The organism is Luteimonas sp. Soil_N_1, assembly GCF_057656255.1.
On the sequence record NZ_JBDGKS010000001.1, the window covers coordinates 393,796 to 450,968 of the forward strand.

Annotated in this window: 49 protein-coding genes and 1 pseudogene (1 of these 50 running past the window's edge); 28 read left to right on the plus strand and 22 right to left on the minus strand. The window is 69.4% G+C overall.

Translation table 11 applies throughout. The annotated features are described in order from the left end of the window. Together AC3A4E_RS01895 and AC3A4E_RS01900 are read right to left on the minus strand one after the other, a co-directional pair. Positions 1-524: the 5' portion of a pseudouridine synthase gene (locus AC3A4E_RS01895; RefSeq protein WP_487629883.1), read on the minus strand. The gene continues 46 nt to the left of window position 1, outside the view; only the first 524 of its 570 coding nucleotides appear in the window; it begins with the start codon at positions 522-524; its stop codon lies beyond the left edge, outside the window. Between the two features lie 75 nt (positions 525-599). Continuing rightward, positions 600-1,442 (minus strand): class I SAM-dependent methyltransferase, encoded by an 843-nt coding sequence (locus AC3A4E_RS01900; RefSeq protein WP_487631993.1) that lies wholly within the window; start codon positions 1,440-1,442, stop codon positions 600-602. Positions 1,443-1,635: 193 nt separating this feature from the next. Between AC3A4E_RS01900 and AC3A4E_RS01905 the strand changes: the two genes are divergently transcribed. Continuing rightward, positions 1,636-2,595 carry an aldo/keto reductase gene (locus AC3A4E_RS01905; RefSeq protein ID WP_487629884.1) on the plus strand — a complete coding sequence of 320 codons (960 nt, stop codon included), beginning with the start codon at positions 1,636-1,638 and terminating at the stop codon, positions 2,593-2,595. Positions 2,596-2,623: 28 nt separating this feature from the next. Here AC3A4E_RS01905 and AC3A4E_RS01910 read toward each other — a convergent pair whose 3' ends face one another. The 4 genes from AC3A4E_RS01910 to AC3A4E_RS01925 are packed head-to-tail and all read right to left on the minus strand — an operon-like array spanning position 2,624 to position 4,927. After that, complete coding sequence (locus tag AC3A4E_RS01910; RefSeq protein WP_487629885.1) at positions 2,624-2,983, minus strand: hypothetical protein; 360 nt, start codon at positions 2,981-2,983, stop codon at positions 2,624-2,626. 42 nt (positions 2,984-3,025) lie between these two features. Then, complete coding sequence (locus AC3A4E_RS01915) at positions 3,026-3,445, minus strand: roadblock/LC7 domain-containing protein (RefSeq protein ID WP_487629886.1); 420 nt, start codon at positions 3,443-3,445, stop codon at positions 3,026-3,028. Beyond that, complete coding sequence (locus tag AC3A4E_RS01920) at positions 3,438-4,001, minus strand: GTP-binding protein (protein WP_487629887.1); 564 nt, start codon at positions 3,999-4,001, stop codon at positions 3,438-3,440. The genes AC3A4E_RS01915 and AC3A4E_RS01920 overlap by 8 nt, the downstream gene beginning before the upstream one ends. Continuing rightward, a complete protein-coding gene (locus AC3A4E_RS01925; protein ID WP_487629888.1) occupies positions 3,998-4,927 on the minus strand; it encodes a hypothetical protein in 930 nt (309 codons plus the stop codon). Before AC3A4E_RS01925 ends, AC3A4E_RS01920 begins: the two co-directional genes overlap by 4 nt. 297 nt (positions 4,928-5,224) lie before the next feature. Between AC3A4E_RS01925 and AC3A4E_RS01930 the strand changes: the two genes are divergently transcribed. Both AC3A4E_RS01930 and AC3A4E_RS01935 read left to right on the plus strand, forming a co-directional pair. Then, entirely contained in the window at positions 5,225-6,244 is a 1,020-nt protein-coding gene (locus tag AC3A4E_RS01930) for an NADP-dependent oxidoreductase (protein WP_487629889.1), read from the plus strand. Positions 6,245-6,390: 146 nt separating this feature from the next. Continuing rightward, positions 6,391-9,267 (plus strand): TonB-dependent receptor plug domain-containing protein, encoded by a 2,877-nt coding sequence (locus tag AC3A4E_RS01935; RefSeq protein ID WP_487629890.1) that lies wholly within the window; start codon positions 6,391-6,393, stop codon positions 9,265-9,267. Positions 9,268-9,322: 55 nt separating this feature from the next. Here AC3A4E_RS01935 and AC3A4E_RS01940 read toward each other — a convergent pair whose 3' ends face one another. From AC3A4E_RS01940 to AC3A4E_RS01955, 4 genes are all read right to left on the minus strand, one after another. Next, a complete protein-coding gene (locus tag AC3A4E_RS01940; RefSeq protein WP_487629891.1) occupies positions 9,323-10,105 on the minus strand; it encodes an endonuclease/exonuclease/phosphatase family protein in 783 nt (260 codons plus the stop codon). Between the two features lie 12 nt (positions 10,106-10,117). Beyond that, positions 10,118-10,915 carry a thiol:disulfide interchange protein DsbA/DsbL gene (locus AC3A4E_RS01945; protein ID WP_487629892.1) on the minus strand — a complete coding sequence of 266 codons (798 nt, stop codon included), beginning with the start codon at positions 10,913-10,915 and terminating at the stop codon, positions 10,118-10,120. A 43-nt stretch (positions 10,916-10,958) separates the two neighbouring features. Beyond that, positions 10,959-11,612 carry a thiol:disulfide interchange protein DsbA/DsbL gene (locus AC3A4E_RS01950; protein ID WP_487629893.1) on the minus strand — a complete coding sequence of 218 codons (654 nt, stop codon included), beginning with the start codon at positions 11,610-11,612 and terminating at the stop codon, positions 10,959-10,961. A gap of 143 nt (positions 11,613-11,755) precedes the next feature. Further along, positions 11,756-12,688, minus strand: coding sequence for a c-type cytochrome (locus AC3A4E_RS01955; RefSeq protein WP_487629894.1), 933 nt, complete (start codon positions 12,686-12,688; stop codon positions 11,756-11,758). A 128-nt stretch (positions 12,689-12,816) separates the two neighbouring features. Here AC3A4E_RS01955 and yihA point away from each other — a divergent pair, with 128 nt between their 5' ends. The 6 genes from yihA (at position 12,817) to AC3A4E_RS01985 (ending at position 23,472) form a co-directional block, all read left to right on the plus strand. Continuing rightward, a complete protein-coding gene (gene yihA / locus AC3A4E_RS01960; RefSeq protein ID WP_487629895.1) occupies positions 12,817-13,500 on the plus strand; it encodes a ribosome biogenesis GTP-binding protein YihA/YsxC in 684 nt (227 codons plus the stop codon). Between the two features lie 178 nt (positions 13,501-13,678). Next, complete coding sequence (locus AC3A4E_RS01965; RefSeq protein WP_487629896.1) at positions 13,679-15,043, plus strand: glutamate--cysteine ligase; 1,365 nt, start codon at positions 13,679-13,681, stop codon at positions 15,041-15,043. 47 nt (positions 15,044-15,090) lie between these two features. Next, positions 15,091-17,814: a phosphoenolpyruvate carboxylase gene (gene ppc / locus AC3A4E_RS01970; protein WP_487629897.1), complete on the plus strand. Its 2,724-nt coding sequence runs from the start codon at positions 15,091-15,093 to the stop codon at positions 17,812-17,814. 129 nt (positions 17,815-17,943) lie between these two features. Then, positions 17,944-18,408 carry an L-alanine exporter AlaE gene (gene alaE, locus AC3A4E_RS01975; protein WP_487629898.1) on the plus strand — a complete coding sequence of 155 codons (465 nt, stop codon included), beginning with the start codon at positions 17,944-17,946 and terminating at the stop codon, positions 18,406-18,408. Between the two features lie 82 nt (positions 18,409-18,490). Next, a complete protein-coding gene (locus AC3A4E_RS01980; RefSeq protein ID WP_487629899.1) occupies positions 18,491-19,120 on the plus strand; it encodes a glutathione S-transferase family protein in 630 nt (209 codons plus the stop codon). A gap of 248 nt (positions 19,121-19,368) precedes the next feature. Next, positions 19,369-23,472 (plus strand): hypothetical protein, encoded by a 4,104-nt coding sequence (locus AC3A4E_RS01985; RefSeq protein ID WP_487629900.1) that lies wholly within the window; start codon positions 19,369-19,371, stop codon positions 23,470-23,472. 54 nt (positions 23,473-23,526) lie between these two features. Here AC3A4E_RS01985 and AC3A4E_RS01990 read toward each other — a convergent pair whose 3' ends face one another. Beyond that, positions 23,527-24,090 carry a hypothetical protein gene (locus AC3A4E_RS01990; RefSeq protein WP_487629901.1) on the minus strand — a complete coding sequence of 188 codons (564 nt, stop codon included), beginning with the start codon at positions 24,088-24,090 and terminating at the stop codon, positions 23,527-23,529. 104 nt (positions 24,091-24,194) lie between these two features. On the opposite strand from AC3A4E_RS01990, the gene AC3A4E_RS01995 reads away from it, so the two are divergent. Together AC3A4E_RS01995 and AC3A4E_RS02000 are read left to right on the plus strand one after the other, a co-directional pair. Beyond that, complete coding sequence (locus AC3A4E_RS01995; RefSeq protein WP_487629902.1) at positions 24,195-24,842, plus strand: hypothetical protein; 648 nt, start codon at positions 24,195-24,197, stop codon at positions 24,840-24,842. Next, positions 24,839-25,315, plus strand: coding sequence for a hypothetical protein (locus AC3A4E_RS02000; RefSeq protein ID WP_487629903.1), 477 nt, complete (start codon positions 24,839-24,841; stop codon positions 25,313-25,315). The genes AC3A4E_RS01995 and AC3A4E_RS02000 overlap by 4 nt, the downstream gene beginning before the upstream one ends. Here AC3A4E_RS02000 and AC3A4E_RS02005 read toward each other — a convergent pair. After that, entirely contained in the window at positions 25,312-26,046 is a 735-nt protein-coding gene (locus AC3A4E_RS02005) for a pteridine reductase (RefSeq protein WP_487629904.1), read from the minus strand. The two genes, AC3A4E_RS02000 and AC3A4E_RS02005, sit on opposite strands and share 4 nt — an antisense overlap. A 196-nt stretch (positions 26,047-26,242) precedes the next feature. Here AC3A4E_RS02005 and AC3A4E_RS02010 point away from each other — a divergent pair, with 196 nt between their 5' ends. From AC3A4E_RS02010 to AC3A4E_RS02040, 7 genes are all read left to right on the plus strand, one after another. Next, positions 26,243-26,494 (plus strand): hypothetical protein, encoded by a 252-nt coding sequence (locus AC3A4E_RS02010; protein ID WP_487629905.1) that lies wholly within the window; start codon positions 26,243-26,245, stop codon positions 26,492-26,494. Between the two features lie 78 nt (positions 26,495-26,572). Further along, positions 26,573-27,757 carry a class I SAM-dependent methyltransferase gene (locus tag AC3A4E_RS02015; RefSeq protein WP_487629906.1) on the plus strand — a complete coding sequence of 395 codons (1,185 nt, stop codon included), beginning with the start codon at positions 26,573-26,575 and terminating at the stop codon, positions 27,755-27,757. 10 nt (positions 27,758-27,767) lie between these two features. Continuing rightward, positions 27,768-28,193, plus strand: coding sequence for a VanZ family protein (locus tag AC3A4E_RS02020; protein WP_487629907.1), 426 nt, complete (start codon positions 27,768-27,770; stop codon positions 28,191-28,193). An 80-nt stretch (positions 28,194-28,273) separates the two neighbouring features. After that, entirely contained in the window at positions 28,274-29,272 is a 999-nt protein-coding gene (locus tag AC3A4E_RS02025) for an aminoglycoside phosphotransferase family protein (protein WP_487629908.1), read from the plus strand. Between the two features lie 18 nt (positions 29,273-29,290). Next, positions 29,291-29,644, plus strand: coding sequence for a bleomycin resistance protein (locus tag AC3A4E_RS02030; protein ID WP_487629909.1), 354 nt, complete (start codon positions 29,291-29,293; stop codon positions 29,642-29,644). Positions 29,645-29,672: 28 nt separating this feature from the next. After that, the gene (locus AC3A4E_RS02035) at positions 29,673-30,509 is read left to right on the plus strand and encodes a DUF72 domain-containing protein (protein ID WP_487629910.1); all 837 of its coding nucleotides are present in this window, start codon (positions 29,673-29,675) and stop codon (positions 30,507-30,509) included. Continuing rightward, positions 30,506-31,063: a hypothetical protein gene (locus AC3A4E_RS02040; protein ID WP_487629911.1), complete on the plus strand. Its 558-nt coding sequence runs from the start codon at positions 30,506-30,508 to the stop codon at positions 31,061-31,063. The genes AC3A4E_RS02035 and AC3A4E_RS02040 overlap by 4 nt, the downstream gene beginning before the upstream one ends. Positions 31,064-31,069: 6 nt before the next feature. Here AC3A4E_RS02040 and AC3A4E_RS02045 read toward each other — a convergent pair whose 3' ends face one another. The 3 genes from AC3A4E_RS02045 to AC3A4E_RS02055 all read right to left on the minus strand — a co-directional run bounded on the left by AC3A4E_RS02045 (position 31,070) and on the right by AC3A4E_RS02055 (position 36,171). Further along, entirely contained in the window at positions 31,070-32,296 is a 1,227-nt protein-coding gene (locus tag AC3A4E_RS02045; RefSeq protein ID WP_487629912.1) for a multifunctional CCA addition/repair protein, read from the minus strand. 67 nt (positions 32,297-32,363) lie between these two features. Next, the gene (locus tag AC3A4E_RS02050; protein ID WP_487629913.1) at positions 32,364-34,061 is read right to left on the minus strand and encodes a hypothetical protein; all 1,698 of its coding nucleotides are present in this window, start codon (positions 34,059-34,061) and stop codon (positions 32,364-32,366) included. A 136-nt stretch (positions 34,062-34,197) separates the two neighbouring features. Beyond that, positions 34,198-36,171 carry a lytic transglycosylase domain-containing protein gene (locus tag AC3A4E_RS02055; RefSeq protein WP_487629914.1) on the minus strand — a complete coding sequence of 658 codons (1,974 nt, stop codon included), beginning with the start codon at positions 36,169-36,171 and terminating at the stop codon, positions 34,198-34,200. Between the two features lie 126 nt (positions 36,172-36,297). On the opposite strand from AC3A4E_RS02055, the gene purT reads away from it, so the two are divergent. The 4 genes from purT (at position 36,298) to AC3A4E_RS02075 (ending at position 40,735) form a co-directional block, all read left to right on the plus strand. Beyond that, entirely contained in the window at positions 36,298-37,491 is a 1,194-nt protein-coding gene (gene purT, locus AC3A4E_RS02060) for a formate-dependent phosphoribosylglycinamide formyltransferase (RefSeq protein WP_487629915.1), read from the plus strand. Between the two features lie 34 nt (positions 37,492-37,525). Beyond that, entirely contained in the window at positions 37,526-38,323 is a 798-nt protein-coding gene (locus AC3A4E_RS02065) for a sulfite exporter TauE/SafE family protein (RefSeq protein WP_487629916.1), read from the plus strand. Between the two features lie 28 nt (positions 38,324-38,351). Next, positions 38,352-39,530 carry an amidohydrolase gene (locus AC3A4E_RS02070; RefSeq protein ID WP_487629917.1) on the plus strand — a complete coding sequence of 393 codons (1,179 nt, stop codon included), beginning with the start codon at positions 38,352-38,354 and terminating at the stop codon, positions 39,528-39,530. A 98-nt stretch (positions 39,531-39,628) separates the two neighbouring features. After that, complete coding sequence (locus tag AC3A4E_RS02075) at positions 39,629-40,735, plus strand: PLP-dependent cysteine synthase family protein (protein ID WP_487629918.1); 1,107 nt, start codon at positions 39,629-39,631, stop codon at positions 40,733-40,735. A 14-nt stretch (positions 40,736-40,749) separates the two neighbouring features. On the opposite strand, the gene AC3A4E_RS02080 is transcribed toward AC3A4E_RS02075, so the two are convergent. Next, complete coding sequence (locus AC3A4E_RS02080; protein WP_487629919.1) at positions 40,750-41,091, minus strand: winged helix-turn-helix domain-containing protein; 342 nt, start codon at positions 41,089-41,091, stop codon at positions 40,750-40,752. Positions 41,092-41,194: 103 nt separating this feature from the next. Between AC3A4E_RS02080 and AC3A4E_RS02085 the strand changes: the two genes are divergently transcribed. Further along, positions 41,195-43,897 (plus strand): bifunctional acetate--CoA ligase family protein/GNAT family N-acetyltransferase, encoded by a 2,703-nt coding sequence (locus AC3A4E_RS02085; protein ID WP_487629920.1) that lies wholly within the window; start codon positions 41,195-41,197, stop codon positions 43,895-43,897. A gap of 47 nt (positions 43,898-43,944) precedes the next feature. Continuing rightward, complete coding sequence (gene dinB / locus AC3A4E_RS02090; protein WP_487629921.1) at positions 43,945-45,009, plus strand: DNA polymerase IV; 1,065 nt, start codon at positions 43,945-43,947, stop codon at positions 45,007-45,009. Between the two features lie 7 nt (positions 45,010-45,016). Here the strand turns inward: dinB and dinG are convergent, their stop codons facing one another. From dinG to AC3A4E_RS02105, 3 genes are all read right to left on the minus strand, one after another. Continuing rightward, positions 45,017-47,179, minus strand: coding sequence for an ATP-dependent DNA helicase DinG (gene dinG, locus AC3A4E_RS02095; protein ID WP_487629922.1), 2,163 nt, complete (start codon positions 47,177-47,179; stop codon positions 45,017-45,019). A 94-nt stretch (positions 47,180-47,273) separates the two neighbouring features. Further along, positions 47,274-48,074: a DUF2884 family protein gene (locus AC3A4E_RS02100; RefSeq protein WP_487629923.1), complete on the minus strand. Its 801-nt coding sequence runs from the start codon at positions 48,072-48,074 to the stop codon at positions 47,274-47,276. Between the two features lie 101 nt (positions 48,075-48,175). Beyond that, positions 48,176-48,625 (minus strand): Rrf2 family transcriptional regulator, encoded by a 450-nt coding sequence (locus AC3A4E_RS02105; RefSeq protein WP_487629924.1) that lies wholly within the window; start codon positions 48,623-48,625, stop codon positions 48,176-48,178. Between the two features lie 117 nt (positions 48,626-48,742). On the opposite strand from AC3A4E_RS02105, the gene AC3A4E_RS02110 reads away from it, so the two are divergent. Both AC3A4E_RS02110 and AC3A4E_RS02115 read left to right on the plus strand, forming a co-directional pair. Further along, complete coding sequence (locus AC3A4E_RS02110; RefSeq protein WP_487629925.1) at positions 48,743-49,648, plus strand: NAD(P)/FAD-dependent oxidoreductase; 906 nt, start codon at positions 48,743-48,745, stop codon at positions 49,646-49,648. 46 nt (positions 49,649-49,694) lie between these two features. Next, on the plus strand, positions 49,695-50,714 hold the full coding sequence (locus AC3A4E_RS02115) for a serine hydrolase domain-containing protein (protein ID WP_487629926.1): 1,020 nt from the start codon (positions 49,695-49,697) through the stop codon (positions 50,712-50,714). Positions 50,715-50,730: 16 nt separating this feature from the next. Here AC3A4E_RS02115 and AC3A4E_RS02120 read toward each other — a convergent pair whose 3' ends face one another. The 3 genes from AC3A4E_RS02120 to AC3A4E_RS02130 form a co-directional block, all read right to left on the minus strand. Continuing rightward, a complete protein-coding gene (locus tag AC3A4E_RS02120; RefSeq protein WP_487629927.1) occupies positions 50,731-53,484 on the minus strand; it encodes a PAS domain-containing protein in 2,754 nt (917 codons plus the stop codon). Positions 53,485-53,604: 120 nt separating this feature from the next. Then, positions 53,605-54,312, minus strand: a complete 708-nt coding sequence (locus AC3A4E_RS02125) for a DUF72 domain-containing protein (protein ID WP_487631994.1) — start codon at positions 54,310-54,312, stop codon at positions 53,605-53,607. Further along, on the minus strand, positions 54,312-54,932 hold the full coding sequence (locus tag AC3A4E_RS02130; RefSeq protein WP_487629928.1) for a flavodoxin family protein: 621 nt from the start codon (positions 54,930-54,932) through the stop codon (positions 54,312-54,314). Before AC3A4E_RS02130 ends, AC3A4E_RS02125 begins: the two co-directional genes overlap by 1 nt. 184 nt (positions 54,933-55,116) lie before the next feature. Here AC3A4E_RS02130 and AC3A4E_RS02135 point away from each other — a divergent pair, with 184 nt between their 5' ends. Together AC3A4E_RS02135 and AC3A4E_RS02140 are read left to right on the plus strand one after the other, a co-directional pair. Continuing rightward, entirely contained in the window at positions 55,117-56,319 is a 1,203-nt protein-coding gene (locus tag AC3A4E_RS02135; protein WP_487629929.1) for an MFS transporter, read from the plus strand. Between the two features lie 88 nt (positions 56,320-56,407). Then, positions 56,408-56,914: pseudogene (locus tag AC3A4E_RS02140) on the plus strand (pyridoxamine 5'-phosphate oxidase family protein); the annotation flags it as partial. Positions 56,915-57,173 lie beyond the last annotated feature (259 nt).

Genomic DNA, 57,173 nt, shown 5'->3' on the forward strand with positions numbered 1-57,173 from the left:
CATGCGCCGGGCGCCAGATCGTCCAGCGACCAGTCGCCGATCGCCACCCGCACCAGCCGCAGCGTGGGCAGGCCGACCGCTGCGGTCATGCGTCGCACCTGCCGGTTGCGACCTTCGCGGATGGTCAGCTCCAGCCACGCATCGGGCACGGTCTTGCGGAAGCGCACCGGCGGATCGCGCGGCCACAGCGCCGGTGGCGGGTCGAGCAGCGTCGCCAGGGCGGGACGGGTCGGGCCGTCATTGAGCGTCACGCCATCGCGCAGCGCCTGCAGCTGTGCCGGCGAGGGCGTGCCCTCCACCTGCACCCGGTAGGTCTTGGGCAGCTTGTGGCGCGGATCGGTGATGCGGTTGGCCAGCGGACCGTCGTCGGTCAGCAGCAGCAGGCCTTCGCTGTCGTGATCCAGACGGCCGGCGGCATAGACATTGGACGGCAGGCCGAAGCCGGCCAGCGTCGGGCGCGGCGGCTTGCTGCGGTCGGTGAATTGGCAGAGCACGCCGTAGGGTTTGTTGAAGGCGACGAGCATGGAAGCGGCGATACGTGGAGGTGGATCAAGCGCGCGGCGACGGGAACGGGCCGGCGGCACCGGCCCGTCGTCGCATTACGGCTTCACGAACCGCAGCGTCATCCGGTCGCTCTCGCCGATCTCCGCATACTTCGCCGCGTCCGCGGCGGCGTGCCGGTTCGCTGGCGGCAGCATCCACACGCCATCGGGATGGTCGCGGGTGTCCTTCGGGTTCGCGTTGATCTCGCTGCTGCCGTCGACGCGGAAACCCGCGGCCTGGGCGAGCGCGATGACCTGCGCGGTCCCGACATAGCCGCTGCGGTCGTCGGCCGGCACGTCGGCCTTCGCACGATGTTCGACCACGCCCAGCACGCCGCCCGGGCGCAGCACGTCGTAGAAGCCCTTGAACATGCCCTCGGCCTGACCGGACGAACGCCAGTTGTGCACGTTGCGGAACGTCAGCACCACGTCGGCGGAATTCGACGGGCCGAAGCGCGGCGTCTTCGGGTCGTAGCTCACCATGCGCGCGCGGTCGAACTGCGCGGGCGCCGCGTCGAAGCGGGCCTGCAGGCCGGCGTACTGGCTGGTCTGATAGTCGCGGCCGCGACCTTCGGGGGCGCTGGCCGGATCGACCATCGCGGCGAGATAGCGTCCGTTGTCACGCAGGTAGGGCGCCAGCACTTCGGCGTACCACGCGCCGCTGCCGGGGGTGATTTCGACGACGGTGTGCTCCGGGCGCACGCCGAAGAACGCCAGCGTTTCACGCGGATGACGGTACTGGTCGCGTGCGCGGTTTTCCGCGCTGCGCCAGTCGCCGGCGAGCGCGGCATCGAGGCGGGCGACATTGCTGGAATCGAGGTCGGCGGCCGAATCGGCGGGCACCTGCGGCGCGCTGGCGCAACCGGCGAGGGCGATCAGGGCGACGGCGCAGAACGACAAGCTGCGTTGCATGGGCGGAACTCCGGACGCGGACGTGGCGCAAGGGTGCCACAAGCCGCGTGGCGAACGTCGTCGCCTGTCCTGCGGGGCCACCGGAGGTCGTGCCGGAACACTGCTTTGCGTGTCCCCCGGTGTCGGACGCGCGTCGGCCCTGCCTATGCTGTCGCCATTCTTTTGCAGGCAGGAGCGGCACATGTCGGAACGCGAACTCGGACGTTCGGGACTTAGGGTTTCGCCACTGGCGTTCGGTGGCAACGTCTTCGGCTGGAGCGCCGACGAGTCCACGACACATGCGCTGCTCGACGAATGCGTCGCGCTGGGCCTCAATCTCGTGGATACCGCCGACGTGTATTCGGCCTGGGTCGACGGCAACCAGGGTGGCGAATCGGAAACGCTGATCGGCCGCTGGCTGCAGAAGAGCGGCAAGCGCGACCGCGTGGTGATCGCCACCAAGGTCGCCAAGTGGCCGCAGCGCAAGGGCCTGTCGCCGGCCAACATCCAGGCCGCGTGCGAAGACTCGCTGCGTCGCCTGCAGACCGATGTCATCGATCTCTACCAGGCGCACGAGGACGATCCGTCGGTGCCGCTGGAAGACACGCTCGGCGCGTTTTCCCGATTGATCGAACAGGGCAAGGTGCGCGCGATCGGCGCGTCGAACTACACCGCCCCGCGTCTGGCCGAAGCGCTGGAGGTGGCCCAGCGCCACAACCTGCCGCGCTACGAGACGCTGCAGCCCGAGTACAACCTCGTCGAGCGGGCCGGTTACGAAGCCGCGCTCGAGCCGCTGGCGCGGCAGCACGGGCTCGGCGTCATCGGTTACTACTCGCTGGCGAGCGGTTTCCTCAGCGGGAAGTACCGCACCGAAGCGGACGCGGCCAAGAGCAGCGCGCGCGGTGCGCAGGTGGTCAAGCAGTACCTCAACGCGCGCGGCCGGCGTGTGCTCGCCGCGCTGGACGATGCTGCCTGCCGGCATGCGGCGACGGTGGCGCAGATCGCACTGGCGTGGCTGATCGCGCGTCCGGGCATCAGCGCACCGATCGTCAGCGCCACCAGCCTGCCCCAGCTGCGGGAACTGGCCGCGGCGCGGACGCTGCTGCTGTCGAAAGCCGACATCGCCGCGCTGGACGCGGCCAGCAACCCCGGCGCCGCGTAGGACGCGAGCCGGGGACCGTGGCCTGGCGTCAGATGGTCAGCGCGCTTTCGACGTCGAGCACCTTGCGACGGGCGAGTGCGAGGTTGGACTTGTGGCGATCCAGCACGACGTAGAAGAACAGGCCCGGCTTGGACGCCACCGGGCGCAGGATGTGGTACGCCTTGCCCAGCGAGATCAGGATGTCCTCGATGCTGTCGTTGAGGTTGAGCGAGGCTGCGGTCTTGAGCTTGGCGCGGATCACCTCGGTGTTGCCGGCGGCCGCGACTTCCATGTCGACGCCGCTGCCGGCTTCGCCGAGCAGCATGCCGCTGTTGTAGTCGACCAGCGAAACGGCCTGTGCGCCGTCGATGGACATCAGTTCGGAGAGGGATTCGCTCAGGTTCGCCATGGGTCTGTCCTTTGGGTCTTCCGGGTGGTTGTCCGCGGCGGATCAGGCCGCGGACAGTGTCTGGTGGATGTGCCGGCTGCACTCGCGCGCGTTCCACAGCACGTTGCCGATGACGCAGCGCCGGCTGCAGGACGCCATCAGCAGCAGGGGCCGGACCGGCAGCGGGATGGAGAGCATCAGGACCTTGCCGTCCGCGGCTTCCATCATCAGGACCTCGAGATCGCCGATCAGCAGTTCCCGGCTGACCGCCTTGGCCAGCGCGAGCATGGAACTGGTCATCGCCGCGAGCCGATCGCTGCTGTTGCCGAGATGGCAGGATTGCGCGACCGCGAAGCCGTCGACGCTGGCGACCACGGCGGTCCGGATGCCGGCGATGGCCGAGGTGAACCGGTCGAGGTGCGCCTGCACCGCATCGAGATCCGCGGCCGACAGGGGTTCGAGTCGCGCGCGCACCTCAGCCATGCGACACCATCAGTTCGCGGGTCTCGATCTCGGTCATCAGGATGTCCATCAGCATCAGGATCTGCCCGCGCTCGCGGGCATCGATCGGCACCAGTGGCAGCCGCGCGTCGCGCGCTGCCATGACGGCCGCGAACGACCCGGTCTCGACGTCCGGCAGCAGGTCCACCTTCGACAGCCCGACCACGGTGGGCACGTCCGGGGCATGGCGGGCCAGGCTGCCGAGATAGAGGTCGAGTTCGTCGCTCGCGCCACGGGACGCCGCATCGATCAGCACCACAACGCCGCGCGCACCCTCGAGCAGGATCGGCCAGATGAAGTCGAAACGGGCCTGCCCGGGCGTGCCGTACAGACGCATGCGGTCGCCGTTGGGCAGGTCGACATCGGCGTAGTCCATCGCCACGGTCGTGGCGAGCTTGTCCGACGCCGCGTCCGTGTTCTCCACGTCGGTGTCGATCACGTTGCCGCTGGCGACCGTGCGCACCAGCGTCGACTTGCCTGCGCCCATCGAGCCCAGGATGACGATCTTGTGTTCCTGCCTGGAACCCGGCGCGCTCATGCGCGGATCCGGTCGCGCATGCTGCGCCACATCCGCGCCAGGCGGGAGCCGCCGTCGTGTCCCTGCCGGGCGGGTGCGGGCGCCGACGACGCGCGGACGGTGTCGGCCACGACGGCATAGCCGCTCACATAGGCGGCGTTGAAGAATCCATGCACGGTGTCGGGCTCCAGGTCGAGCAGGGCGCAGGCCTCGGCGGCGGTGCTGGGGCGTTTGAGCAGCAGTGAACACAGCCGGAAATGGTCGTGGCGATGCGCCAGTGCGCGGAAGTCGGGCCACTGTCTGAGCGAAATCACCGATGCAGGCGTCAGCGGGGGCAGCAGCGCATGCATCGGGCCTGCCTGGAGCGCGACGCTCCACAGCAGCGGAATGAGCGGCAGCACCTGCTGGGCATTGATCCGGGCCTCGAAGGTCGCGGCGTCCACGCGGTCCATCCGGATCCCGTGGAACACCGACGCCAGGGCCGCGCCGGGCTGCGGCATCGGCTCGGCGCTCGCCACCACCGCGATGCGACGATCGAAATCGAGCAGCACCAGAGGGGTGTCGTGGACCAGCGCGACCTGCCCGCGGGACAGGTGCACGCGGTCACGGATGGCCTGGGCCAGCGGGAGGGATTCCGGAACCTCGTCCGGTGCAGGCGGGACGACGGGGCGAGGCGGCGGGACGGGCGCGGCGGATGGCGCGGGCGGCGCACCGCTCAGGCCGCGCACGATGCCGCGGACGATCGGCTTGCCCAGTAGCGTCGATGCGGCGGACTGACCATCGCTGAGGGATCCGTCGGCGCCGAGAATCCAGAGCCGGACGGACGGGTGGCCGGTGAGCATGCGCCGGGCGACATGCCGCATCGCGCTGTCGTCGCGCACCACCAGAAGATCGCAGTCCATCAGGCCATGACCGGCGACGACGCTGCCCTCGGGCAGGTCGGCCACGTCCTCCAGATCACGCAACAGCGCCTGCTCGGCATGCATCGCGACCCCCATCGCGAGAACCTTGACGGTGCGTGGGCTGGCGCTTCCAGCTGCGTGGTCGGACATGCTTCCCTGCTCCCCGTCCAGTCATGCCGCCCCCGCAGCATGTGAAGCCAACGTAATTCTGAATGGGCTTGGCGTGTGTGACGGCCGCCGCACTTCGTATGTCCTGTGGGCACATGACGGACGCGCATCCAAAATTGCGGGTGTGGTCGCGCAAGATGGCGGCTTCCATCACAGTTCCAGGCAGGGTCGACCATGGGCCACCCCCACAACACGCGTGTCGTGCTCGCATCGCGCCCCGAAGGTGCGCCCGTCGCGACGGATTTCCGCATCGAGGACGCGCCGGTCCCGGCACCGCGCAACGGCGAGGTGCTGCTGCGCAACCGGTGGCTGTCGCTCGATCCCTACATGCGCGGGCGCATGAGCGCTGGCCGCTCGTACGCGGCACCGGTCGAGATCGGCGAGGTCATGGACGGTGGCACCGTGTCAGAGGTGGTGCAGTCGCTGCATCCGGCCTGGTCGCCGGGCGACCTCGTGCTCGCCCACGCCGGCTGGCAGACGCATGCCGTGGTCGACGGCGAGACCCTGCGCCGGAAGCTGGATCCTGCGGTCCTGCCGGTGCAGACCGCACTGGGTGTGCACGGCATGCCGGGCTTCACCGCCTACGCGGGCCTGCACGAGATCGGCAAGCCTCAGCACGGCGAAACCGTCGTCGTCGCCGCGGCCAGCGGGCCGGTCGGCGCGACGGTGGGGCAGATCGCCAGACTGCAGGGCGCGCGCGTTGTCGGGATCGCCGGCGGGGCCGCGAAGGTCGCGCACGTCCGCGACGACCTGGGGTTCGATGTCGCCCTCGACCACAGGGCGGACGACTTCGCGGCCCAGCTGGCGGCAGCCTGTCCGGACGGCATCGATGTCTACTTCGAGAACGTCGGCGGCAAGGTGTTCGATGCGGTGCTGCCGTTGCTCAACGATTTCGCCCGTGTGCCGGTGTGCGGTCTGGTGGCGCACTACAACGACACCGCACTCCCGCCGGGGCCGGACCGGGTGCCGCAGTTGATGTCGGCGATCCTGACCCGGCACCTCACCGTGCGCGGTTTCATCCAGCGCGATTTCATCGCGCTCTACCCCGAGTTCGTCCGCGAGATGGGCCACTGGCTGCGGGATGGGCGCATCCGCTATCGCGAAGATGTCGTCGACGGACTGGCGCAGGCACCGGAGGCCTTCATCGGCATGCTGGCGGGACGCAACTTCGGAAAACTGCTGGTCAAGCTGTAACCGCTGCCGACGCGCCGTGCATCGATGCCGCATGAGGGGGACAATCCGGGGTTGACCCGGGATGTCCTGGGGTCAAGGATTCGCTGCACCTGTTGTCGGTGGCCCGGGGGCACCGGCCGACTACCGTTCCTGCCGGAGTTCCACCCATGACGTCGATGCCTCGCCACCGGCTGGCCGCCGCGGTCCAGTGCGTCGTGCTGCTCGCGCTGCCCGCCGCCGTCCACGCCCAGTCGCCCGAGCCGCCGCCCGAAGCACGCACGCTCGATGCCGTGCAGGTCACCGGCACGCGGATCCGCAAGGCGGAACTGGAATCCGCGGTGCCGGTGCAGGTGCTCACGCGTGAGGATATCGACCGCAGCGGCTTCACCTCGGTCGCCGACATCGTGCAGAACCTCACCGCCAGCGGCGCGGCGCTCAACACCAGGTTCAATTCCAGCGGCAACTTCGGTTTTCCGCCCGATGGCGGCGGCGTGGGTGCGGGCGCGGCGACAGTCGATCTGCGGCATCTGGGCGCCAAGCGCGTGCTGGTGCTGGTCGACGGCATCCGCTGGGTCAACGAGTCCTCCGGCTCGGGTGTCGGGTCGGCGGTGGACCTCAACACGATTCCGCTGGCGCTGATCGAACGCATCGAGGTGCTGGAGGACGGCGCTTCGTCGATCTACGGCTCCGATGCGATCGCCGGCGTGGTCAACGTCATCACCCGGCGCGATGCCGACGGCGGCAGCCTCGATCTGCACTACGGCGAATACGACGGCCTGGGCGGTGCGACGCGGGGTGCCGACCTGGGCTGGGGCGGCCACACCGAGCGCGCGCAGTGGTTCCTAGGCGCGTCGTACTACAGGCAGGATGAGATCGCCTCGTCGAAGTTCGCCAACGCCCGCGAGCCGGTGCCGGGCACCGGACTTGCCAACGGCAGTTCGGCGACGCCGCAGGGCCGGTTCGTGTTCCGGGACCCGAACACCGGCATCGACCACAACCTGACGCCCAACGACGGTGTGACCGCGCCGGTCTACGACCCGGCCCAGACCGGCTGCACGCGCACCGACGACTTCCACTGCTTCACCGACGCGGACCGCTACAACTTCGCCCCGGACAACCTGCTGCTGACGCCATCGGAGCGCAAGTCGGCGTTCGGCCAGGTGCGCTTCGAGTTCACGCCGCAGGTCTCGGCCTATGCGCGGGTGCTGTACAACACGCGCACCTCGGCCAACCAGGCGGCGCCCGAGCCGATCTTCCTCGGCACCGATGTCGGGGTGTACAACCCGTTCGCCGAAAGCACGCTGACGATCTCGGCGCTCAATCCCTACAACCCGTTCGGCTTCGACCTGACCACGGCCGGCGACAGTCCGAACCTGTTCCTGCTCGGGCGCCGGCCGGTCGAGGGCGGGCCGCGACGCTACCGTCAGGAGGTGAAGACCTGGTACGCGGCCGCCGGCCTGGACGGCACGTTCCCGGTGGGCGTGCGCACCTGGAACTGGGACCTCAATCTCGTGCGCAGCCAGAGCCGCGCCGAGCAGACCAATACCGGCAGCTACAACGTCCGCCGCATCAACGAAGCGCTGGGCGACCCCGCCGCGTGCGCCGCGATCGCTGGTTGCGTGCCGCTGGACCTGTTCGGCGGCCCCGGCACGATCACCCCGCAGATGCTCGCCTTCATCCAGCCGGTGGTGCGCGACGAAAGCCGCAACACCCTGACGCTGGCGTCGGCCAACGTCACCGGCGACCTGTTCGCGCTGTGGGCCGGCCCACTGTCGTTCGCGGCCGGTGTCGAATACCGCAGTTACGAGGGCAGCTACGTGCCCGACCCGATCACCATCGCCGGCGAATACAACGGCGTGCAGTCGGGCATCACCCGCGGCGACTACGACGTGCGCGAAGCGTATGCCGAGTTCAGCGTGCCGCTGATGCGCGACACCGTATTCGGCGAGACGCTCGACCTCAGCCTCGCCGGCCGATACTCGGATTACTCGACCTTCGGCGGCGAGAGCACCGGCAAGGTCGGCCTGCGCTGGCAGCCGGTCGACGAACTGCTGTTCCGCATGAGCTATGCCGAGGGCTTCCGCGCACCGTCGATCGGCGAGCTCTACGGCACCCTGAGCCGCTTCGACGCGACCCTGGTCGACCCGTGCTCCGGCGCGGCGGCGACCTCGGCCGCCTGCGTCGCAGACGGCGTGCCACCGGACTATGCGCAGAGCAACCCGCAGATCTCGGTCGTCACTTCGGGCAATGCCGAGCTGCAGCCAGAGCGCAGTCGCAGCCTGATGCTGGGTGGCGTGTGGAGTCCGTCGCTTGCCGACGAGGTGTGGTGGTCGGACCGTCTCGATCTGGGCGTGACCTTCTACCGCCACCACATCGCCGATGCGATCCAGGCGCCCGATGCGCAGGCGATTCTCGAACGCTGCATCGCCACGCGCGATCCGGCCTCGTGCGATGCCTACGACCGCAGCGACCGCGGCCAGATCATCCGGTTCGACGACATCCTCGCCAACCTCGGCACCATCAAGACCGACGGCTGGGATTTCACCGCCGCGTGGACCCTGCCCGAACGCGACTGGGGCCGGTTGCGCTTCGATGCCAGAACCACGTGGGTGACGCGCTACGAACTGGCCAACGAGAGCGGCGCGCTGGAGCCGCGGCGGCCGGGCGTCGAGGTCAACAACAGCGCGATTCCCGAGTGGAGCGGCACCCTGGTCACCGACTGGACGCGTGGTCCGTGGTCGCTGGCGTGGACGGTCCGCTACATCGACAGCCTCGTCGAATCGTGCGGCGGCGCCAACGGCTTCCCGATCTGCGACGACAGTGCCAACGACCGCAACGGCCTCGGGTCGACCACCTATCACGATCTGCAGCTGGGCTGGCGCCACACCGCCTGGCTCGACGGCATGCGTCTGAGCCTGGGCGTCAACAACCTCACCGGCCGGACACCGCCGGTGTGCCTGAGCTGCAGCCTCAACGGCTACGACGCATCGACGTACGACCTGCCGGGCCGCTTCGTCTACGCGCGGCTGGGCATCGATTTCTGAGGAGGCATCGTGACGCGTGCGAAGCCGTGGACTGGCGTCGCACGAAGCACAGGGCTCAACGCCGCAGCGCGGCCTCGGGCACGTGCAGTTCGGTCGACAGCGCCAGGTGGTCGGAGAATGCCGCCGGCAGCGCTTTCATGTCGGCGCACTTGAGATTGCCGGTGACCAGGATGTGGTCGATCGCGCGCTGCGGGCGCCAGCTCGGGAAGGTGTGCACTGCACACGCAGGCGGCTGCAGACCCGTGCCGCGGTAGAGCACCGACATCTCGGGCCGGTCGGACGTGCAGTTGAAATCGCCCATCAGCACAGCGTGCGGGTGATCGGCCAGCACCTCGGCGATGAACGACAGTTGCGAGTGCCGCGACTGCGCACCCAGCGACAGGTGCGCGACCGCCACCACCAGACCTTCATCGCCTTCGCCGAACCGGCTCAGCAGCACGCCGCGGCCGGAGATGCGGCCGGGCAATGCGTGGTTGACCACCTCGATCGGCTCGAGCCGGCTCAGCAGCCCGTTGGCGCTGGACGCGACCGCGCCGACGCGGCGGTTGGGCTGGTGGCTCCAGTACTCGAACCCGCCCCGCTCGGCGAGATAGTGGGTCTGGTTGGTGAAACCCGAACGCCAGCTGCCCGGGTCCGCCTCCTGGAGGCCGACTATGTCGTGGCCGCCGGCCAGCGTGGCGATCGTGTCGAGCGCCGTGCGCTTGCCGGCCGGCAGCACGTGGGACCAGCTGCGCGTCGCGTAATCGCTGTAGCGGCGCGTGCTGGACCCTGCCTGGATGTTCGCGCTCAGCAGCTTGAGCCGGCGCGAGGCCTCGTCGTGGGGGACGCTGGTGTTCACGGAAGCGGGCGCTTACTGCGCCGCACGCTCCTGGGCGACCAGATGGTCGGTGATGCGCAGGATGTCCTCCAGCGACCGGCTGCTGATCACCCGGTACTTGCCGTTGACGATCACGGTCGGGGTGGCCTCGACGCCACTGCGGGTCGCGAACTGACGCGCGCGACCGAGGCTGGCGTTCACCGCGAAGCTCTGCATGGTGCTGGTGAAGCGGGCCTGGTCGATGCCCAGGCTGGCGTAGAACGCGGCGATGCTGGCCGCATCGGCGTTGGGCCGCAGCTTGCGCTCGATGTGGATGGCCTTGAACGTCGCGTCGTGGGTTTGGGCCAGCGTGCCCATGGTCTCGGACGCATAGAACGCACGCGGGAACTGGTCATTCTGGTCGAACACGACTGGCACGGCGACGAAGTTCACGTCCGCCGGCTGCCGCGCCTTCCAGGCCTTGACCAGCGATTCAAACGTGGCGCAGTGGCCGCACCAGTAGGCGAACACCTCGGCCACTTCGATCTTGCCGGCGACATTCGCGAACGGCTGACCGCCCTGGATCTCGACGTAGTCGGTACCGGCCACCGGCGCCGGGCCCTGCGGCACGGCCACGGGATTGGTGTTGGGCGCGGCGGCCTCGGCCGGCGCGGCGGGCGCAGCGTCGTCGACAGCGGCAGCAGCAGGCGGGGTGTCGCCTGCAGGTGCCTGGGATGCGGCCTGCGCCGGTGCCGGCGTAGCGGCCGGTGCAGCGGCGGCGTCGGGCTGCTGGCCGCAGGCCGCGAGCAGGACGGGGGCAAGCATCAGAAGCAGGGTGTGGCGGATCTTCATGGTCACTCTCTCGAAGGAAAACGTTCGATGTACATCGTGTGCGTCAGGGCTGGGCGCGCTCACGTGCGATCAGCTGGTCGGCAACCACCAGCTGGTCTTCCAGCCGCCGTCCCATCACCCGGTAACGGCCGTTGATGATGAGCGTCGGCGTGCCCTCCACGCCACTGCGCACCGCGAACGCGCGCGCAGCGTTCAGCTTTTCATCGGTCGCCGGGCTCGCCATCGCCTCCGCGAAACGCGCCTTCGAGCGTGCGCCCTGCGTCGCATAGAACGTCGCGATCGCATCGATGCTGGCACCGCTGCGCGGCAGGATGGATGTTTCGTGCACGGCCGAGAACAGCGCGTGATGGCTGCGCGCATCGATGCGCTGGGCCTGGGCGGCGAAGAAGCCCCGGGCGAAGTTGTCGCCGGCCGAGAATGCCGCCGGCAGATAGGTGAACCGCACATCGCGCGGTGCCCGCGCGCGCCAGGTATCGACCAGCTTCTGGAAGTGGAAGCAGTGCACGCAGCCGTAGGAGAAGACTTCGACGACCTCGATCTTGCCGTCGAGCGGCTGCCAGGGCTGGCCGTCGGGGATGACGACATAGTCGACACCCTCGACTGGAGCGCGCGTCTGCGCGGCGGCAGGCAACCAGGCCGAAGCGGCGAGCGCGGCGATCACGAGCAGGTGGCGCCAGGCGCGGGGCAGGGACGACATCGTCAGGTCACTCCGGAATGCGGACGCCGTGCACGCGTCGGCCACAGCGCGCACAAGCGCGGGGCCTGACGTCGGCACGGCGAAGAAGGTGGATGTGCGGATTCAAGTCGACAGGGTGCCGGAGACCGGCACCGGGCAATGCATCACGGCGTGCCGGGCGCCGGGGCCGGTGCGGGCTCTGCGGCAGGTGCCGGTTCCGCCGCTTCGAGCGCTTCATCGGCGGTCGCATCGGTCGCCGGCACGGCCTGGTCTTCGGCTGGCACCGCCGGCGCCGGCATCGACGCGGCCTGGGCTTCGATCGCGGCCAGCATCGTCGGGTCGGGGCGTGCGTGCAGGCCCTGCATGTAGCTGGCCAGCGCCTCGATCTCTTCGTCGGTCAGCGACTTGGCCACCGATGCCATCACGTCGAACAGGTGCCTGTCGGTCTCGGCGGTCTGGCCTTCGCGATAGGCATAGAGACGACCGGAGCTGTACCAGGCCTGCTGGCCGCCCACATGCGGATACGCCGGGCCGGGATTGCCGCTGCCCGCCGGGCCATGGCAGGCCATGCAGGCCGGCAGGCCGCGATCGGCATCGCCACTGCGGAACAGCTTCTGGCCGACCTCGAAGAACTTCATGCCCTCGTAGGGGCCGGTCTCGACGACCGCATCGTCGGCAATGCCGGCGCCGCTGGTCTGCTGCGCGTAGTGCGCACCGAGGTCACGCATGTCCTGCGCGCTGAGCGGCATTGCGAAGGGCTGCATGATCGCGTTGACGCGCTCGCCGCTCTTGAACAGCGCCAGCTGGTGGGCCATGTAGCGCTCGCTCTGGCCGGCGATGCGCGGGTAGAGGCTGGGGTCGGCGTCGGCGTTGCCGTCGAGGCCGTGGCACGCGGCGCAGGCGCCGGCGAGCTGGGCGCCCTTGAGCGGATCCCCGTGCGTCGTCTTGGTGAGTTCGGCGACGGCGGTGTCGTCGATGTCCCGTGTTTCCACTGCCGGCGCGTCCGGCAACGGCTGCACGGTGGACTGCGCGAACGCGACAGCGCCCACGGCAATGACAACAAGACCGGCGATACCAATGGCGCGAGCGTGGCGCATTGCTGGGCTCCGAGATCTTTCAACGCCGTCCGACAGGTGCCGGCCGCGAGTCTCCGGATTATGTTGGCCCGCACCGGGCGGGTCAAACCGCGCGGGCAAGCCGGCGCCGGTCGTGCCAAGCTATTGCGATGTCCAATCCCTTTGCACGCGCCAAATATCTGTTGGCTGCCCACACCCCGCAGCAGCTTCCTGCAGACGGCGGGTACGAGGTCGCATTCGCCGGCCGCTCCAACGCCGGCAAGTCCAGCGCGCTCAATGCGCTGTGCCAGCAGAACGCGCTCGCGCGCGTGTCCAAGACCCCGGGCCGCACCCAGCAGCTGGTGTTCTTCGACTTTCCGCCGTACGACAACCGCTTCCTCGTCGATCTGCCCGGCTACGGCTACGCCAAGGTGCCGCGCGATCTGAAGGCCCACTGGCAGGCGTTCCTCGCCCAGTATTTCCGCGAGCGCGAAGCGCTCAAGGGCCTGGTCGTGGTGATGGACATCCGCCATCCGCTCAAGGAATACGACCGCCAGATGATCGCGTTCGCGGTCGAGCACGGCATGCCGGCGCACGCGCTGCTGACCAAGGCCGACAAGCTGGGTCGCGGCGCGGCGGGCAATACGCTGCAGGCGGTGCGCAAGGAACTGCTGGCGCTGCACGGCGACAAGGTCAGCGTGCAGGTGTTCTCCGGCGAGACCAACATCGGCATCGACGAAGCGCGTGGCGTGATCGCGGGCTGGATGGAGATCGGCCGCCCGGCATCGGGCCGTGCCCCACGCGCGCCGCGCGCAACGGCCGCGGCGCCGGGCACCCCCGACACCACGTCCTGATCCATCGCCGGCGGGTCACCGCGGATGCCGCGGCCCCATCGGTTACGGCGCAGGCTGCGGCCTGCCGTCGCTCGCGTCGGAATCGGGAACACTGCGACACCGTGGGCGGGGCCGACAGCGATGGGCGGGCCGCTTATAGTGCCGGCCTGCGGGCAGTGCCCGATCGCGAGTCCGAGCCTTGTCCAGCCCCAGCCACGTCGCCGACACCCCGATCACCGACCGCGCGACGCTCGTCGAGGTGCTCGCCTCGGGCGAGAAGCCGATCGGCGACTGGCGCATCGGCACCGAGCACGAGAAGTTCGGCTTCCGTCTCGATGACCTGCAGGCGCCCACTTTCGATGGCGATCGCGGCATCGAAGTCCTGCTGCGCGGCCTGACCCGCTTCGGCTGGGAGCCTGTCGATGAAGGCGGCCGCACGATCGCGCTGCTCAAGGACGGCGCCTCGGTGACGCTGGAACCGGCCGGCCAGCTGGAACTCTCCGGCGCCCCGCTGGAGACGATCCACGACACCTGCAGCGAGGTCGGTGCGCACCTGTTCGAGGTCAAGAGCGTCGCCGACGAGCTGCGCCTGGGCTTTCTCGGCATGGGCTTCCAGCCCAAGTGGCGCCGCGACGAGATGCCGTGGATGCCCAAGGGCCGCTACAAGATCATGCGCGACTACATGCCGAAGGTCGGCGACCTCGGCCTCGACATGATGACCCGTACCTGCACGGTGCAGGTCAACCTCGACTACGCGACCGAAGCCGACATGGTGAAGAAGTTCCGCGTGTCGCTGGCGCTGCAGCCGATCGCGACTGCGCTGTTCGCCGATTCGCCGTTCACCGAGGGCCGGCCGAACGGCTACCTCAGCTACCGCTCGCACATCTGGACCGATACCGACGCCGACCGCACCGGCATGCTCGATTTCGTGTTCGAAGATGGCTTCGGCTACGAGCGTTACGTCGACTACCTGCTCGACGTGCCGATGTATTTCTCCTACCGCGACGGCACCTATCACGACGCCAGCGGCCAGAGCTTCCGCGATTTCATGCGCGGCGAACTGCCGGCGCTGCCGGGCCAGCTGCCGACGCTGCGTGACTGGTCGGACCACATGACCACCGCGTTTCCCGAGGTGCGGCTGAAGAAGTACCTGGAGATGCGCGGCGCCGACGGCGGTCCGTGGAACCGGCTGTGCGCGCTGCCGGCGTTCTGGGTGGGGCTGCTGTACGACGATGCCGCCCTGGATGCGGCCTGGGATCTGGTCCGCGACTTCACGATGGTCGAGCGCAACGCGCTGCGCGACGACGTGCCCAGGCACGGCCTGAAGACGCCGTTCCGCAGCGGCACCCTGCGCGATCTCGCGGTCGAGGCCCTGAAGATTTCCGCTGGCGGCCTGCAGCGTCGTGCGCGCCTCAACAGCCGCGGTCAGGACGAACGTGTGTTCCTCGACGCACTGATCGAAATCGTCGAGGCCAACGAGACGCCGGCCGAGCGCAAGCTCGCGCTGTTCCATGGCGCCTGGAACGGCGACATCGACCGCGTGTTCCGCGAGTTCGCGTACTGACGCACACGTGGCACGACAGTCGCGCGGGGCTTGTGTAACGTGGCTGGATGAATCCCCACGACGACCTGCCCCTTCCGCTGCGCGAAGTTGGTTTCGCGAAGACCGACACCCTGCTCCGTGACGACGTCCGCCGCCTCGGCGCGATGGTCGGCGACATGCTGTCCGAGCAGGTGTCGCCTGCACTGCTCGACCAGGTGGAAGCGGTCCGGCGCGCGGCCATTGCACGACGCGAAACCGGTGCGCCGGTCGACGCGCTCGCCGACGGCCTGGCCAAGGTGTCCCTCGACGATGCCGATGCGCTGGTGCGCGCATTCGCCGCGTATTTCGGCGCGATCAATCTCGCCGAGCGCGTGCATCGCATCCGTCGCCGCCGCGATTACCAGCGTACCGGCGATGCGCCGCAGCCCGGCGGGCTGGAAGCGGTGCTGCACGAGCTGAAGGACGCCGGCGTCGACCTGCCGCAGCTCGAAGCCACGCTCGCGCGCCTGCACATCGAACCGGTGTTCACCGCCCATCCGACCGAAGCCGTGCGCCGCGTGTTGCTCGAAAAGGAACGCACGATCGTCGAGCGCCTGATCGCCGACATCGATCGCGAACGCACACCCACCGAACGCCGCGCCGACGATGCGCGCATCGTGCTGGCGCTCACCTCGGCCTGGCAGACCTCGGAATCGCCTGCGCGCAAGCCGACCGTCGCCGACGAGGTCGAGCACGTCGGCTATTACCTGTCGAACGTGCTCTACCGCGTGCTGCCGGTGTTCTACGAGGCGCTCGGCGACGCGATCGAATCCGTCTACGGCGCGCGCCCGTCGCTGCCGCAAGTGCTGCGCTTCGGCACCTGGGTCGGTGGCGACATGGACGGCAACCCGAACGTCAACGCCGACACCATGCGCGCGGCACTCGGCGCACAGCGCAGCCAGGCGCTGGCGCAGTACCGGCGTGACCTGCGCGGGCTCGGCAACGTGCTGACCCAGACGCTGGGCCGTGCGACGATCGACGAGGCGATCACCGCGCGCGTCGATGATTACCGACGCCGCCTGCCCGACGCCGACGCCACGCTCAATCCACGCCACGCCGACATGCCCTACCGGCGTCTGCTCGATCTGATGCAGCTGCGCCTCCGCCTGACCGACGCCGACCATCGCGCGGGATACGCGGACGCCGACGCGTTCTTCGCCGATCTCGATCTGATGGATACGAGCCTGCGCGGCAATCGTGGCGATCACGCCGGTTTGTTCGCGCTCGAACGCCTGCTGTGGCGTGCGCGCACGTTCGGCTTCCATCTCGCCGCACTCGATCTGCGCCAGGATTCGGCGGTACACGACGAGGTGCTCGGCCGCATCGACGGCAGCGACTGGGCCGCGCTCGAGGTCGATGCGCGCGTCGAGCGTCTGCACGCGATGCTCGATGCGCCGCCCAAAGCCAACGGTGCGCTGTCGAACGAGAGCGTGGCCTCGACGCTCGGCGTGTTCGACGCGGTCACCGATCTGCGCCGCAGCCATGGCGCGTCCGCGACCGGCCTGTACATCATCTCGATGGCGCGCAGCGCCGCCGATGCGCTCGCGGTGCTGGCGCTCGCTCGCATCGCCGGCTGCGTCGAAGACGACCAGGTGCCGCTCGACGTGTCGCCGCTGTTCGAGACCGTCGACGACCTGCAGGCTGCACCGGCGGTGATGCGCGCGCTGTTCGACGACCCGCGCTATCGCGCGCATCTGGCCTCGCGCGGCGAGCGCCAGACGGTGATGCTCGGCTATTCCGACAGTGCGAAGGATGGCGGCCTGCTGGCCTCACGCTGGGCGCTGCAGCGCACCCAGGTCGAACTGACCGCACTCGCCCGCGAGGCCGGTGTGCGTATCGTGTTCTTCCATGGCCGCGGCGGTTCGGTAAGCCGCGGTGGTGGCAAGACCGGGCGTGCGATCAACGCCGCACCGCGCGGTTCGGTCGATGGCAGTCTGCGCGTGACCGAGCAGGGCGAAGTGATCCATCGCAAGTACGGCATCCGCGCGCTTGCGCTGCGCAATCTCGAACAGTCGACCGCCGCGGTGCTGCAGGCGACGCTGCGCCCGCGTGCGCCCGATCCGCGAGAAGACATCTGGCGCGCGATGGCGACCGATCTGGCCGATATCTCGCGCGCGCATTACCGCGCGCTGGTACACGAACGCGCCGACTTCCCCGACTACTTCCGTGCGGCCACGCCGATCGACGTCATCGAACGCCTGCAGATCGGCTCGCGCCCGTCGCGCCGTCGCGATGGCGGTATCTCCAACCTGCGCGCGATTCCATGGGTCTTCGCCTGGGCGCAGAACCGCTCGGGCCTGACCGGCTGGTACGGCCTGGGCACCGCCCTGCAGCACGGCATCCAGACCTACGGCCAGCAGGCGATGACCGAGATGGCGCGCGACTGGCCGTTCTTCAGCGCCGCGCTCGACGACGTGGAAATGCTGCTGGCCAAGAGCGACATCGGCATCTTCGAGCGGTATTCGCAGCTGGCCGGCGACGCGCATGCGGCGTTCTTCCCCGGCATCCTCGACGAGTGCCTGCGCACACGCGATGCGATCCTGCTGCTCAAGGAGCAGGACGTGCTGCTGGCCGACGACTACCGCCTGCAATTGTCGATCCGCCTGCGCAATCCCTACGTCGACCCGATCAGCCTGCTGCAGGTCGAACTGCTGCGCCGCTGGCGTGCGACCGGTCGCGAGGACGAAGCCCTGCTCAGCGCTCTGGTGTCGACCGTCAACGGCATCGCGGCCGGGATCCAGAACACCGGTTGAGTTGACGATGACGCACACAGTCCCGGCATCGCGAAGCGGCCTGCCGGCCGCGTCGTTTGCGGATCAGGCGGCGCGGCATCGACGCGGATTCGACATGCGGCGCCTGCAGCTGCGATGGCGCGCGCCGGAATGAGTAGGCCTGCAACCCGCGGCGCTGAACGCCGCCGCGCGTTCTTCGCCGACACCACGGCGCTGGTGCTGTTCTTCACCGTCACCGGCGCGTTGAACGAGCGGTTCGTTTCCGGCATGGACTGGAGTGAGGTGTTGCACGCGCGCCTGCTCGGCGCGCTGCTGATGATCCCGGTCGGGCGACCCTACGGTCTGTGGCGCGACCTGCTGATGCAACGCGCAGGTCCGGGTCGCTGGTCGCGGACACTGTGGGACAGCGCCGCACTGGTGACATTCCAGGTGCCGATCTACGCCGCGATCATCGCGGTCAGCGGCGCGTCTGGGCGGGGGTTGTGGCTCGGCGTGCTGGGCGCCACCGTGATCATGCTGGTGTCGGGACGGCCCTACGGCGCGTTCCTCAACTGGATCCGCGGCCTCTACGGACTGCCGGCCGGTGGCGACCGGCCCATGACCCTGCAGGAATGAATCCGACGCTGTCGCAACACGGTCACCGTGGCCGTGACCCGCGTCGCTAGACTCGGCGTTCCGCCACCGGAGTGCGCATCCCATGACCGTCGATCTGGTCCTCTACACCAACCCGATGTCCCGTGGGCGTATCGCGCGCTGGATGCTCGAGGAAACCGGGCAACCGTATCGCGTCGCACTCGTCGGGTTCGACGGCGCCAACCGCGCGCCCGAGTTTCTCGCGGTCAATCCGATGGGCAAGGTGCCGACGCTGGTCCATGACGGCGTCGTGGTCACGGAAGCCGCGGCGATCTGTGCGTATCTCGCCGATGCGTTTCCGCAGGCCGATCTGCTGCCCGATCCGACACCGGCGTCACGCGCCGCGTATTTCCGCTGGCTGTTCTTCGCCGCCGGTCCGGTCGAGGCGGCGGTCACGGCCAAGTCGCTCGGCCTGCTGGCGCCGCCCGAGCGTTCGATGATGGTCGGCTATGGCAGCTTCGAACAGATGGTCGACGTGCTGGAGCAGGCCGCCGAATCCGCCGCGCCATGGATCACCGGCGCACGCTTCACCGCCGCCGATGTCTACGTCGGCAGCCAGATCGCCTGGGGCCTGATGTTCAAATCGCTGCCGGCGCGTCCGGCCTTCGTCGAGTACGTGGACCGGCTGCAGGCGCGACCTGCGTGGCAGCGTGCCAGCGCGCTCGACGATGCGGCGATGCCGAAGCCCCCGTGATCGCGCTATTGCATCCCGAACATCCGGCATCCGCAGTTCGTGCTGGGAAGGCCGGCTAGACCGCAACACAGGCTGAAGCTGCGACCGGGCGGCACTGCATGAATACGCAGGGCTAGGGGTGGCCCCAGTTCCTGCGGCATGGCCGGACATCGACCATGCATCCGGGTGCCGCTGTCGCGGTGTCCAGGCGGTCTGCGTGGCGGATCGCGATTCTGACGACGGGTGCGCCGAGCCCCGGAGATGATGCCATGCACACGATTCCGGATTACGCCCCGCCGCCGCCCCCGCCGCCCCCGCCGCCGCCTCCACCGCCGGAACTGGCGCAGAAGCCGCCGGCGCAGCAGCAGGCCATCGTCGATGGCATGACCGACACCCAGGTCGACGATTACGCCACGGATGTCGCGGCTCTCCCACAGGCCGAGCAGCAGGACATCGCCAACCAGCTGGCACAGTCCCTGGATGCCGAAGGGCTGGCGAAGATCCGTCCTGCGTTCGGCACCGGGTCGGGCCCGAACGCGGTCGACCAGGCAGTCGATGCCTATGGCAGCCAGCAGGTGCAGGCCGACTATCCCGCAGCGGTGCGCAATTCCGATGCCGGCATTCGCGACACGCTCGATACCCTTGGCTTGGCGCCGGACGCTGTGGCCGACGCCTCGCCTGCCACACTCGACACCCTGGCCGATGCGGCCGCGCAGGTAGAGTCCGGCGACTACGGTGCCGCCATTGAAACCCTCGCCGGGCTGGCCGGTGGCGAAGCAGGTGCGGCGCTGGCCGCTGATGCGATCCAGGGCCTCGCCGGTGCGGCCGACCAGTTGCCCGCCGCTGTCCGCGACATCCTCACCGATCCCGCGGCCGTGCAGGCGCTTCTCGACGCCGGTCCAGAACTGATCGGCCAGATCGTGGACGGCGACATCGCCGGGGCACTGGCATCTGCCGCCGACAACACCACGTTGCGTGAGGCGCTGATCGATGCAGCGTTCGCACCGGGCACGGATCTGGCGCAGGCGGCGACCTCGCTCGGTCTGGGCGTGGACGATCTCAAGGCCGCCGGTGCCGGTCTGCCCGATCTGGTGCGGGCCGCGACGCTGGCTGGCGGGCAGCAGTGGCAGGCTGCCGCGCTCGCGCTGATCGACGCAGCCGGACACGCCCCGGAACTGGTCGCACGCGGCCTGCAGGCGTTGGCGGCCGAGCTCCCCGAGCCGGCCGCCGGCATTCTCGGCGATGCCGACGTCGCCACTCACTTGGCATCAGCGGGCGGCGACGCGCTGCGCGCGCTGGTCAATGGTGACCCCGGTGCAGCGCTGCAGCATCTGGCCGGCAACGCGGCACTGCGCGATGCGGTCATCGACGCGGCCATGCGCGATCCGCAATCGGACTTCAGCCAGGCGGTCGCGCGTCTCGGCCTCACCGCTGATGATCTCAAGGTCGCAGGCGCCGCATTGCCCGATGTCATGGAGGCGGTTTCGCTCGCCGCCCAGGGACAGTGGCAGGATGCCGCCCTGGCGCTGGTCGATGCCAGCGAACAGGCCCCGGAGCTGGTGGCGAAGGGGATCCAGGCACTCGCCGCGGATCTGTCGTCGCCGGCGAGCGACATCCTCGGCGATCCCGCCGTGGCGGCCCAATTGGCCGATGCAGGCCCCGACGCCCTGCGTGCGCTGGTCAATGGCGACCCGGCCGGCGCGCTCGAGCACCTCGCGGGCGCCAAGGATCTGCGGGACGCGGTCATCGACGCCGCGCTGCAGGACCCGGATTCCGGTTTCAGCCAGGCGGTCGACCGGCTCGGCCTCAACGCCGATGACCTCAAGGCGCTTGGCGACGGCCTGCCCGACGCCATGCGCGCAGTCGCCCTGGTGGCGAATCCGCAGGCCACGCCGGAAGACTGGCGCCAGGCCGGACTGGCGCTTGTCGCCGCTTCCACGCACGCGCCCGAGGTGGTCGCCAAGGGTCTGGCGGCCATGGCGTCGCATCTGCCAGAAGGGCTCGCCAGGACGGTACTCGGCGATCCCGATGTGGCCGGTGCTCTGGCGGCGGCTGGTCCCGAAGCCCTGACCGCGCTGCTCGAAGGCGATGTCGCGCAGGCGCTGACCGCGCTGGCCGGCAACAAGACATTGCGCGATGCCGTGATCGATGCGGCAGCAGGGGACGCGCAGGTCGCCGCCCAGCTGGAGGCCGCCGGTCTGACTGCCGCCGACCTCAAGCAGGCCGGTGATGCTGCGCCACACCTGTTCGCGGCCATCGACCATCTCGCCAACGGCCGAATCGACGCGGCGCTCGACGCACTGGGTGAAGTCGCCGGTGCTGCGCCGGACCTGCTCGGCAAGATCGGCGCGGCGATCTACGACCAGCTTTCCCCCGAGATGCAGGCCGCGCTGGGCCAGCTGGGCGTCGACGCCGACAACATCGAGGCGATGGCTGCGGCACTGCCGTCACTGGTCGACGCCGGTAATGCGCTCATGGAGCAGCGCTGGAGCGACGCAGTCGAGCATGTCCTGGCCGCAGGCGCCGCCGCCCCGGACGCGGCCACCGGCCTGGTGACCGCGCTGGGCGAACAGGTACCCGAGGGACTCGCGCACGATCTGCTGACCGACGAAACGATCGCCGCAGCGATCGCTGGCGACAGCGATCTGCACGATGCGATCAACCAGTTGCTCGACGGCCAGGTGCTCGAAGGCGCCAGTGCGTTGCTGCACAACGATGCGGTACGCGACCGCGCGCTGGAGATCGTGGCCGGCGACGCAGGGGTGGTCGAAGCGCTCGAGGCCGCCGGTCTTACCGCAGGGGATCTGGTCGAGGCCGGCGCCGCTGCACCGCACCTGCTCGATGCCGGCATCGCCCTGAAGAACGGCGAGTGGCAGGACGCGGTCGATCACATCGGCGAGGCGGCCGGCGCCGCTCCGGGTGTGCTGTCGAAGATCGGTGAGCGGATCTTCGACGCGATGCCCGAAGGGCTGCAGAACAGACTTGAATCCCTCGGCCTGACCCGCGAGGAATTCGCCCAAGCCGGCGAAGCAGTGCCGCACGTGGTCGCCGCGCTGCAGGCGTTGTCGCCCGGTGGTGATGGCGTCCTCGCGGCGCTGGACGCGCTGGGCGACGCCGTGGCTGCGGCGCCGGACCTTGTCGCGCGCATGGTCAACGCCGTCGGCGCGCAACTGCCCGACACACCGGCCACGCAACTGCTCAAGTCCCTGCTGACCGACGAGACCCTGGTCTCGACGCTCGTCGGCAACGAAGACCTGCATGGCGCCTTGCAGGACATGTTGCAGGGTGACGTGCCAGGAGGCATCCGTGCGATTGCCGACAACGTAGCAGTGATGGAAGCCTTGGCCGCGGTGTTGGCGAACGACGAGGCGCTGATGGCGCGTCTCGAGCCGCTCGGCCTGACCACGGCCGAGGATCTGGCTGCGCTCGGTCCGGCACTGTCGAACGTGTTCGACGTCGCCGATGCGGTCGGCGAGGGCGACATCGCCGCGGCGATCCAGGCCTTCGCCGCGTTCGCGACCAGCATTCCGGAAGGGTCGCGCGACACGATCGTCGACGCGCTGACTTCGAGATTCGACCTTAAGCCGGAGATCGTCTCGCTGCTGTCAGGTGCGCTCGATGCGATGACCAGCCCTGCGGTCGCCGAGGCGATCGCCGCCGCCATTCAGGCCTTTGGCAATGGTGATCCTGTCGAGTTCATCCGCAAGCTTGGTGAGGCGGCCGGCGTGCTTGCCGACGAGGCACCAGGACTGGCGACCAGCTTCCTAAACTCGCTGAGTTTGCTGCCCGGCTCGGTAGGCGAGTTCTTTGCCGATGGGGATCTCAATGCCGCGATCGTCGACTCCGGCTCGCTGGGCCACATGTTCGATGCGGCGACGAAGCTCGCCAGCGGCGATATCGAAGGCGCGCTGGGTGCGCTTGGCGAGGCAATCGGCAACTTCATCACTTACGGCGAAAAGGCCTCGGTGCTCGGTTACGACCTGCCGTTCGGCGAACAGGCGGTCGATCTGATCGGCAAGCTGGTGACCCAGTTCATCGAAGCGATGCCGCAGCAGGTCAAGGACTTCATGCAGCGGCAGGCGGCAGAAGCCGTCGCCACGACCGGCCTGCGGTCGATTCCGTTCATTGGTCCGGTGGTCGGCGTCGTCGATGCGGGCTCGGATCTGATCGGCAACATCGCCGACGGTGCGAGCGGTATGACCATCGCGTTGAGCGCGGCCGACCTGCTGGTCAACGCCGCCAGCCTGTTCCCGCCGGCGCAGGCTGCGCTGACGCCGCTCAAGACCTTGCTGGGTGTCGCCCAGGGCGTCAACGCCACGGTCGAGTTCGTCGGCAACATGACCGACTTCGGCGAGCAGTTCACCGGCATGTGATGAGGCGGATCGCATCCACGCCCCGTCGCGCTGCGGCAGGGCCTTTGCACCTGCTCAGGCCAGACTACGTGCCTGCAGGAATGCCAGGGTGCGGGCGACACGCGCGTCCGTACCTGCTCCGGCTCCGGCCTCGAGTTCGAACACGGCATCAGCCGGCAGCCGCGCGGTGCCCTGGCGGACGAACGTCTTCGCCTGCTCGCGGAACCGCGCACCGTCCTCCGCACGGACATTGTGCGCAGTGGCGCGTTGCTCGACTTCCGACCAGTCCACGACACAGGCATCGATGCCGTCGAGATAGTGCAGCCACGCGGTGCCGTACAGGCCCAGTCGTGGCGTCGTCCCGTACAGCGACTGCAGGGCATCGCGATAGCGTCCGGCCAGAGCGTCGATCGGGCCGGGCATGTCGCCCAGATGCTCTCGCAACGACTGTGCCGTCTCCGTATCGCGCGCCATCGCAGTGGCGATGCGCGCGTTGTCCACGGCGTCGAATCCACCTTCGGCGAAGACGCGCGTCGCCCAGTCGTCGGATTCGAGCGGTGGGTTGTCGAGAACCACAATGACCTGTTGCGCCACGATCTGCTCCTCGATGAGACCGGCTCGAGTATACCCAGCGCGCATGATGGCCTCCGGCCGTCACGGACGCCGAACGACGCGCTGCACACCATCGGTCCGACTGCGCATGCCGCGCATCGCGATCCCCCATATCGACTGGAGAACGCCGCATGATTTCCCGCCTTGTGCTCGCCGCCGCCATTGGCGCCAGCCTGCTTGCCGCCTGCGGCGACCGTACCCCCGCTGCCGATGTGGCATCACCCGTCCCGGCGCCGGCCGCAGCGTCGGCGGATGTCGAAGGCGCTGTCGCAGCCGGCGCGCTCGATGCGGCAGCGAACGATGCTGATGCGTCAGCAGCAATGCCGTCATCCGTCAGCAGCAGGGACCCGCAGCCGCCGGTGGCAGGCGATGCAGGCGCGTGGCGCTATGAAAGCGAAGGCACGGGTGATGCCCAACGCCATGAAGCGTCGCTCGAAGGACGGGTCGACGGCAATGCGCCGGTGACGCTGACGTTCGCATCGAACGCGCTGACGGGTCGGCAGGCGCATCTGCAGGGGCTGCCGGAGGCACCCGATTGCGCCGCTGGCTGTCGTATCCAGTTGTCCATCGACGGCGTGGCTGGCGTCACGGCGCGAGCCACGCCGGCGCCGGATGATCCGACGACACTGACGCTGCGCGATGCCCGGGGCATCTGGCGTTCGCTCGAAGGCGCACGCCGTCTCGAGGCGCGGTATCCCGGTGTGGATGGTCGCGAACGCCATGCGGTGTTCGAGGTCGCCGGCGTCGATACCGCACGCATGCCCGGATGGGGGCGATGAGCGCCTGGACGTATGAAGACGCGCCCGTCAACGGTTATCGGCTGCGCACGGTACGTGCGCGCAGCCTGATGCCGCTGTACGCGCACGACGGGCAACTGGTGCATGCGTCGATCGAGTTCCGCGACCACGCGTTGCGTGGCCGGCAGGCGCACCTTCAACTGGAAGCGGGCGGATTCGACTGCGGCCTCACCTGCGATCTGCGGTTCTCGACCGACATCGCTGCCCCTTGGCGCGAGCGCGCGGGTCCGGTCGACGGTTCGCAGGTGCTTGCCCTGCGTGATGCGCGTGCCCTGTGGTGGCGCCTGCGTGGCGCGCATCTGATGACGTTGCGCGTCCCGGTCAGTGGCCGACGCGAGGCGCTGGCCACATTCGATCTGTCCACGCTCGAACGCAGTCGCCTGCCCTGGGACGAGGTCGCCGTTGCGCGCCGACAGGTGCGCGCAGACGCCTTGCAGCGCGCAGCCGACGCCTAGAGCATCCGGCCACCGTCCACACGCACGATCTCGCCGGTGGTGAACCCGGCTTCGCGGACCAGCCACGCCACCGCAGCGGCGATCTCGGCGGCGCCGCCGGCCCGTGCCAGCGGTGTGGTCGCCAGAATGCGCGCCTGCAGCGACGGATCCGGATCGGTTTCGGGCCACAGGATCGCGCCGGGCGACACCGCGTTGACCCGCACTTCGGGCGCCAACGCCACCGCCAGACCGCGGGTCAGGCCGAGCAGCGCGGCTTTCGATGCGCTGTACGCGACCAGGTCGGCGCGCGGCCGCTCCGCGTAGAGATCGCCGATGTTGACGATCGCACCGCGTCTCTCGCGCAGGTGGGGCGCCGCAGCCTGCGCGAGCAGAAACGGCGCGCGCGCGTTGGTCGCCATCAGCGCGTCGAACGCATCGGCACCGGTCGCCTCGAACGATGTCGGAGCAAAGGCCGCGGCATTGTTGACCAGCGCATCGAGCCGACCGAAACGGGCGACGGTGTCGGCGATCAGAGCCGGCAGCAACGCCGCATCGGCCAGGTCGCCCTGCAGCACCAGCGTGCTGTCCGCTCGCTGTGCATCGAGTTCGCCGGCCAGCGCATCGGCATCGTCGCGCGAATGGTTGCAGTGCAGGGCGACCGCATAGCCGTCGGCATGCAGCCGGCGCGCGATTGCCGCGCCGATGCGGCGCGCGGCGCCGGTGACGAGAACCACGGGAGCGGATGCGGACATGCCCATTGGGATGGAGTGACGGGTGGTCACCTTACGTCACCGGCCGGGTCGCGTCGCGACGCAGCAGCGATGCCCACGGTCGCAGCTGGTCTGGCGGTGCGCAGTACGGTCCAGTCCGCATCAGACTTGCCCCCTGTCCCCGGAGCATCGAGTCTGTTCTTCGAATCCATTACCGGCGGCCGGAGAACATGTGACGATGGGCACGTATACCTACGGGCAAATCCTCAATCTGGAAGTGGCACGCGACATCCTCAATGGCCGGATCGCGGCTTTGTCGGAGCGGCTGGAACTCGAGGCGCGCTGCGCGAATCCGGATCACGCGGCGATGGCCGCCATGGAAGACGAGATGCTGGGCATCGGCCTGCGGATCGATTCGCTGGATGTCCGCGACGACGCGAGCGTGAATATGGTGATCGAGGAGAACCGTCTCGCGCGCCAAGGGGCGTGAGCGCGTCAGGCGCGTGTCGGCCACAGGACATTCAAGAGGCTCGCGTATCCTGAGCGCTGCAAGTTCCGAGGTCTCCAGATGTCCGGTTCCGCCCCGTCTCCGTCCGCCGATGCCCTCGCCCATAGCGAGCGCCTGCGTGCCCTGATCCACGCCCAGATCGCCGAAGCGGGCGGGGCGATTCCGTTCTGGAAGTTCATGGAACTGGCGTTGTATGCGCCGGGCCTGGGCTACTACAGCGCAGGTGCGGCCAAGTTCGGCGCTGCTGGCGATTTCGTCACCGCGCCCGAGCTGGGGCCGCTGTTCGCCGAGTGCATCGCCGAGGCCTGTGCGCCGGTGCTGCAGGCGATCGGCACGGACGCGCAGTTCTTCGAGATCGGCGGCGGCAGCGGTGCGTTCGCAGGTGATGCGCTGGCGCATCTGGCGGCGCTCGGTGCGACGCCGGCGCGCTACGCGATCCTCGAGCCCAGCGCCGATCTGCGCGAGCGCCAGCGCGCGCATCTGCAGCAGCGCCTGCCGGCGGAGCTGTTCGCGCGCGTGGAATGGGTCGACGGTCCGATGCCGGGCGACTGGCAGGGCGTGCTGTTCGCCAACGAGGTCGTCGATGCGTTGCCCACGCCGCGCTTCGTCATCGGCGAGGGCGAGGTGTTCGAGGAATACGTGACCCGCGAGGGCGACAGCTTCGGTCGCACGATCCACCCGGCAGATGCGTTGCTGGGCGCTGCCGTGCGCCATGTCGAACGACAGCGCGGCGCACCGTTCCCCGACGGGTACCGCTCCGAGCTGCTGCCGCAGTTGCCGTACTGGGTGCAGGCGGTCGCAGGTGGCCTGACCCGGGGCGCAATGCTGTTCGTCGACTACGGCTACACGCGGCGCGAGTACTACCGCGACGGTCGCGATGCCGGCACGTTGCGCGCGTTCCATCGCCACCAGGTCACCGGCGACGTGTTCGCGTGGCCCGGGTTGCAGGACCTCACCGCGTCGGTCGACTTCACCGCGCTGGCCGAGGCCGGCTCGCACGCCGGTTTCGAGTTCGCCGGCTACTGCAACCAGACCTCGTTGCTGCTCGGCAACCGGCTGGAGCAGCGTCTGGCCGCGCACGAGGCACTGGCGACGGACGAGGCCGGGCGCTACGCGCTGCGCCAGCAGGCCAAGCGGCTCACCCTCCCGGGCGACATGGGCGAGGCCTTCCAGGCGATCGGGTTCGCGAAAGATGTCGACTTCGACCACGCCTTCCTGATCGGCGACATGAGCCACCGTCTGTGAGCAGACTCTCGTGAGCCCGCATCCGCGCCTGGGACGCTCGTTCAAGCCGCTGCGTCGCCCGGTCCTGTGGGGTGGGCTGTGGGTCGCGGCGATCGCGGCCGTCGTCGTGCTGTCGCTGGCACCGTCGGTGCCGATGCCCGATGTCCCCGACAGCGACAAGCTCGGCCATTTCCTCGCGTACTTCGCGCTGGCTGCAGCTGCCGTGCAGCTCTACGCGCGCTGGCCCGCGCTGCTCGGCGCCGGTGCCGGTCTGGTGCTGCTCGGCATCGGCCTGGAGTACGCGCAGGGCGCGTTGACCCAGACGCGCATGCAGGACCCCGCCGACGCGTTCGCCAACACGCTGGGCGTGATCGTGGGCCTGTCCACACGGCTGACGCCATTCCGCGATGTGCTGCTGCAGTTCGATACGCGCGGACTCGATGGGGTCGGTCGCTGAGCGCAGCACCGGTTGCCCGATAATCCCTTACCCCAAGCCTGGCTCACCGCATGTCCGCTGCCCTGCCTCCCAGCACTTCCGTGACGTCCGCCGATGACATCGACCGTGGCGGTGCGCGTCTGGCGTGGGCGCGCGAAGCGACCGGCGATGCCGGGCTGACGCTCGTCCGCGCCTCGATGGATGCCGGTTTCCGCAGTTACTGGCGCGGTGAGGCGCACGGCCTGTCACGCATCGTCATGGACTCGCCACCCGATCTGGAAGACGTGCGGCCGTGGTTGCGCATCCGCGATGTCCTGGAGGCCAGCGGCGTCCGCGTGCCGCTGGTGCTGGCCCGCGATGTCGAGGCCGGATTCCTGCTGCTCGAGGACCTCGGTGGCGACACCTGTCTGCAGGCGCTCGACACACTCGATGCCGATGTCCTGATGGCGGCCGCGTTCGAACAGCTGTTGCGCCTGCAGGCCATCGCGCCGCCCCTCGATCTGCCCACGTTCGATGGGCCGATGCTGCGCCGCGAACTGGCCCTGTTCGAGGACTGGTTTCTGGGTCGACATCTCGGCGTGACGCTGTCACCGGACGAGCGCGTGGGCTGGGATGCGGTGCAGACGCATCTGGTCGACTCGATGCTCGCGCAGCCGCAGGTGTTGGTGCACCGCGACTACATGCTGCGCAACCTGATGCCGGTCGTGGGCGGCGTCGCGGTGCTCGATTTCCAGGATGCGGTGCGCGGCCCGGTCGCCTACGACGTCGCCTGTCTACTGCGCGACGCGTTCCACAGCTGGCCCGAGTCGCAGACAGCGGCGTGGCTGGACCGTTACCACGCGCTTGCGCAGGCAGCGGGGCTGCCGGTGCCACCGCGGCCGCAGTTCCAGCGCGACGCCGCGCTCACCGGCGTGCAGCGCCACCTCAAGGTCATGGGCATCTTCGCGCGCCTGCACCATCGTGACGGCAAGCCGAAGTATCTCGCCGACGCACCGCGCTTCCTGGCGTATCTCGATACGGTCGTCCCGCTCGATCCGGCGCTGGGGCCGCTCGGCGCGCTGCTCGACCGTCATGTGCGCCCGCGGCTCGCCGCAGGCTGATCCGGAGGGCACATCGCCATGCAGACCGTGATTCCACAGCTGCGCATGACCGACGCCGCACGCAGCCTGGCGTTCTACGCCGCGCTTGGTTTCACCGTCGACTGGGAGCACCGCTTCGACACCGGCATGCCGCTGTTCGCGCAGCTCACGCGCGATGGGCAGACGCTGTTCCTGACGGGCCATGCCGGTGACTGCGCCATCGGCGGCGCGGTGTATTTCAAGGTGCGCGATGTCGATGCCTGCGCGCGTGCGTTCGCCGTTGCCGGCGTGCCGATCGTGACGGCGCCCTGGGACACGGACTGGGGGACGCGTGAGATGGTGCTCGTCGATCCCGACCACAATCGCCTGCGGTTCGCGCAGCATCCCGACTGATCGCGCCGCATTGCGTGAGGAGATTCCGATGGACGACCTGTTCGCCGACGTGCCCGTGCCCGTCCACGGCATCCGCACCGGCATCGGCGGCTGGACGTTCGCGCCCTGGCGCGACAACTTTTACCCCAAGGGCCTCGTGCAGAAGCGCGAGCTCGAATACGCGAGCCGCCGGCTGACCGCGATCGAGATCAACGGCACCTTCTATGGCGCGCAGAAACCCGCGACCTATGCGAAGTGGGGCAGCGAAACGCCACCGGGCTTCGTGTTCTCGCTCAAGGCGCCGCGCCACATCGTCGGCGCCCGCACGCTGGCCGGCACGAGCAAGCAGATCGCGGGCTTCATCGAAGGCGGTATCGCGGAACTCGGTGATCATCTGGGCCCATTGCTGTGGCAGTTCGCGCCGCAGCGGCGTTTCGATGCCGAGGATGTCGAAGCCTTCCTCGACCTGCTGCCCGATGCAGTCGACGGTCTACCACTGCGGCATGCGATCGAAGTGCGGCATCCCTCGTTCCAGAGCGAGGTCTGGCTGCGCCTCGCCCGTGCACGCGGTGTGGCAACGGTGTTCACCGATTCCACCGATTACCCGTCCTTCGCCGATATCACCGGCGATTTCGTCTACGCCCGCCTGATGGCCAGCCGCGAGACCAGCACCACCGGCTACCCCGGCCTGCAGCTCGATGCCTGGGCCAAGCGCGCACTGCAATGGGCAACGGGCGAAGCGCCGGCCGACCTGCCGTATGCCGGACCGCGCGACGCCGCGCCGGCCACTGCGCGCGACACCTTCGTGTTCTTCATCTCGGCCGCGAAGGAACGCAATCCAGCCGCGGCGATGGCGTTGCAGCAGCGGTTGCAGGCCGCTGCGTGACATCCGCCGCGCTGACGTTGCGTGCGGTCGGGTGTGACGACGCGGATCTGCTGTTCCGGCTGATGCAGTACTACTTCTTCGAAGCCTCCGCGTGGAGCGGCGAGCGGATCGGTGCCGATGGCCTGTTCGACTGCAGCCGAGCCGATGTCGCTGCAGTGATCGAGGATGATCCGCATTGGGCGCGCCTGCTCGAATGCGAAGGAGAAGTGGCCGGGTTCGTGCTGGTGGAGCCCCTTGCGCTCGACGATGGGGACGCCGCGCCTATGCATGCATGTCTGCAGGCGTTCGCCCCCGGTGCGACGAGTGGGCCGATGGAACTGGCCGACCTGTTCGTGCTGCCGGCATGGCGGCGACGGGGTTTGGCGCTGGAGACGGTGCGCCGACTGCTTGTCCCCGGCACCGGCCCCTGGCTGATCGCGACGTTCCGTGAGGACGCGGCCGCGCATGCGTACTGGACCCGGACGCTGCCACGATCGGGACTGCGTCACGAGGCGCTGCCGGACGGCATCGACGCCCGTTTCAGACTGTTCGCCGTCGAGGCCCCGCCGGACTGAGCCGGGTCAGCCCGGCGGCCGGGCAGCGGCGATGGCCGCGATCCGCGCCGTGCGCAGCGCGTCGCCGATTGCCGGACCGGTGATGCCGTCGGCGACGATGTCGCGGGCGTTGATCGCGAGCGCAGCGGCGTGCGCCCGGCGGAGGATGTCGGCCTGCGGATAGGCGTCGTCTGCACTGCCGAGCCGGCCGCGCTTGTCGCACTCGCAGACCAGTGCGAGCTGGTCGATGCGTTCGGGCTTGCGGAAGCCGTCGCAGCGTGCGATCAGGTCATGCAGCGTGGCGTCACGCAGTTCGGCGATGCGGTGCACGTTGAGATGTTCGCGACAGGCCACGATCGCCAGCTCGCGCTGCAGCGCCGGCACCTTGAGACGCGCGCACAGCGCGTCCAGCGGCTTGAGCCCGGCGTGCTCATGGCCGACGTGACGTGGCAGCTTCTCTGTCGGCGTCAGTGCCTTGCCCAGGTCGTGGGTCAGCGCCGCGAAGCAGATCACCGCATTGCCGGGCGCGAGCCGCGCGGCCATGTCGACGACCAGTTCGATGTGCACGCCGGTATCGACTTCGGGATGGAACTCGGCGCGCTGCGGCACGCCGTAGAGCGCATCGACTTCCGGCAACACCACGGCGAGCGCGCCGCAGTCGTGCAACGTGCGCAGGAACGCGGACGGCTGCTTTGACGCCAGCGCGCGCGACAGTTCCTGCCACACACGCTCGGGCGTCAGTGCTTCGAGTTCGCCGGCATCGACCATGCCGCGCATCAGCGCCAGGGTCTCGGCGGCGACGGTGAAGCCCAGCGGGGCGAAGCGGGACATGAAGCGCGCGGCGCGCAGCACGCGCAACGGGTCTTCGGAGAATGCGTCGCCGACATGACGCAATACGCGCGCTTCGATGTCACGCGCGCCGCCGTAGGGATCGACCAGCGTGCCGTCCGGCGCTTGCGCGATCGCGTTGATCGTGAAATCGCGGCGGCCGAGATCCTGTTCCAGCGTCACTGAGGGATCGGCGTCGACCACGAACCCGCGATAGCCGCGGCCGGATTTGCGCTCGGTCCGCGCGAGCGCGTACTCCTCCTGCGTCTGCGGATGCAGGAACACCGGGAAATCACGGCCGATCGCGCGGAAACCGGCGGCTTCCATCGACGCCTGGGTTTCGCCTACGACAACCCAGTCGTGATCGCCTGCCGGCTGTCCGAGCAGCCGGTCGCGCACGGCGCCACCGACGAGATGGATCTTCATGGGCATCGCGTTCTGTCGCCCGCTGCAGGAAAACCGGTGTACAGCGTAATCGGTCGCGCCTGCGTCTTCAGCGAAATTCCTGCTCGTATGCATCGCGTTCGGCGTCGGTCATCCCGGTGCGCATATCGCGGAACGTCCAGGTCTGCGGCAGCGCCTGCCAGGTGTAATGCCGCAGGCGCAGGGCCGCGATGGGCGTCGCGGTCGCGATCTCCAGCCGCTGTGGCACGTAGTCCGATTCCCGTCGCAGCCTCGGCATCGTTTCCGGTGTACGCCAGTCGCCGGGCACCTCGAGCGCGCTGCTGATGACGACCTGCGCGTACGGAATCTCACGACCCGAGGCGTCCAGCGGGACCGCCGTAGTCCATTGCCCCTGCGAACGGCCGGGCAGGCTGTTGGGCTGCGCAAGGGTCAGGCGACGCGGCGAGGTCCAGGTGATGTGCGCATCGGCGTTGTGGACCGATTGCGTCGTGCGCGCCACGGTTTCCGCGCGATCCCACGCGTAAGTGCTCACGGTGATGTCGGTCTGGATCGAATCCAGCGCATCCAGCGCCGATGCCTGCAGATCGATCGGCAGCCGGAACGGAAACTGCGCCTGGCCCTCCTGCACGCGCTGGCGATCGTGCATTACCAGGCGGGGCTGCACGACCGTGGCGTCGACGCCGGGCAGCTGTCGACCGTCCGGATCGTGCAGCGTCACGCCGCGCACGCGCAGCCAGGCGAGCTGCAACGGCTGCGTGTCAGCGGGCCGGGGCGTCTGGCTGTGGGCACCGATCGTGATCAGGGGACGTCCGCCCTCTTGCTGCGACTGCAGGCCGAACAGCAGCATGTCTTCGATGCCGGGCAGCGCGTCCTTCGGCAATATCCACGTTTCCAGCGTGCCCTCGGCGACCGGATGCAGCGCGAAGTGCGATGGATCGTCGGACGGCGCCGAGAACGGGGGGCGGGCGAGCATCTCGCTGAAGACCTCGGTCATGCCGTGCGACTGCTCGTGATCGAGTTCGAGATCCAGGGCCGGCTCGATCGACATGTCCACCAGGTGCAGCCTGTGGGTGGTGGCGGGCTGCGCGGCGTCGCTGCCGCGCAGGAGATACAGACGCGTCTCGAGGGGCAGACCGTCCTGCCGGCGCACCGCCTGGCGGCCGTGGCCGCGCAGACCGTCGCCGTCGAACGCCAGATCGAGCAGGACGATTGCATCGTCGATCGCGCGTACCTGCAGGCGCGTCTTGATCGGCGCGAAGTCGCCCGTGCGGTCGCGGCGCAGGAGTTGCTGCCCCACCTTCAGCCCGTCGGGCAGGGATACCGGGCGCCATCCGAGCGCCTCGAGTTGCGCCGCCGCCAGCGTGTCGTAGCGGGCGCCGCGTTCGGAGAGGGCCTGCGATGCGGCGGGGTCTGCGGCCTGCAGGATCGCGCCCTCTCCGTCGCCCTGGATCACCAGATCGAAGCCGCTGACAAGGACGTCGCGCAATGCGCGGTCGTCCGCATACGCCGGATCCAGCGCATGCGAACCCCGGCCACCGCGCCAGCGCGGCTGCGTCCACAGCGGACGGATCTGCATGCGCGTGCCGCCGTCGGTAGTCGCCTGCGACGTGATCCGGTTGTAGGCCCAGTGGCGCAGCCGTAGGGCGGTGTCCTGTCCGATGGTGATGTCATGCGCGACGAAGACCACGGCCGTGCCGGCAGGCGCGGAAGCCCAGGCGGGCAGTGCGGGACACGCCACCATCAGTGCCAGGCACGCGCCCGGCCACACATCACGCCACCTCGTCATCCAACGCCGTCCTTCTGCACCACGGGATCCGCGCCGTCCGGCACCTGGCGTGCGCGATCCGTCGCGAAGAGCCGGGCATTATCGCCGCCCGACGCTGCGTACGCAGGCGGGGTGCAAGGTCCGAGTGCGCGCGGGCTCAGCCCGCCGGGCAGGCAAAGCGCTTGTTGCGCTGCGCTTCTGCACCGCGCATGCGTGGTTCCAGCGGCGCGGCCTGGCCGTACATGCGCCAGTCGTAGAGCACGCTGAAGGCCAGCACGCGCGCGACATACTCGCGCGTCTCGCGATAGCTGATCGTCTCGATCCACATGTCCGGATCCATGTCCGGACGTTGCGCGAGCCAGCGGCCGGTCGGCGTCGGGCCCGCGTTGTACGCGGCGATGGCCACGTACGGAAGCGTGTACATGTCCTTCTTCTCGCGCAGGTACGCGGTGCCGATGGCGACATTGGTGGCCGGGTCGAAGAGGCTGTCCGGTCCGCCGTACGTGATGCCCAGACGGCGCGCGACCGCCGCGCCGGTCGCGGGCATGACCTGCATCAGGCCACGCGCATCGGCAGGCGAACGTGCATTGGGATTGAAGGTGCTCTCGGCGCGGATCTCGGCCGCGACCCACGCCGGATCAAGCCCCTGCCGCTGCGATTCGCGCTCGATCAGCGCCTGCTGGGTCAGCGGGAACCGCAGCGTGTACAGACGCATTTCTTCCGGCTGGCGGCCGAGGCCGAACACGCCGCGGTCGTACCAGCCGCTCTCCTGCGCGACCTGCACCGCGATGCGGCGCTGGGTGTCGTCGAAACCCTGCAGCGCGGCCGTCCATTCGCGCGTGGCCCAGCCGGGACGATCGATGCGGTACAGCGCCAGCGCACGGGTCAGGCCCGGATCGGCTGCGACCTTCGCGCGCGCATCGTTCGAGGGCGAGAAGTCGAGCGGACACAGGGCGTAGGGCTGGTCGACGCGGTCGGCTGCGAGGAAGCCGTGGAAATCGGGGTTCTTCGCCGCTTCGCGGAACAGCGTCTGTGCGCCGCTGCGGTCGCCGGTGAGTTCGGTCGTGCGCGCCTGGAACCAGGTCCAGCGCGACTGGCCGCGCTGGCTGCCGCCCATTTTCCGGATCGCCGTCAGCGCGGCGGCCCAGTCCTTGCGCGCCAGCGCTTCGCGCACGCGCCACTCGTGCAGGCGTTCGTCGTAGGCGCTCTCGGGCACGCGGTTGAGCAGGCGTGCCGAGTCGGGCAGGTAGGACGCCACCGTCCACAGCGCGGCCTGGTACAGCACGCGCCCGTTTTCGGCTTCGTTGAACCCGAGCGCGCCGGCCAGCGCCGGCAGCTGGCGTTCTGCGGCCAGCGGATCGTCCTTGGCGAACTTCGCCAGGCCATGCGAGGCGACGAGGCGGCTGCGTGGGGTCTTCGGCCATTGCAGCGCACGCGCATGCGGCGCCGTCATGTAGGCGGCGTAGTCCTCGGCCTGTGCCTGCTGGCCGCCCGACAGGCCGCGACCGATGGCCCGCATCACGCCGACGTTCTGTTCGGCCACGGCGAGATCGAAACGTTCCCAGCGCAGGTCGTCGCCGAGACCTCCCCGGGAGGACAGGGTGGCGAACGGTGCATCGCATTCGTTGGGCAGCGAACTGCCGCTGCTGCGCCACAACGCCTGCGCATCGCGGGTCCACTGCGCATCGGTGGCGCCGGTGCGCGCACGTGCGTCGAGTTCGATGCAGCGCAACGTCGCGTTGGTCGTGCCCGGCGCCCAGACCTCGCGCACCGCTGCCCATTCCTGGCGTGTCGCCAGCGCACGCAACCAGCCCTCGCGGAACACCTCGGCCACCGGCTGGCCCTGGTGACGCGCGATGAAGTCGCGGCCCTGTGCGAGCGGCAGCGTGTCGAGATTACGGCGCAGTGCCGCAAGTTCCAGCCACGCACCGGCAGGATGCGACTGCAATGCCGGGGCAACCGGCTGGCCGCGTTCGGCGGCCTGCATCGCGGCGCGGAATGCGGCGTCGTCGACGGCCTGCGCGCAGGCCATGCCGGGCAGTGCCAGCGCGAGTGCCGGCAGCAGGGCTCGCAGCGCACGGGCGCGCAGCGAGCGGTGGCGGAACGGGGTTTCAGCGCGGATCTGCGGCATCGGCACGGGCATGTCGAGGGCGGCGGCCGACTATAGCGGAGGCGGGCTGAAGCGCCCGTGGCGCAGGCCGGTCCGGGGCGATCGCCTAGAATGGCGGGCTCCCCGCATACGTCCGGTCCCGCGCACATGATCACTCTCGGTACGCCCCTGTCTCCCTCCGCCACGCGTGTCCTGCTGCTCGGTTCGGGCGAGCTGGGCAAGGAAGTGGCGATCGAGCTGCAGCGCTTCGGCGTCGAAGTGATCGCCGCCGACCGGTATGCAGATGCACCGGCGATGCAGGTCGCGCATCGCAGCCACGTGCTCGACATGCTCGATCCGGCTGCACTGCGCGCGCTGATCGCCAGCGAGCAGCCGCATCTGGTGGTGCCCGAGATCGAGGCGATCCACACCGACACGCTGGTCGCGCTGGAGGGCGAAGGCCTCAAGGTCGTCCCGACCGCACGTGCCACGCGCCTGACGATGGACCGCGAAGGCATCCGCCGCCTCGCCGCCGAAACGCTGGGCCTGCCGACGTCGCCGTACCGCTTCGTCGATACGCGCGAGGAATACCGCGCCGCGATCGACGCCGTCGGCCTGCCGTGCGTGGTCAAGCCCGTGATGTCGTCGTCGGGCAAGGGCCAGAGCACGGTGCGTACTGAAGGCGATGTCGATGCCGCCTGGGACTATGCGCAGACCGGTGGCCGCGCCGGTGCGGGCCGCTGCATCGTCGAAGGTTTCATCGATTTCGATTACGAGATCACCCTGCTGACCGTGCGTCACGCCGGCGGTACCGCGTTCTGCGCGCCGATCGGCCATGTGCAGATCGCCGGCGACTATCGCGAGAGCTGGCAGCCGCAGCCGATGTCGCCGGCCGCGTTGCAGCGTGCGCGTGACGTCGCACGTGCGGTCACCGACGATCTCGGCGGTCGTGGCGTGTTCGGCGTCGAGTTGTTCGTCAAGGGCGACGCGGTGTGGTTCAGCGAAGTCTCGCCGCGCCCGCACGACACCGGTCTGGTGACGCTGGCCTCGCAGGACCTGAGCGAATTCGCGCTGCATGCGCGCGCGATTCTCGGCCTGCCGATCCCGGTCGATGCCGACGACGTCGTGCAGCACGGCGTCGCTGCGTCCTGCGCGCTGCTGGCGCAGGGCACGGGCGTGCCTGTGTTCTCGAACATCGAGGCCGCCCTGCAGTCGCCCGACAGCGCGCTGCGCCTGTTCGGCAAGCCGCGTGTTGAAGGCCAGCGCCGCGTCGGCGTGACGCTGGCGCGTGGCGTCGATGTCGATGCCGCACGCGCGACCGCACGCGACGCCGCTGCCGCGATCGGCATCGACTGGACCTGAGGACGGTGGTCGTCGTCACCTGCGTGCGCGCCGCATGCTGACCTGGTCGATGCTGCTGTTCCCGCTGCTCGGTGCAGTGGCGGGCGTGCTCGCCGGGCTGCTGGGCATCGGTGGCGGTCTGGTGCTGGTGACCGCCCTGGTCTGGTTGCTGCCGCTGTACGGCGTGCCGCAGGACGCGGCGATGCACACCGCGCTCGCGACCGCACTGGCGAGCATCATCCTGACCGGGCTGTCGTCCGCGCGCGCGCATCACCTGCGGCAGAGCGTGCTCTGGCGCACGGTCGCGTGGATGGTGCCGGGCGTCATGCTGGGCGGCTGGATCGGCAGCTGGCTCGCGGTGCTGCTCGACGGCGACGTGCTGCGCTACTGCGTGGTCGCCTATTGCGCGATCGTCGGCACCCAGCTGCTGCTGTCACGGACACCGCCGCCCGGTGGCGATGCGGTCGTGCCGACCGGTCCGGGCCTGTCGGGCGCGGGTGTCGGCATTGGCGCCTTGTCGTCGATCGTCGGCATCGGTGGCGGCGGCATGACCGTGCCGCTGCTGGTGTGGCTCGGCGTGTCGCCGGTGCGCGCGGTCGGCACGTCGTCGGCCTGCGGCGTGTTCGTCGCGCTGGCGGCGGCCGCCGGCTATGCGCTGCAGGCGCCGGCGGACGTGCTGCCGGGCGTGTCCTGGGGCTATGTGTATCTGCCGGGTGCGATCGGCATCGCGCTGGCCTCGGTCGTCGTGGCGCCGTACGGCACGCGGCTCGCGCATGCGATCAGCGGCGCCGCACTCAAGCGTGTGTTCGCGGTGTTCCTGTACTGCGTCGGCGCGAGCCTGCTGTTTCTGTGATCTCCCTCTTTTTGTCGCTGGACCGTCCATGACCACTTCCGCACCCGCCATCCCCGACACCATCGCCGCGCTGGCGCCGCAGATGACCGCCTGGCGTCACGAAATCCACGCATGGCCGGAGCTCGGCTTCGAGGAAGTGAAGACCTCGGCACTGGTCATCCGCGAGCTGCGCGCGCTCGGTCTGGACGTGCACACGGGCCTGGGCGGCACCGGCGTGGTCGCGGTGGTCGACAGCGGCACCCCGGGCCTGTCGATCGGCCTGCGCGCGGACATGGATGCGCTGCCGATGGACGAGGTCGCCGACGAGCGCGGCGAACTGCCGTACCGCTCGCAGCGTCCGGGCGTGGCGCATACCTGCGGGCATGACGGTCATACCTCCGCACTACTGGGCACAGCGCGTCATCTGGTCGCGCATCCGCCGGCCAGTGGGCGCGTGGTGCTGATCTTCCAGCCAGCCGAAGAGGGCGGGCGCGGCGCAATCCGGATGATCGAGGACGGCCTGTTCGCGCGCTGGCCCTGCGACGAGGTCTACGCCTTCCACAACATGCCGGCGCTCAAGACCGGCGAGGCCAGCGTGCGCAGCGGCGCCACGCTGCAGTCGCTGGCGGTGTTCGAGATCGCGATCGAGGGCGTCGGCGGCCACGCCGCCGCGCCGCATCGTGCGAACGATCCGCTGCAGGTCGCAGCACGCCTGGCCGTGGATATCGGTGCGATCGTCGGCCGCCACATTGATCCGATGGAAGCGGCCCTGATCAACGTCGGTTCGCTGCAGGCCGGCACCACGCACAACATCATTCCGTCGACCGCCACGCTCAGCGGCACGATCCGCTCGCTGTCGAAGGATGTGCACGACGAACTGCTCAAGCGCCTGCGCGCACTGTGCGAGGGCCATGCGCAGATCTCGGGCTGCAGCATCGCGCTGGAGATTCCACATTCCTGCCCGCCCTGCGTCAACGCACCCGAGCAGGGGGCGCTGGCGGCCGAAGCAATCGCCGACGTGCTCGGCGCGGATCACGTGAAGACCGATCTGCGCGCGTACCCGTTCTCCGACGATTTCTCGTACATGCTCGAACAGTGGCCCGGCGCTTACCTGTTCCTGGGCATGGACAGCGCGATGTGCCACCACCCGACCTTCCGCTTCGACGACGGCCTGCTGCCGGTCGCGGCCGCGGTGTTCGACCGCATCGTGCGGCGTCGTCTGGGCTGAGCGGGCGCGCCGCACTGCTGCGGCCCGACAGACCGGCGTAAGCTGTGCGCCGCGCCGCGGACCCATCGCGGCCGTCGACATCTCCACGCGAGTGCCCCATGTCCCAGCGCGACTGGGTGGCCCAGGCCATCCGCAAGATCGAAGCCGATTTCAACCGCTCGGCCGACACCCATCTGATTCCGCTGGCGCTGCCGGGCTTTCCGGGCATCGACGTCTATCTGAAGGACGAGTCCAGCCATCCGACCGGCAGCCTCAAGCACCGGCTCGCGCGCTCGCTGTTCCTCTACGCGCTGGCCAATGGCTGGCTGCATGCCGGCAGCACCGTGGTCGAGGCGTCGAGCGGTTCGACCGCGGTCTCGGAAGCGTATTTCGCGCGCCTGCTGGGCCTGCCCTTCGTCGCGGTCATGCCGGCGTCGACATCACCCGAAAAGATCGCCGCGATCGAATTCCAGGGCGGCCGCTGTCATCTGGTGCCCAACGCCTGTGGCATCGGCGAGGCCTCGGTGCAGCTGGCGCGCGAGACCGGCGGCCACTTCATGGACCAGTTCACCTACGCCGAGCGCGCGACCGACTGGCGTGCCAACAACAACATCGCCGAGTCGATCTTCAAGCAGATGTCGCAGGAAGCGCATCCGGTCCCCGCGTGGATCGTCTGCAGCGCCGGCACCGGCGGTACCAGCGCCACGATCGGGCGCTATGCGCGCTACCGCGGCTACGACACCCGCGTGCTGTGCGCCGATCCCGAACATTCGGCGTTCTTCGATCATTACGTGCGCGCGATGCAGGGCGCGGGCGTGGCCGATGACAGCGCGCCGTCGCCGCCGTCGCGGATCGAAGGCATCGGCCGGCCGCGCGCCGAGGTCAGTTTCATACCGGGCTGCGTCGACGCCATGCTGAAGGTGGCCGACGCCGCAAGCCTGGCGGCGATGCGCTGGACCAACACCCGGCTGGGCCGGCGCGTGGGCGGCTCCACCGGCACCAACATCGTCGGTGTGCTGCACGTGGCCCACGCGATGCGCAGCGCCGGCGAGACCGGCTCCATCGTCACCATCCTCTGCGACGGCGGCGAGCGTTACGCGCACAGCTACTACAACCCCGACTGGTACAGCGCGCACGGCTTCGACATGGAGGCCGCCGATCGCGACGTGCGGCGCGCGGCGGAAACCGGAGACGCGATCCCGCATCTCGGCCTGGCCACGCGGTAGACGAACCCCTGCGCTCAGCCGGCCAGGCGGTGCAGCGCGGCGAGATCGTCGGCGATCGCATCGGCACACTGCTGCTCGATGCGCCGGTAGAGCGCCAGCACCTGTTCGCCGAGCGGCGTGAGCGCCGCGCCGCCGCCGCCGTGGCCACCGGTCAGCGTCGCCACGACGGGCGCGCCGAAGTACAGGTTCAACTGCTCCACCAGCTGCCAGGCGCGGCGATAGCTCATCGACATGCGACGGCCTGCGGCGGAGATCGAGCCGGTGTCGCGGATGCCCTCGAGCAGCTCGGCCTTGCCCGGGCCGAGTCGCACCTCGCCTAGGCGGATACGCAGCTGGAAATCGCCCGGATCGTTCATGCCGCCAGCTTAGTCGAGCGCAGCTGCAGCGGTGCGGCGGCAGGGCGACCGGAACGGCTCGTGTATCGTCTGCGCTCGTTCCGGAACGGTCGCGCACGAGGCAATGAGCACCTACGCACTGGGATCCGTGTTCCGCCCCGCGTCGGTGGCCGTCGTCGGTGCCAGTCCGCGGCCGCGCTCGCTCGGCCGGCTGGTGCTGCAGCAGCTGCGCAGCGGCGGATTCGCCGGACCGGTCGGCCTGGTCAATCCGCGGCATGCCGCGATCGACGGCGTCGCCGCGTCGCCCACGCTCGATGCGCTGCCGTTCGTGCCGGAACTGGTGGTCATCGCGGTGCCGCCGGCCGACGTCGCCGGCGTGGCCGAGGCCGCTGCGCGCAAGGGCGCGAAGGCGGCCATCGTGCTGACCCGCGACATGGGCGAGGGCACGGGCTCGCACAACGCCGCGCTGGCCGATGTCGCCCGCGCCCATGGCCTGCGCATCGTCGGACCGAACTGTCTGGGCGTCATCGCCCCGCACGCGAAGCTGTTCGCCAGCTTCGCCGCGCATGCGCCGGTGCCGGGTGATCTCGCGCTGATCTCGCAGTCGGGCGCGGTCGCGGCGGGCATGATCGAGTGGAGTCGGCCGCGTGGCATCGGATTCTCCGCGGTGGCCTCGCTCGGCGACGCACTCGATGTCGATTTCGCCGATCTGCTCGACTATTTCGCCACCGACCGCCACACCCGCGCGATCCTGCTGTACGTCGAACGCGTCCGCGATGCGCGCAAGTTCCTGTCCGCCGCGCGCGCGGCCGCGCGCGCCAAGCCAGTGGTCGTGGTGAAGCCAGGGCGCCACGCGCGCCGGCTCGACGGCACGCTGACCCAGGCCGCTGCGCTGGCAGTGCCCGACGCGGTCTACGATGCCGCGTTCCGGCGTGCGGGCCTGCTGCGCGTGCACGCGCTGGACGAACTGTTCGCCGCGGCCGAGACGCTGTCGCACCTGGGCAGCCTGCCGGGCAACCGCCTCGCGGTGATGACCAACGGCATCGGTGTGGGCATGCTCGCGCTGGACCGCCTGGTCGATCTCGGCGGCACGCGTGCATCACTGTCCGAGGCGACGCTCGATACGCTCGATGGTGCGTTCCCGCGCGGCTGGTCGCGACGCAACGCCGTCGACATGCTCGGCGATGCCGACGGCGGGCGCTATGCGGCCGCGCTCGATGCGCTGCTCGACGATCGGGATAACGACGCGGTGCTGGTGATGCAGGTGCCCACCGTGCTGTCGGATCCCGACGAGGTGGCGCGGGCCGTCGTGCGCACCGTGCAGGCCCGCCCGCGTACCGCCACCCGCAAACCGGTGCTCGCGGTCTGGCACGGCGATCAACCCGGCGCGCGCAGGACGCTCGGCGATGCGGGAATCCCGGTCTACGACAGCGAGGCCGATGCCGTGCGCGGCTTCATGTATCTCGCGCGCCACCACGAGGCGCAACGCGCGCTGATGGAAACGCCGCCCAGCCTGCCCGACGATTTCGTCGTCGACCTGCCGGCGGCGCGCGCGGTGGTCGACGCGGCGCTGGCGTCGGGACCCGGTCTGCTCGACCCGGTCGCGACCGCGCGCCTGCTCGGCGCCTACGGCATTCCGGTTGCCGAAGTGACCCGTGCATGCGATGCGGATGCGGCGGTCGCCGCCGCGGAGCTGTTGTTCGCGCGCGGCGTCGCGGTTGCGGTGAAGATCGACGCGACCGATATCCTGCACAAATCGGACGTCGACGGCGTGCGGCTGAACCTGACGACGCCGCAGGCCGTGCGCGCTGCGGCCGACGACATCCTGGTGCGCGCGCGTGCGCTGCAGCCCGATGCCCGCATCGACGGTGTGACCGTGCATGCGATGGCGACGCGGTCGAAGGCGCGCGAGCTCATCGCCGGCATCGCCGATGACCCGACCTTCGGCCCGGTGATCGTGTTCGGTCGTGGCGGCACTGCCGTCGATGTCATCGACGACAAGGCGTTGATGCTGCCGCCGCTGGACCTGCGCCTGGCGCACGAACTGATCGGCCGCACACGCGTGTCGCGCATCCTCAAGGCCTATCGCGACGTGCCAGCCGCCGATGAGCGCGCGGTCGCGCTGGTGCTGGTCAAGCTCGCGCAGATGGCGGCCGACATTCCGGAGCTGCGCGAGCTCGACATCAATCCGCTGCTCGCCGACCGGGACGGTGTGATCGCCGTCGATGCGCGCGTTGCGCTGGGACCGGTCAGGCGGCTGCACAAGGGCCGCGGCCATCCGCGCTTCGCGATCTTCCCGTATCCGGTCGAGTGGGAGCGCACGATCACGCTGTCCAACGGCAATGCGGCCTTCGTGCGGCCGGTCCGTCCGGAGGACGAAGCGATGTTCCGGCGCTTCTTCGAACACGTCAGTCCTGAAGACCTGCGCCTGCGGTTCTTCAGCGCGGTGCGCCATTTCAGCCACGAGTTCATCGCGCGCCTGACCCAGCTGGACTACGCGCGCTCGATCGCACTGGCAGCGATCGATCCCGACACCGGCGAGATGCTGGGCGCGGTGCGCCTGCTCGCGGACGCGAACTACGACACCGGCGAATACGGAATCATGGTGCGCTCCGACCTGAAGGGTGCCGGGCTCGGCTGGCGGCTGATGCGGATCATGATCGAGTACGCCCACTGGCAGGGACTGCGCGTCGTCGAGGGGCAGGTGCTGCGCGAGAACACCACGATGCTGGCGATGTGCCGCCAGCTCGGGTTCTCGATCACCACCGATCCGGACGATGCCACGGTCGCGATCGTGCGCCTGCCGGTCGGGGACACCGACGCCTGAGCCGCGCCGGACGCAGTCAGTGCGACGGGAACGGCGATAATGCAGCCGTGCGCAAGATCCTCCACATCGACATGGACGCGTTCTACGCCTCGGTCGAACAGCGCGACGATCCGTCGCTGCGTGGGCGGCCGGTGGTCGTGGCCTGGCGCGGCGCGCGTTCGGTGGTCTGCGCGGCGTCGTATGAAGCCCGGCCGTTCGGGGTGCGCTCGGCGATGCCGGCCGTCACCGCCGAGCGACTGTGTCCGGACGCGGTCTTCGTGCCGCCGGATTTCGCCCGCTACAAGGCCGTGTCGCGGCAGGTGCGCGAGATCTTCCACGCACATACCGACCTGGTGCAGCCGCTGTCGCTGGACGAGGCCTATCTCGACGTCACCGATCCGAAGATTCCCTCGCCCAGTGCGACGGCGACCGCGGAGGCGATCCGCGCGCAGATCCGCGAGGCGACGCAGCTGACGGCTTCGGCCGGCGTGGCGCCGAACAAGTTCATCGCCAAGATCGCGTCGGACTGGAACAAGCCCGATGGCCTGTACGTGGTGAAGCCGGCGCAGATCGACGCGTTCCTGCTGCCGCTCAAGGTCGGCCTGATTCCGGGCGTCGGCAAGGTCATGGAGAAGAAGCTGGCCGACCTCGGTGTCGCCACGGTCGGCGATCTGCGCGGCCTGTCGCGCGAGACGCTCGAGCGACGTTTCGGGACGTTTGGTGCGCGCTTGCACCAGCGCGCACTCGGCATCGACGACCGGCCGGTGGAACCGGACCAGCCGGTGCAGTCGATCTCGTCGGAGGACACGTTCGAAACCGATCTGCCGCTTGAGGAGCTGGCGCCGATGATCGAGCGGCTCGCGGAGAAGACATGGGCGGCGACGCGCAAGACCGCGCGTGTCGGCCGCACGGTGGTCCTGAAGCTCAAGACCTCGCAGTTCCGCATCCTCACGCGCAGCTTCACGCCGGATGCGCCGCCCGCGTCGCAGACCGAACTGACGCGGATCGCGCTGGCGTTGCGCGAGCGCGTGGACCTGCCGGCGTCGACGCGTTACCGCCTCGTGGGCGTGGGCATCGGCGGATTCCGCGAGCCGGACGAACTGCCGGTGCAGGCGGGACTGTTCGAAGGCTGAGGCGGGCTCAGCCGATCACGCGCTCGAACGGCGGCAGCGCATCGAGGATGCGTTTGCCGTAGCGGCGGTTGAGCAGGCGTGAGTCGAGGATCACCACGCGCCCGGTATCGGTCGAGGTGCGGATCAGGCGACCGGCGAACTGGGTCAGTGTGCGCAACGCATGCGGAATCGCGATCAGGTTGAACGGATTCTGCCCGCGCGCCTCGAGCCATTCGCCAAGCGTCGCGGTCTGCGGATCGGTCGGTACAGCGAACGGCACCTGGGTGATCACCACCGTCGTGCAGGCCTCGCCCGGCAGGTCCAGACCTTCGCCGAACGAGTTGAGTCCGAACAGCACCGAGCCCTTGCCGGCGGCGACGCGTTCGAGATGGGCGGCGACGACCTGTGACTTGTTGCCGCTGCTCTGCACCTGGATCGCGCCACGGCGCGAGGCCGGCATCAGTTCGGCGACCTTCTCCATCTTCCAGCGCGAGGTGAAGAGCACCATGCTGCCCTTGTGCCAGTCGAGCTCGCGCGCCAGCCATTCGGCGACGGCCTTCGGGTGTCCCTCGCGATCGTCGGGCGCCACCGGGAACTGCGGCACCACCAGCTGCGCCTGGTTCGGCAGATCGAACGGCGACGGCAGCGACGCGGTCTCGGCGTGATCGGGCAGGCCGGTGTCGATCGCGAACGACTGGAAATCACCGCCGCCGGTCAGTGTGGCGGAGGTCATCACGACCGAATCGATCTCCTTCCACAGCAGTGTGCGCAGCACGTGCGCGGCCGACACCGGCGAGCAGTGCAGGGCGAGATCGCCATCGCGCGTCGCCGTGATCCAGCGCGCCATCGGTGGCGCGCCTTCGCGGTCTTCGCGTCGCCAGCCGGCCCACAACTCGTGCTGCTGCTCGACCATTTCCAGCACCATGCCGAGGCTGCGCTGCAGCTTCTCGCGCGCCGGATCTTCCTGCTTGGTCCGCGCGACGGCCTGTTGCGCGGCGTGCACCCAGTTGAACAGGGCGCGCGTGTCTTCGCCGAGGGTTTCGATCGCATGCGCCCAGTCGTCGGGCAGGCGACCGAGCGGTGCGCGCCACATCGGATCGCGGTCGCCGGGTTCGGGCTGCCAGACGCGGTCGACGTCGAGCTGGAACGCCTTGAGCCCCTTCGACACACGCGATGCGAGTTCGATCGCCTCGTTCGGCAACAGGGTGCCGATGCGCTCCTTGTCGACCAGTCGATAGCTGCCGGCGATCAGGATCTGCATGCGGCTGGTGCGCTTGGCCATGTCGGCGAGTGGCAGGCGCGCCGCGCCCTGGTCGATCGCGACGTTCGCCACGTGATGGCCTTCGTCGAGCACCAGCAGCATCTCGCCGGGCGGCGCCAGCAGCGGCTGGCCGTTCTCGATGTCGCCCATCGCCAGTGACGACAGCAGCAGCGCGTGATTGGTCACGACGATCTGGGCTTCGCGCACGGTGGTGCGGACTTTCAGCACCGGGCACTGCTGGGCGAAGCTGCAGCGACGCCCGGCGCAGCTCGATGCGGGCGTGGTGATACGGGTGCGCAGCGCGGGCGACACGGGCTCGGGCGCGGTGTCGAGATCGCCGTCCCACTGCCGGTCCGCATGCGCTTCGAGCAGGCGCCGCGCAGCGTCGACTTCATGCGGTGCAAGCGGCCGGTCGTAGAGCTGGCGCTCGTAGTCGCCGCCTTCGTCGGGCCCGGCGCCATCGAGCAGCATCGTGCCCTGGCTGTGCTCGGCGTGCAGTTCGGCGGCGTTGCGCGTGCACAGGTAACGCGTGCGGCCCTTGGCCAGCGCGACGCGGGCCTCCAACCCGGTCGCGGCGAGGAATGCCGGGATGTCGCGTTCGAACAGCTGCGACTGCAACGCCACGGTACCGGTGCTGATGACCAGCTTCTTCTTCGTCGCCAGCGCGATCGGCACGCCGGCGGTCAGATACGCCAGGCTCTTGCCGACGCCGGTCGGCGCTTCGGCGATGCCGATGCCGCCCGAAGTCGCGAGCGCGCGCGACACCAGCCCGATCATCGCGCTCTGCGAACGGCGCGTGCTGAAGCCCGGCGTGTTTGCCTGCAGCTTCGCGTATGCGGCGCGGATGTCGGCCTTGAGCGCGTCGTTCAGCGCGCGCGGCGGCGCGTCGGCCGCGGTCGTGGCCGGCGAGTTGGAGTCGGAATCGCCCATGCGCTTATTGTCCCATGCCGCGTCGCGCGGACCGAGACCGGGATGCTGAACGACGCCGGCACGATACCGGCACGGACATGCTGCGTCGGTGCGATCAGGGCGTTGGCTGTGCGGTCGACACCGGTGCTTCGCCGTCGTCGCGCGGCGCGTCTTCCAGCATCACCAGACGCTGTCCGTCGAGGCGGTACTCGAGCGCGGCCTGGATCGACTGCAGTTCGCGTACGTGCGTGCACAGGGCATCGGCCTGCGCCTCCAGCGCGGCGCTGCGGGCTTCGATCCTGCGGTCCAGATCGGCTTCCATGCGTTCGGCGCGCGCGTCCATGCGACCGGCGCGGCCGGTGAACACCTGCCACATCACGCTGCGGCCGAGGCTGCCGGTCATGCGTTCGGCCGCCTCCTCGATGCGCGACTCGAAGCCGTCGCCGAACACGTTCTGGTCCCAGCGCCCGGTGCCGAGCGTGGTGTCGATGTAGCCGAGCGTATCGGTGCGGAAACGTTCCACCTGGCGCACCTTGCGCGCGCTGCCGGTCATCACTTCCACCACGCCGGCCAGCGCATCGAACGCGATGCCGGTGCTCTCGCGCGCGACCGATGTGACCTGCGGCATCAGCGTGCGTGCGCCCGATTCGAGCCGGCGCAGACGCGCGGCATCGGCGGCGCTGATGGTCTGCACCGCGCGGTCCACGCTGAGCGTGCCGTCGTGGAAGAAGATCTCCTTCGGCATGCCGCTGTCGCGGTAGAGCCACACGCCGCCGGTATCGACGAGCACGTTGTACGGCGTCGAGATCTCGCACTGGTCGGAGGACAGCCGCGGCGCGGTGTCGTCGTCGGCAGCGAAGACAGACATCGACGCGACGAGCAGGCCGGCGACGAGTGCAGTGCGATGGAAGGACATGGACAGCGTTCCCGGTTGCATGGCCGCGAGCATCGGGCCATCGCGGCGCGGCATCGCGTGCTTGAAGTCACGGTGGCGTATGGGGCGCCCGGATGATGGTGTCAGCGTGCGCCGCGTCGGCGTCCGCCGCGCGCCAGGCGCTTCTGGAAATCGGCCGCGATGTCGGCCAGCGTCACCGCGGCCAGACGTGCGCGCAGCAGCGCTTCGGCGTCGGCCATCGCGTCGGTGAGGTGGGCGTTGACGGCCTTTTCGACGAGACATTCCGGATCGTCATTGGCCAGACCGAACGCGAACGGGGCGGGCGATCCCAGCGCTTCGTGGATGTCGAGCAGGCTGATGTCGGCGAGCGGCGTCGCCAGCGACCAGCCCCCGCCGTGGCCCTTTTCCGAACGTACGTAGCCATGGTTGCGCAGGCCCGCCATGGTCCGACGCACGACGACCGGATTGGTGCCCAGCATCGCCGCGATCTCGTCCGAGGTCGCACGGCCGTCAGCCTCCGCCAGATGGATGAGGACGTGGAGCATGCGGCTGAGGCGGCTGTCGGGGCGCATGGGGCAGGGCGTGTGACGGGCCGCCACGATACCCCAGTCACGTCTCGACACTTATCGAGTTGCATGATGTCGGCAGCCGGCGCATCATGGAACAACTGAAGTGGCGTGAGGTGTGCGATGCGATATGACGTGGTGATCGTGGGCGGCGGCAGTGCCGGGCTGTCGGCGGCGCAGGCTCTGGCGCGCGCACGGCGCCGCGTGCTGGTCGTCGATGCGGGCCAGCCGCGCAACCGGTTCGCGGCTGCCGTGCACAACGTGTTCGGCCATGACGGCACGCCGCCGGCCACGCTGCTGGCGAACGGCCGCGCGGAACTGCTGCGCTATCCAACGGCAACGGTCATCGCGGGCGAGGTCATCGAGGCGGTCGCGGATGCAGTCGGATTCTCGCTCGCCCTGGCGGACGGGCAGACGGTGCAGACCCGTACGCTGATCCTGGCCGGCGGCGTGCGCGACATATTGCCGCCGCTCGACGGTCTGCAGCCGCGCTGGGGCCGCAGCGTGCTGCATTGCCCCTACTGCCACGGCTTCGAAGTCGCCGGGCATGCGCTAGGTGTCTTCGCCGGCGATGCGATGGGCCTGCATCGCGCGCTGATGCTGCCCGACTGGGGCCCGACGACCTGTTTTCTCGAAAACGGGTTCGAACCTGACGCCGACGACGCGCGGAAGCTTGCAAACCGGGGCGTGACGCTGGAACGCACACCGGTCGTCGAACTGCTCGGGGATGCGCCGGCGCTCGATGGCGTGCGTCTGGCTGACGGCCGCCGCATCGCGATCGATGCCCTGTTCGTGGGTTCGCGGGTCGAACCGGTCGACGGGCTGGCCGGGACGCTGGGCTGCGTGCAGGACATGGGGCCACTGGGCCCGTACCTGCGGGTGGATGCGTTCAAGCAGACGACGGTCCGCAACGTGTTCGCCGCCGGTGACCTTGCCCAGCCGATGCACAGCGTGCCGCTCGCGGTGGCGTCGGGCCTGCTCGCCGGCGTCGGTGCACATCAGGCCCTGATCGCTGCCGACGCGGGCTGAGTGCAGGTTTCATCGCAGGTTGCGGTGGGGTGTCGATACTCGAACGATGCCTCGCATCCTCTCGCTGTTGCTCGCATCGCTGATCGTCTGCTTCGCCCCCGCCGCGCCGGCTTCCGCGCAGGCACCGGGCGCGGCGCGCCCCGACGCGCTCGAGACCGTGCTCGACGGGGCCACGTCAATGGCACCGCTGCGCACGGTACTGGTTGCACGCGATGGCGCCCTGCTGGCCGAGCGCGGATATCACGGTGCATCGACCACGCGGCCGGCGAACATCAAGTCCGCGTCGAAGACGGTGATGTCGGCGCTGGTCGGCATCGCAATCGAACGCGGCCTGCTCGACGGCGTCGACCAGCCGATCGCACCGCTGCTGGCCGACCGCCTGCCGGCCGATCCCGATCCGCGTATGGCGCAGGTCACCATCGGCCATCTGCTGTCGATGCAGGCCGGACTGCAATCCACGTCGGGCCGCGGATACGGCCGCTGGGTCGCGCAGCGCGACTGGGTGCGCGCCGCCCTCGCGCAGCCCTTCGTCGATACGCCGGGCGGCGGCATGATCTATTCCACCGGGTCCACGCACCTGCTGTCCGCGGTGCTCGCCCGGGTGGGCGGCAAGCCGGTCCGCGCGCTCGCGGCCGACTGGCTGGGGCCGCAGGCGGGTTTCTCGATCGCTTCGTGGGACACCGATCCGCAGGGGCTGCACTTCGGCGGCAATCAGATGGCGATGACACCGCGCTCTCTGCTTGCGTTCGGTGAGCTGTACCGGAACCACGGCCGCGCGACCTCGGGTGCGCAACTGCTGCCCGCGACGTGGATCGCCCAGTCGTGGCGCCCGCGTACACGCTCGGTCTACACCGGCGATGGGTACGGCTATGGCTGGTTCGCGCGCCGGATCGAAGGCCACGACGTGCGCTTCGCCTGGGGTCACGGCGGACAGATGCTCTACATCGTGCCGTCGTTGAACCTCACCGTGGCGATGACCTCCGACGAGACCGCCGCCGCAGGCTCCGGCCACCTCGCGCATCTGCACGCGCTGATGGGCCGGATCATGGCGACACAGGCCGGCTGACCGGCCGCAGGCCGCCTCAGGCGGCCGACTGCACCGCGGCGTTCGCCGACTCGACGCTTGCCGCGAGTTCGTGCTGGCGGAACGGCTTGCTGAGGATCGTCAGGCCCGGTTCGAAGTCGGCCATGCCGGTGTATCCGGACACGATCACGATCGCCGTATCCGGCAGCCGCGCGCGCACCTTGCGTGCGAGTTCCGCGCCGGTCATGCCCGGCATCAGATGGTCGGTGACCAGGACCGAAGGCTGCAGGCCGCCGTCGAGTGCCCGCAGCGCCTCTTCGGCGGAGCTGGCCTCGACGATGCGGTAGCCCATGTCCTCGAGTGCGTCGGAGGTGCACATGCGCACCGAATCCTCGTCGTCGACCACCAATGCGGTGCCGCGATTGTCCCCTGTGCTGTCCACAGTCATGTCCTCGTCGTCGTTTGCGGCCCCGGGGCGAGCACCCACCGGCAGCCAGAGATGGATGGTGGTGCCCGTGCCGGGCGTGCTGTCGATCGTCAGCCGGCCGCCGAGCTGCGACGCCAGGCCATGGGCCATCGACAGACCCAGGCCGGTGCCCTGGCCGATGCCCTTGGTCGAGAAGAACGGCTCGATCGCGCGCTGGCGGGTCTGCGCGTCCATGCCGACACCGGTGTCGGCGACCGACACCACGACATAGCGGCCAGCCGCGATGCGGTCATTGTCGGGGACGTGCGCGTTTCGGGCGCCGAGCGTCAGCGTGCCGCCATCGGGCATCGCATCGCAGGCGTTCACGCTGAGATTGAGGATCGCCATTTCCAGCTGGTTCGGGTCGGCCACCGCAGGCAGCAGATCGTCGGCGATATCGACCGCCACACGCACCCGCGGGCTGCTGGAACTGTCGACGAGCCCGGCCATGCCGGACACCAGTGTCGCGACGTCGATATCCAGCGCCTGCAACGGCTGGCGCCGGGCGAATGACAGCAGGCGTTGCACGAGCATCGCGGCGCGGTCGGCCGACTGGCGGGCGACGCCGAGCATGCGCGTGCGGCGCTCGGCCCGCGCATCGGGGTCGGCGGCCAGATCGAGGGCGGTGACGATCGGCGTCAGCAGGTTGTTGAAGTCATGTGCCACGCCGCCGGTGAGCTGGCCGATCGCCTCGAGCTTCTGCGACTGGCGCAGGGCGTCCTCCGCCTTGCGGCGCTCGGTGGTGTCGATGGCTTCGGGCACCACGCCGATCAGGTAGGCGTTGTCGTAGATCGGGCGCAGCGAGAGGTCATGGATACGCCGGCCTGCCGGAAGATCGAGTTCGATCTCGTCGCGCACCGTCTCGCCACCGGCGGCACGTGCGAACAGCGCACGGATCCGTGCCGGCATACCGGGCGTGCCGCTGAACCAGGGCGTGTCCCACAGCGGCACCCCGACCAGATCCTCGAAGCTTGCACCGACCGCATGGAGCACCGGGCGGTTGGCGTCGGTGACGATGCCCTCGGGCGTGCACATGCCCTGCAGCTGGTAGCTGGTCTCGAACAGCGTGCGCAGCTGCGCCTGGGAACGCGCGAGCGCCCCTGCCGCCGCATTGATGTCGGTGACGTCGCGCGCGCTGCAGTAGTAACGCCCGCCCTCGGGCGTGGCCACCCACGACAGCGTGCGCAGTCCACCGGCGCGCGTGCGCCAGCGGTTCTCGAAGTGCAGTACCGGCTTGCCGTCGCGCAGGGTGTCGAGCACCGACTGCGTCACCGCGTGGTCGTCTCCGCTGACGTGGTCCATCCAGCGATGGCCCACGAGCGAATCGACAGGCCAGCCCAGCAACTGCTCCCAGGCCGGATTGACGGTTTCGATGATGCCGTCAGGATCCACGACGGCGAGCAGGTCGGGCGTGACCTGCCAGGTCAACGAGCGCTCGCGCGCGCGCTCGATCACCTGGCGCTCGAGATCGCTGTTGAGGCTGCGCAATTCGGCCTCGCGCGCCTGCAATGCGATGTCCGACAGGTGCCGCGCAGTCACATCGACGCCCTGCACGAAAACGCCTGCGACACCTTCGCCATCGTTGATCGGCTGGAATACGAAATCGATATAGCGCTCGGCCGAAGCGGCGCCGGGTGCGGCCTGCACGATGTACTGCGCGCTGTCGGCCGAGAACGCCTGGCCGCTGCTATAGACCTGGTCAAGCAGCGTGAGATAGCCCTGGCGCACGGCGTCGGGCAGTGCCTCCACCACGCGCTTGCCCAGCACGTCGCCGCGGTCGCCGATCAGCGTCTTGTAGGCCGGATTGACGTAGCCGAACACGTGATCGGGACCGGTCAGCATCGCCATGAATGTGGGCGCCTGGTCGAACATGCGGCCCAGCTGCGCCACGTCGGCCTGCAGCCGGCGCTCGGTGGTCACCTTGCGGGTCACGTCCGTGGTGATGTTGAGCAGGCCGATGATCCGGTTCTGCTCGTCGCGCACGGGCGAGTACGAGAAAGTCCAGTAGGTCTCTTCGGGGAAGCCGTTGCGCAGCATCGTCAGCGGCATGTCTTCGTGCATCGTCGGCTTGCCGGCGAACACGCTGTCGACGAGGGGGCGGATGTCGTCCCAGACGTCGGACCAGATGGCCTGCAGCGGTTGTCCCAACGCGTGTGCTTCCTTCGCGCCGAGGTGCGGCGCGTAGGCGTCGTTGTAGAACAGGGTCAGTTCCGGGCCCCAGCACAGGCACATCGCGAAGCGCGAATCGAGCATCAGGCCCATCGTGGTACGCAGCGATTGCGGCCAGCTGCCAATCGGACCGAGCGGCGTGATCGACCAGTCGTAGTCCGCGATGCGCCGCGCCATGACGCTCGATCCGGACAGAAATTCGAGCTGGTCGGGGGAGGCGCGGGACGTCACGAAGGCAAGGGCAGGTTGAGGACGGCGCATCCTGCCACAGGGTGTCGTGGTGACGTGATGACGATGTCAGCCCAGGCGCGCCTGAAGCGCTGCGGCGTTGCGCGTCGCGTGCCCGGCGGCGGTGTTGTCGAACACGACCCAGGCATCGCCCGGGCCAGCGCGGACTGCCGCCGCGATCGCATCGAGCGCGTCGGCGTCGTAGTTGCTGTAGTAGATCTCCGGACTGCCGTGCCAGCGCCAGTAGCCGGATCGTGCGCTGCCGCCAGGCTGCGCGTCATCGCCGTGGCGGGCAGGATCGGCGGCCACGCGCGCGACATGGTGGCGCGCCAGCAGCGCATCGGCCTGCGGCGTGAGCCAGCTGGCGTGTCGCGCCTCGCAGGCCACGTGACCGGGCCAGCGCCGCGCCAACATCGCGAAGAACGTGGCCGCGGTGCGGGCGTCGAAGGCCAGACCCGGCGGCAGCTGCACCAGCACGCAGTCCAGTTTGTCGCCGAGGCCGCCGGCCGCAGCGAAGAATGCATCGAGCGCAGCGCCGCAGCCGGCCAGACGCGCTTCGTGGGTGATCGTCTTCGGCAGCTTGACCGAGAAGCGGAAACTGGCGGGCACGCTGTCCGCCCAGCGGGCATAGGTCGTGGCGCGATGCGGTTTGTAGAAGGACGAGTTGATCTCCACGGCGTCGAAGCGCGTGGCATAGCGGGCCAGCATGTTGTCGCCGGCGCCGAACAGCGCCGCATCACGCGACGCGATCGACCAGCCCGCGCAGCCGATGCGGATCACCCGGCGCCGCGCTTCGGCTTGGGGTAGGGCTGGGCCTGCAGCAATCGGGCGAGATGCACCGTGTTCGAGGCGATCGTGGCGATGGTTTCGGCGACCTTGTCCGGCGTCTGCTTCAGATCCTTGTAGTCGACCGAGCCCATCGCCTCGCCGACCCAGTACGGCGGGCTGCCACCGGGAATCGTGAAGCCGACGTCGGTCAGACCCTGGTAGAGCTGCGCGCAGACGTGGTGGGCGCCGTCCTCGTTGCCGACCACAGCAGCGACAGCGACCTTGCCGAACGTCGGATACATGCCGTCGTCGTCGATCTCGCCGAGCACCGCGTCCAGCCGTTCCATCACGCGCTGGGCGATGCTCGAGGGGTGGCCCATCCAGATCGGCGTTGCCACGACCAGGATCTCCGCGGCCATGATCCGTTGGCGCAGCGCCGGCCACTGGTCGCCATCGCCTTCATCGGCGGTCACCCCCGGCTTGACGTCGTAGTCGGCGACGCGCGCGCTGGCCGTCGTCACGCCGTGGCCGGCGATCGCCTCGAGCAACTGGTCGAGCAGCTTCTGTGTCGAAGACGGCGTATCACCGGATTTGAGGGTGCAGTTCAGGCCGAACGCGGAGAGGGACATGGGCGGGTCCGCTGCATGAAGGCATCGGACTGTGGCCGTGGTCACGTCCAGCGCACGTCGTCGCAACGCGTTCAGACGGCCGTCGCTGAACCGTCCGCGTCCGTGCAACGCTGTGGCCGATCTGCGCCCGTGACGCCGATGCTGCGATGCACAATAATTGCAGGTTCTGTTCCGGAGACCGGCCATGGCCACCGCACCGGCGTTGCCCCCGCACCGTACCCGCATCCTGATCCTGTTCGCGCTGGCGATGGGCGGCTTCGCGATCGGCACCAGCGAGTTCGCGATGATGGGTCTGATGCCGGAGCTGATCCGCGGCTTCGGCGTCGACGCACCTGCGGTCGGCCACATGATCAGCAGCTATGCGATCGGCGTCGTCGTCGGCGCCCCGCTGCTGGCGATCCTGGGCGCGCGCATCCCGCGTCGGCCGCTGCTGCTGGCGCTGATGGCCTTCTATGCGTTCGGCAATCTGGCCACCGCGCTCGCGCCCAACTACACGCTGATGCTGGTCGCACGCTTCGTCGCCGGCCTGCCGCACGGCGCCTATTTCGGTGTGGCGATGCTGGTGGCCGCGTCGATCAGCCCGGCCGCGCAGCGCGGCACGGCCATGGCCCGCGTGCTGCTGGGCCTGTCGATTGCGATCCTCGTGGGCAATCCGCTGGCGACGTGGCTGGGCCAGCACTTCAGCTGGCGCTGGACGTTCGGGCTGGTCACCGCGCTGTCGCTGCTGACCGTGGTGCTGGTGGCGCGTTTTCTCGCCCCCGACCCGTCAGAACGGCCGCAGACGCCGATGCGCGAGCTGCGCGCCTTCAATACATCGCAGGTCTGGTATGCGCTGCTGATCGGTGCGGTCGGCTTCGCCGGCATGTTCTGCGTCTTCAGCTACGTCACCGAAACGCTGGTCCAGGTGACCGGCGTGGCGGAGTCGTGGGTGCCGGTCGCACTGGCCGCATTCGGCGTCGGTGCGATCCTCGGCAACATCGCCGGCGGCTGGCTCGTCGACCGCCTGCAGTTCCGCGCGGTGGCGGTGGTGCTGGGCTGGTCGCTGCTGGTGCTGCTGGCGTTTCCGCTGGCCGCGCATGCGCCCTGGTCGATCCTGCTCGCGCTGGTTGCGGTCGGCACGATGGGCGCGCTTGCACCGGTCCTGCAGACGCGCCTGATGGATGTGGCCGGCGACGCGCAGACGTTGGCCGCCGCCTCCAACCACGCGGCCTTCAATGCGGCCAATGCGCTGGGACCGTGGCTCGGCGGCATGGCGATCGCCGCGGGATTCGCGCCCACTTCGACCGGTGTGGTGGGCGCCGTGACCGCGGCTGCGGGTCTTCTGCTCTACGTCTTCGCGCGTCGTGCCGAGCGTCGCCGCAGCACCGTGGTGCCCCGCGCCTGCTGAACGTGTCGGCCGCACCGGCGTGACACCTTCACGCCGGTTGGCCGCATCGCTGCAGACACTGCCGCTCCATCCACGAACGGAGTGCGACATGGCATCGCGAAGCAGCAAGGGCGAGCAGGACGCGCAGACGATCGCGAAACTGATCGAGGACATCGACGTCACGATGTTCACCACCATCGGTGCGGGCGGGTATCTGGTCAGCCGGCCCCTGTCGACGCAGAAGGCGCAGTTCGACGGTTCGCGCGTCTGGTTCTTCGTCGCGTCCGACAGCCCCAAGGTCGCGGAGATCGCACGCAATTCGAAGGTGAATCTCGCCTACGCCTCGAAGGGTCGCAACACCTATGTCTCGATGGCCGGCGATGCCTACGTCAACGAGGATCCGGTGAAGATCGAAGCGTTCTGGACCGACGCGCTGAAGGCCTACTTCCCGCGCGGCGTCAACGATCCCAAGCTCACGCTGATCGAAGTCGAGGTGCAGACCGCAGAGTACTGGGACGGCCCGGGGTCGCTGATCGGCAAGGCGATCGCGTTCGCGGTCGCGCGGGTGACCAAGCGCGAAGAGGTGATGGGCGAGAACCGCATCGTCGACCTGCGCGGCCCGGGGAAGCGCTCGCGCCTGCCGCCCTCGCATGCAGACGCCCGTGGTGGCGCGAAGCGTGCGGCCAAGAAGACGACCGGTACGGCCGCTGCAAAGCCGGCGGCGAAGAAGGCCGTGCCTGCCAAGAAGACCGCGACCGCCGCGAAGAAGGCCGCGACCACGCGCACGGCGAAGACCGGCAAGCGTGCGGTGAAACAGGCGCCGGCGCGCGCCTGAGCCGCAGCGCAATGTCCGGGACGGTCATGATGTCGTGGCC

Coding starts and splice junctions, on each gene's coding strand:
- AC3A4E_RS01905 (WP_487629884.1), top strand. CDS start 1,636: ATGTCGGAACGCGAACTCGGACGTTCGGGACTTAGGGTTTCGCCACTG.
- AC3A4E_RS01910 (WP_487629885.1), bottom strand. CDS start 2,983: ATGGCGAACCTGAGCGAATCCCTCTCCGAACTGATGTCCATCGACGGC.
- AC3A4E_RS01915 (WP_487629886.1), bottom strand. CDS start 3,445: ATGGCTGAGGTGCGCGCGCGACTCGAACCCCTGTCGGCCGCGGATCTC.
- AC3A4E_RS01920 (WP_487629887.1), bottom strand. CDS start 4,001: ATGAGCGCGCCGGGTTCCAGGCAGGAACACAAGATCGTCATCCTGGGC.
- AC3A4E_RS01930 (WP_487629889.1), top strand. CDS start 5,225: ATGGGCCACCCCCACAACACGCGTGTCGTGCTCGCATCGCGCCCCGAA.
- AC3A4E_RS01935 (WP_487629890.1), top strand. CDS start 6,391: ATGACGTCGATGCCTCGCCACCGGCTGGCCGCCGCGGTCCAGTGCGTC.
- AC3A4E_RS01945 (WP_487629892.1), bottom strand. CDS start 10,915: ATGAAGATCCGCCACACCCTGCTTCTGATGCTTGCCCCCGTCCTGCTC.
- AC3A4E_RS01950 (WP_487629893.1), bottom strand. CDS start 11,612: ATGTCGTCCCTGCCCCGCGCCTGGCGCCACCTGCTCGTGATCGCCGCG.
- AC3A4E_RS01955 (WP_487629894.1), bottom strand. CDS start 12,688: ATGCGCCACGCTCGCGCCATTGGTATCGCCGGTCTTGTTGTCATTGCC.
- yihA (WP_487629895.1), top strand. CDS start 12,817: ATGTCCAATCCCTTTGCACGCGCCAAATATCTGTTGGCTGCCCACACC.
- ppc (WP_487629897.1), top strand. CDS start 15,091: ATGAATCCCCACGACGACCTGCCCCTTCCGCTGCGCGAAGTTGGTTTC.
- alaE (WP_487629898.1), top strand. CDS start 17,944: ATGAGTAGGCCTGCAACCCGCGGCGCTGAACGCCGCCGCGCGTTCTTC.
- AC3A4E_RS01980 (WP_487629899.1), top strand. CDS start 18,491: ATGACCGTCGATCTGGTCCTCTACACCAACCCGATGTCCCGTGGGCGT.
- AC3A4E_RS01985 (WP_487629900.1), top strand. CDS start 19,369: ATGCACACGATTCCGGATTACGCCCCGCCGCCGCCCCCGCCGCCCCCG.
- AC3A4E_RS01990 (WP_487629901.1), bottom strand. CDS start 24,090: ATGCGCGCTGGGTATACTCGAGCCGGTCTCATCGAGGAGCAGATCGTG.
- AC3A4E_RS01995 (WP_487629902.1), top strand. CDS start 24,195: ATGATTTCCCGCCTTGTGCTCGCCGCCGCCATTGGCGCCAGCCTGCTT.
- AC3A4E_RS02000 (WP_487629903.1), top strand. CDS start 24,839: ATGAGCGCCTGGACGTATGAAGACGCGCCCGTCAACGGTTATCGGCTG.
- AC3A4E_RS02005 (WP_487629904.1), bottom strand. CDS start 26,046: ATGTCCGCATCCGCTCCCGTGGTTCTCGTCACCGGCGCCGCGCGCCGC.
- AC3A4E_RS02010 (WP_487629905.1), top strand. CDS start 26,243: ATGGGCACGTATACCTACGGGCAAATCCTCAATCTGGAAGTGGCACGC.
- AC3A4E_RS02015 (WP_487629906.1), top strand. CDS start 26,573: ATGTCCGGTTCCGCCCCGTCTCCGTCCGCCGATGCCCTCGCCCATAGC.
- AC3A4E_RS02030 (WP_487629909.1), top strand. CDS start 29,291: ATGCAGACCGTGATTCCACAGCTGCGCATGACCGACGCCGCACGCAGC.
- AC3A4E_RS02035 (WP_487629910.1), top strand. CDS start 29,673: ATGGACGACCTGTTCGCCGACGTGCCCGTGCCCGTCCACGGCATCCGC.
- AC3A4E_RS02045 (WP_487629912.1), bottom strand. CDS start 32,296: ATGAAGATCCATCTCGTCGGTGGCGCCGTGCGCGACCGGCTGCTCGGA.
- AC3A4E_RS02050 (WP_487629913.1), bottom strand. CDS start 34,061: ATGACGAGGTGGCGTGATGTGTGGCCGGGCGCGTGCCTGGCACTGATG.
- AC3A4E_RS02055 (WP_487629914.1), bottom strand. CDS start 36,171: ATGCCGCAGATCCGCGCTGAAACCCCGTTCCGCCACCGCTCGCTGCGC.
- purT (WP_487629915.1), top strand. CDS start 36,298: ATGATCACTCTCGGTACGCCCCTGTCTCCCTCCGCCACGCGTGTCCTG.
- AC3A4E_RS02065 (WP_487629916.1), top strand. CDS start 37,526: ATGCTGACCTGGTCGATGCTGCTGTTCCCGCTGCTCGGTGCAGTGGCG.
- AC3A4E_RS02070 (WP_487629917.1), top strand. CDS start 38,352: ATGACCACTTCCGCACCCGCCATCCCCGACACCATCGCCGCGCTGGCG.
- AC3A4E_RS02075 (WP_487629918.1), top strand. CDS start 39,629: ATGTCCCAGCGCGACTGGGTGGCCCAGGCCATCCGCAAGATCGAAGCC.
- AC3A4E_RS02080 (WP_487629919.1), bottom strand. CDS start 41,091: ATGAACGATCCGGGCGATTTCCAGCTGCGTATCCGCCTAGGCGAGGTG.
- AC3A4E_RS02085 (WP_487629920.1), top strand. CDS start 41,195: ATGAGCACCTACGCACTGGGATCCGTGTTCCGCCCCGCGTCGGTGGCC.
- dinG (WP_487629922.1), bottom strand. CDS start 47,179: ATGGGCGATTCCGACTCCAACTCGCCGGCCACGACCGCGGCCGACGCG.
- AC3A4E_RS02100 (WP_487629923.1), bottom strand. CDS start 48,074: ATGTCCTTCCATCGCACTGCACTCGTCGCCGGCCTGCTCGTCGCGTCG.
- AC3A4E_RS02105 (WP_487629924.1), bottom strand. CDS start 48,625: ATGCGCCCCGACAGCCGCCTCAGCCGCATGCTCCACGTCCTCATCCAT.
- AC3A4E_RS02110 (WP_487629925.1), top strand. CDS start 48,743: ATGCGATATGACGTGGTGATCGTGGGCGGCGGCAGTGCCGGGCTGTCG.
- AC3A4E_RS02115 (WP_487629926.1), top strand. CDS start 49,695: ATGCCTCGCATCCTCTCGCTGTTGCTCGCATCGCTGATCGTCTGCTTC.
- AC3A4E_RS02120 (WP_487629927.1), bottom strand. CDS start 53,484: ATGGCGCGGCGCATCGCGGACTACGACTGGTCGATCACGCCGCTCGGT.
- AC3A4E_RS02130 (WP_487629928.1), bottom strand. CDS start 54,932: ATGTCCCTCTCCGCGTTCGGCCTGAACTGCACCCTCAAATCCGGTGAT.
- AC3A4E_RS02135 (WP_487629929.1), top strand. CDS start 55,117: ATGGCCACCGCACCGGCGTTGCCCCCGCACCGTACCCGCATCCTGATC.